The organism is Streptococcus sp. 5905, assembly GCF_013276505.1.
Lineage (GTDB): Bacteria > Bacillota > Bacilli > Lactobacillales > Streptococcaceae > Streptococcus.
On the sequence record NZ_VMLC01000003.1, the window covers coordinates 227,331 to 276,183 of the forward strand.

General features: G+C 40.7%; 43 protein-coding genes and 3 pseudogenes (1 of these 46 running past the window's edge). 12 read left to right on the top strand and 34 right to left on the bottom strand.

The features are described from left to right. The 3 genes from argS to HT680_RS06775 form a co-directional block, all read left to right on the top strand. Window positions 1-871 carry the 3' portion of an arginine--tRNA ligase gene (gene argS, locus HT680_RS06765; protein ID WP_000104869.1) on the top strand. Its footprint begins 818 nt before the window's first position, so the window shows 871 of its 1,689 coding nt (coding positions 819-1,689); the start codon falls outside the window, past its left edge; its stop codon occupies window positions 869-871. A gap of 354 nt (window positions 872-1,225) precedes the next feature. Continuing rightward, a complete protein-coding gene (locus HT680_RS06770; RefSeq protein WP_000084853.1) occupies window positions 1,226-1,471 on the top strand; it encodes a hypothetical protein in 246 nt (81 codons plus the stop codon). A gap of 197 nt (window positions 1,472-1,668) precedes the next feature. Beyond that, entirely contained in the window at window positions 1,669-2,931 is a 1,263-nt protein-coding gene (locus HT680_RS06775) for an NRAMP family divalent metal transporter (RefSeq protein ID WP_000084739.1), read from the top strand. Between the two features lie 83 nt (window positions 2,932-3,014). On the opposite strand, the gene nrdI is transcribed toward HT680_RS06775, so the two are convergent. From nrdI to HT680_RS06800, 5 genes are all read right to left on the bottom strand, one after another. Beyond that, window positions 3,015-3,485: a class Ib ribonucleoside-diphosphate reductase assembly flavoprotein NrdI gene (gene nrdI, locus HT680_RS06780; protein ID WP_000724245.1), complete on the bottom strand. Its 471-nt coding sequence runs from the start codon at window positions 3,483-3,485 to the stop codon at window positions 3,015-3,017. A gap of 78 nt (window positions 3,486-3,563) precedes the next feature. Beyond that, window positions 3,564-4,097, bottom strand: coding sequence for a hypothetical protein (locus HT680_RS06785; RefSeq protein ID WP_000729040.1), 534 nt, complete (start codon window positions 4,095-4,097; stop codon window positions 3,564-3,566). 60 nt (window positions 4,098-4,157) lie between these two features. Next, window positions 4,158-5,444: a response regulator transcription factor gene (locus HT680_RS06790; RefSeq protein ID WP_173259168.1), complete on the bottom strand. Its 1,287-nt coding sequence runs from the start codon at window positions 5,442-5,444 to the stop codon at window positions 4,158-4,160. 12 nt (window positions 5,445-5,456) lie between these two features. Beyond that, the gene (locus HT680_RS06795; RefSeq protein ID WP_345890222.1) at window positions 5,457-7,127 is read right to left on the bottom strand and encodes a sensor histidine kinase; all 1,671 of its coding nucleotides are present in this window, start codon (window positions 7,125-7,127) and stop codon (window positions 5,457-5,459) included. After that, window positions 7,105-7,719 (bottom strand): DUF624 domain-containing protein, encoded by a 615-nt coding sequence (locus HT680_RS06800; protein WP_125827684.1) that lies wholly within the window; start codon window positions 7,717-7,719, stop codon window positions 7,105-7,107. The genes HT680_RS06795 and HT680_RS06800 overlap by 23 nt, the downstream gene beginning before the upstream one ends. Before the next feature lie 133 nt (window positions 7,720-7,852). Between HT680_RS06800 and HT680_RS06805 the strand changes: the two genes are divergently transcribed. After that, window positions 7,853-8,422 carry an MptD family putative ECF transporter S component gene (locus tag HT680_RS06805; protein WP_173259171.1) on the top strand — a complete coding sequence of 190 codons (570 nt, stop codon included), beginning with the start codon at window positions 7,853-7,855 and terminating at the stop codon, window positions 8,420-8,422. A 174-nt stretch (window positions 8,423-8,596) separates the two neighbouring features. Here the strand turns inward: HT680_RS06805 and dltD are convergent, their stop codons facing one another. From dltD to HT680_RS06890, 17 genes are all read right to left on the bottom strand, one after another. Beyond that, complete coding sequence (gene dltD, locus HT680_RS06810) at window positions 8,597-9,769, bottom strand: D-alanyl-lipoteichoic acid biosynthesis protein DltD (protein WP_173259173.1); 1,173 nt, start codon at window positions 9,767-9,769, stop codon at window positions 8,597-8,599. Window positions 9,770-9,816: 47 nt separating this feature from the next. After that, a complete protein-coding gene (gene dltB, locus HT680_RS06815; RefSeq protein ID WP_173259175.1) occupies window positions 9,817-10,971 on the bottom strand; it encodes a D-alanyl-lipoteichoic acid biosynthesis protein DltB in 1,155 nt (384 codons plus the stop codon). Window positions 10,972-11,142: 171 nt separating this feature from the next. Then, on the bottom strand, window positions 11,143-11,835 hold the full coding sequence (locus HT680_RS06820; protein ID WP_038804670.1) for a methionine ABC transporter permease: 693 nt from the start codon (window positions 11,833-11,835) through the stop codon (window positions 11,143-11,145). Window position 11,836: 1 nt separating this feature from the next. Next, complete coding sequence (locus HT680_RS06825) at window positions 11,837-12,898, bottom strand: methionine ABC transporter ATP-binding protein (protein ID WP_173259177.1); 1,062 nt, start codon at window positions 12,896-12,898, stop codon at window positions 11,837-11,839. Further along, window positions 12,891-14,264 carry a M20/M25/M40 family metallo-hydrolase gene (locus HT680_RS06830; protein ID WP_173259179.1) on the bottom strand — a complete coding sequence of 458 codons (1,374 nt, stop codon included), beginning with the start codon at window positions 14,262-14,264 and terminating at the stop codon, window positions 12,891-12,893. The genes HT680_RS06825 and HT680_RS06830 overlap by 8 nt, the downstream gene beginning before the upstream one ends. A gap of 120 nt (window positions 14,265-14,384) precedes the next feature. Next, the gene (locus HT680_RS06835; RefSeq protein ID WP_173259181.1) at window positions 14,385-15,239 is read right to left on the bottom strand and encodes a MetQ/NlpA family ABC transporter substrate-binding protein; all 855 of its coding nucleotides are present in this window, start codon (window positions 15,237-15,239) and stop codon (window positions 14,385-14,387) included. A 154-nt stretch (window positions 15,240-15,393) separates the two neighbouring features. Beyond that, window positions 15,394-16,239: an amino acid ABC transporter substrate-binding protein gene (locus tag HT680_RS06840; protein ID WP_173259183.1), complete on the bottom strand. Its 846-nt coding sequence runs from the start codon at window positions 16,237-16,239 to the stop codon at window positions 15,394-15,396. Window positions 16,240-16,342: 103 nt separating this feature from the next. Next, window positions 16,343-16,666, bottom strand: coding sequence for an AzlD domain-containing protein (locus HT680_RS06845; RefSeq protein WP_000253936.1), 324 nt, complete (start codon window positions 16,664-16,666; stop codon window positions 16,343-16,345). Beyond that, window positions 16,656-17,351 carry an AzlC family ABC transporter permease gene (locus tag HT680_RS06850; protein WP_173259186.1) on the bottom strand — a complete coding sequence of 232 codons (696 nt, stop codon included), beginning with the start codon at window positions 17,349-17,351 and terminating at the stop codon, window positions 16,656-16,658. Before HT680_RS06850 ends, HT680_RS06845 begins: the two co-directional genes overlap by 11 nt. A gap of 123 nt (window positions 17,352-17,474) precedes the next feature. Next, window positions 17,475-18,098, bottom strand: coding sequence for a hypothetical protein (locus tag HT680_RS06855; protein ID WP_173259188.1), 624 nt, complete (start codon window positions 18,096-18,098; stop codon window positions 17,475-17,477). Between the two features lie 193 nt (window positions 18,099-18,291). Beyond that, the gene (locus HT680_RS06860) at window positions 18,292-19,518 is read right to left on the bottom strand and encodes an MFS transporter (protein ID WP_173259190.1); all 1,227 of its coding nucleotides are present in this window, start codon (window positions 19,516-19,518) and stop codon (window positions 18,292-18,294) included. Further along, complete coding sequence (locus HT680_RS06865; protein WP_345890220.1) at window positions 19,515-21,962, bottom strand: lanthionine synthetase LanC family protein; 2,448 nt, start codon at window positions 21,960-21,962, stop codon at window positions 19,515-19,517. The genes HT680_RS06860 and HT680_RS06865 overlap by 4 nt, the downstream gene beginning before the upstream one ends. A 540-nt stretch (window positions 21,963-22,502) precedes the next feature. Further along, entirely contained in the window at window positions 22,503-23,366 is an 864-nt protein-coding gene (locus HT680_RS06870) for an XRE/MutR family transcriptional regulator (RefSeq protein WP_173259194.1), read from the bottom strand. 103 nt (window positions 23,367-23,469) lie between these two features. Continuing rightward, window positions 23,470-24,480, bottom strand: coding sequence for a tRNA (adenosine(37)-N6)-threonylcarbamoyltransferase complex transferase subunit TsaD (gene tsaD / locus HT680_RS06875; protein WP_173259196.1), 1,011 nt, complete (start codon window positions 24,478-24,480; stop codon window positions 23,470-23,472). Continuing rightward, window positions 24,470-24,907 carry a ribosomal protein S18-alanine N-acetyltransferase gene (gene rimI, locus HT680_RS06880; protein ID WP_173259198.1) on the bottom strand — a complete coding sequence of 146 codons (438 nt, stop codon included), beginning with the start codon at window positions 24,905-24,907 and terminating at the stop codon, window positions 24,470-24,472. Before rimI ends, tsaD begins: the two co-directional genes overlap by 11 nt. Further along, on the bottom strand, window positions 24,904-25,587 hold the full coding sequence (tsaB, locus tag HT680_RS06885) for a tRNA (adenosine(37)-N6)-threonylcarbamoyltransferase complex dimerization subunit type 1 TsaB (RefSeq protein WP_173259201.1): 684 nt from the start codon (window positions 25,585-25,587) through the stop codon (window positions 24,904-24,906). Before tsaB ends, rimI begins: the two co-directional genes overlap by 4 nt. A gap of 342 nt (window positions 25,588-25,929) precedes the next feature. Beyond that, window positions 25,930-26,145, bottom strand: a complete 216-nt coding sequence (locus HT680_RS06890) for a hypothetical protein (protein ID WP_173259203.1) — start codon at window positions 26,143-26,145, stop codon at window positions 25,930-25,932. Between the two features lie 290 nt (window positions 26,146-26,435). On the opposite strand from HT680_RS06890, the gene HT680_RS06895 reads away from it, so the two are divergent. Then, on the top strand, window positions 26,436-26,669 hold the full coding sequence (locus HT680_RS06895; protein ID WP_173259205.1) for a DNA-dependent RNA polymerase subunit epsilon: 234 nt from the start codon (window positions 26,436-26,438) through the stop codon (window positions 26,667-26,669). A 1-nt stretch (window position 26,670) separates the two neighbouring features. Continuing rightward, a complete protein-coding gene (locus HT680_RS06900; protein WP_173259207.1) occupies window positions 26,671-28,356 on the top strand; it encodes a ribonuclease J in 1,686 nt (561 codons plus the stop codon). A 36-nt stretch (window positions 28,357-28,392) separates the two neighbouring features. Here HT680_RS06900 and mnmG read toward each other — a convergent pair whose 3' ends face one another. The 9 genes and pseudogenes from mnmG to HT680_RS06940 form a co-directional block, all read right to left on the bottom strand. Further along, entirely contained in the window at window positions 28,393-30,306 is a 1,914-nt protein-coding gene (mnmG, locus tag HT680_RS06905; protein WP_173259209.1) for a tRNA uridine-5-carboxymethylaminomethyl(34) synthesis enzyme MnmG, read from the bottom strand. Between the two features lie 8 nt (window positions 30,307-30,314). After that, window positions 30,315-30,770: an NUDIX hydrolase gene (locus HT680_RS06910; RefSeq protein WP_173259211.1), complete on the bottom strand. Its 456-nt coding sequence runs from the start codon at window positions 30,768-30,770 to the stop codon at window positions 30,315-30,317. A gap of 139 nt (window positions 30,771-30,909) precedes the next feature. After that, the gene (mnmA, locus tag HT680_RS06915) at window positions 30,910-32,031 is read right to left on the bottom strand and encodes a tRNA 2-thiouridine(34) synthase MnmA (RefSeq protein WP_173259213.1); all 1,122 of its coding nucleotides are present in this window, start codon (window positions 32,029-32,031) and stop codon (window positions 30,910-30,912) included. A 369-nt stretch (window positions 32,032-32,400) separates the two neighbouring features. Then, a complete protein-coding gene (gene argH, locus HT680_RS06920; RefSeq protein ID WP_173259215.1) occupies window positions 32,401-33,792 on the bottom strand; it encodes an argininosuccinate lyase in 1,392 nt (463 codons plus the stop codon). Window positions 33,793-33,819: 27 nt separating this feature from the next. Beyond that, window positions 33,820-35,016: an argininosuccinate synthase gene (locus HT680_RS06925; protein WP_084948277.1), complete on the bottom strand. Its 1,197-nt coding sequence runs from the start codon at window positions 35,014-35,016 to the stop codon at window positions 33,820-33,822. A gap of 15 nt (window positions 35,017-35,031) precedes the next feature. After that, window positions 35,032-35,838 carry an ABC transporter substrate-binding protein gene (locus HT680_RS06930; protein ID WP_173259217.1) on the bottom strand — a complete coding sequence of 269 codons (807 nt, stop codon included), beginning with the start codon at window positions 35,836-35,838 and terminating at the stop codon, window positions 35,032-35,034. Between the two features lie 333 nt (window positions 35,839-36,171). Beyond that, window positions 36,172-36,378, bottom strand: a complete 207-nt coding sequence (locus HT680_RS09190; protein ID WP_240146466.1) for a hypothetical protein — start codon at window positions 36,376-36,378, stop codon at window positions 36,172-36,174. Between the two features lie 472 nt (window positions 36,379-36,850). After that, window positions 36,851-37,480 (bottom strand): ABC transporter ATP-binding protein, encoded by a 630-nt coding sequence (locus HT680_RS06935; protein WP_173259220.1) that lies wholly within the window; start codon window positions 37,478-37,480, stop codon window positions 36,851-36,853. Continuing rightward, a pseudogene (locus HT680_RS06940) lies at window positions 37,477-39,585 on the bottom strand (bacteriocin-associated integral membrane family protein). Before HT680_RS06940 ends, HT680_RS06935 begins: the two are co-directional and overlap by 4 nt. A gap of 162 nt (window positions 39,586-39,747) precedes the next feature. On the opposite strand from HT680_RS06940, the pseudogene HT680_RS06945 reads away from it, so the two are divergent. Continuing rightward, a pseudogene (locus HT680_RS06945) lies at window positions 39,748-40,601 on the top strand (helix-turn-helix transcriptional regulator). Window positions 40,602-40,651: 50 nt separating this feature from the next. Here the strand turns inward: HT680_RS06945 and HT680_RS06950 are convergent. Then, window positions 40,652-41,278 (bottom strand): LysM domain-containing protein, encoded by a 627-nt coding sequence (locus HT680_RS06950; RefSeq protein WP_173259224.1) that lies wholly within the window; start codon window positions 41,276-41,278, stop codon window positions 40,652-40,654. 240 nt (window positions 41,279-41,518) lie between these two features. Between HT680_RS06950 and sdaAB the strand changes: the two genes are divergently transcribed. Genes sdaAB through HT680_RS06965 form a run of 3 tightly spaced genes read left to right on the top strand, consistent with a single transcriptional unit; the run spans window position 41,519 to window position 43,722 of the window. Then, the gene (sdaAB, locus tag HT680_RS06955; RefSeq protein WP_038804696.1) at window positions 41,519-42,190 is read left to right on the top strand and encodes an L-serine ammonia-lyase, iron-sulfur-dependent subunit beta; all 672 of its coding nucleotides are present in this window, start codon (window positions 41,519-41,521) and stop codon (window positions 42,188-42,190) included. A gap of 8 nt (window positions 42,191-42,198) precedes the next feature. Beyond that, a complete protein-coding gene (gene sdaAA, locus HT680_RS06960) occupies window positions 42,199-43,071 on the top strand; it encodes an L-serine ammonia-lyase, iron-sulfur-dependent, subunit alpha (protein ID WP_038805886.1) in 873 nt (290 codons plus the stop codon). A gap of 21 nt (window positions 43,072-43,092) precedes the next feature. Next, entirely contained in the window at window positions 43,093-43,722 is a 630-nt protein-coding gene (locus HT680_RS06965) for an HAD hydrolase-like protein (protein WP_173259226.1), read from the top strand. A gap of 95 nt (window positions 43,723-43,817) precedes the next feature. On the opposite strand, the gene HT680_RS06970 is transcribed toward HT680_RS06965, so the two are convergent. Together HT680_RS06970 and HT680_RS06975 are read right to left on the bottom strand one after the other, a co-directional pair. Next, window positions 43,818-45,668: a nucleoside-diphosphate sugar epimerase/dehydratase gene (locus HT680_RS06970; RefSeq protein ID WP_173259228.1), complete on the bottom strand. Its 1,851-nt coding sequence runs from the start codon at window positions 45,666-45,668 to the stop codon at window positions 43,818-43,820. An 81-nt stretch (window positions 45,669-45,749) separates the two neighbouring features. Continuing rightward, window positions 45,750-46,580 (bottom strand): glycosyltransferase, encoded by an 831-nt coding sequence (locus HT680_RS06975; RefSeq protein ID WP_173259230.1) that lies wholly within the window; start codon window positions 46,578-46,580, stop codon window positions 45,750-45,752. Window positions 46,581-46,802: 222 nt separating this feature from the next. Here HT680_RS06975 and HT680_RS06980 point away from each other — a divergent pair, with 222 nt between their 5' ends. After that, window positions 46,803-47,969, top strand: a complete 1,167-nt coding sequence (locus tag HT680_RS06980; protein WP_173259232.1) for an MFS transporter — start codon at window positions 46,803-46,805, stop codon at window positions 47,967-47,969. 202 nt (window positions 47,970-48,171) lie between these two features. After that, a pseudogene (locus HT680_RS09195) lies at window positions 48,172-48,853 on the top strand (hypothetical protein); the annotation flags it as partial.

The following is a 48,853-nucleotide window of genomic DNA, read 5'->3' on the forward strand; positions in this document are numbered from 1 at the left end:
AGGTTTGCTAGAAGAATCACGCGGCGCTAGCATTGTCAACCTAGATGATGTCGAACTGCCACCTGCTATGATTAAAAAATCTGACGGTGCAACCCTCTACATCACACGTGATATTGCGACAGCTATCTACCGTGCACGTACTTACAATTTTGTTAAGAATATCTATGCGGTTGGTCAAGAGCAGTCTAACCACTTTAAACAGTTAAAAGCCGTCTTGAAAAAAATGGGATTTGACTGGAGCGATGATATGATTCATGTAGACTTCGGTTTGGTAACCAAGAACCGTCAAAAGCTCTCTACTCGTAAGGGAAATATTATCCTGCTCGAACCTACTCTTCAAGAAGCTATCAGCCGTGCTAAAGCACAAATTGAAGCGAAAAATCCTGATCTCGAAAACAAAGAGCAGGTTGCCCAAGCTGTCGGAGTAGGAGCTGTTAAATTCTACGACCTCAAGACTGACCGCCGAAATGGTTACGACTTTGACCTCGAAGCTATGGTTTCCTTTGAAGGAGAAACTGGTCCATACATCCAATACGCTTACGCTCGTATCCAATCTCTCCTTAGAAAAGCAGACTTCCAACCAAATGCTCAAGCAAATTACAGTCTAAATGATGCTGAAAGCTGGGAAATTATCAAACTTCTCCAAGACTTTGCCCGTGTCATCAAACGCGCATCTGTTAACTATGATCCATCGCTCATTGCCAAGTATGCAATCAGCTTAGCTCAAGCTTTCAATAAATACTATGCCCACACTCGTATTCTGGATGAAAGCCCAGAGCGCGACAGCCGTCTAGCCCTCAGCTACGCAACAGCTGTTGTTCTCAAAGAAGCCCTTCGTTTGCTTGGAGTAGAAGCACCAGAGAAGATGTGATTCAGTACTAACAATTGGAACTAAAGTTCCTAATTGTTAGACGCTAGCCGCTTATGCTTATATGCGAACTAGCTAACTGCTTCACTAGTCATGACCCCTAAATATAATCGATTTAGAGGCCATGACGTCGTAACTATGGTGATTTGGCTAGGCGCTTCACTAATTCACATAAATAAACAGCGATTTGTTTATGTCATAATAATAAAAAACTAGACCTTTCAAGTATATCATCGAATTATCTAGTCTCTTGTGCGGGATGCCTGCCATGCAATTCTAGTCACCTAATAGAAAAGCGAAATGTTTCTTTCGCTTTTCTTATGTCATCAACTTTTTTATCAAACCAGGAGAAATTTTATGAGCCAGTATGCTTATATCTTAGTTCTTATCAGTCTTGTCGTTCTTTTTCTCATCAATAAGTACGAAAAAGAAAAACTTCAACAACTCCTTCAGGAACAGCTTCTGAAGGACGAAGCTTTCAAAACAGACATACGCGAAAGGATCCAAACAACGGAAAATATCAATGATGTGATTGACTACATCAATAAAGGTTACCGTTTGGGACTCCTGCTTTCTAAGGAAATCACTGAGCAACTGAAATAAGGGAATCCGAGAAGCTTTCTTCTCGGATTTTTTACTCCCATCAATACCATTTCCTTGTGATAATCATATCTTTCATATGATTTTTCTGAAATTTTCTAAATTTTTCAAAAATTCTCTTGCATTTTTCATAAGTTTCTTGTAGAATAGTAGCTATCTATTCAGATTATTCTGAAAATTCAAAAATAGGAGTGTTTATTATGTCACAAGTTACTTCATCACACCAGTCTACCTGGGCAAGCAAACTAAAGGCAATGGGGCCAGGAATCCTAATGGCTTCTGCTGCCGTTGGAGGTTCTCACATTGTATCCTCTACTCAAGCTGGTGGTTCTTATGGTTGGTCACTACTCCTCTTGGTTATCTTGGCCAATGTTTTTAAATATCCATTTTTCCGTTTTGGTGCCGAATATACTGCCGACACTGGCAAAACCTTGGTGGAAGGCTATGCTGAAAAAGGAAAACTCTATCTCTGGATTTTCTTTATCCTCAATGTCTTTTCAGCTATGGTCAACACAGCTGGTGTTGCCATTCTGTGCTCAGCTATCATCGCCAGTGCCTTCCCAATGATCGGTCTTAGCATCACTCAATGGTCCCTCATCCTTGTTGCGGTCATTTGGGCTATGTTACTCTTTGGTGGCTACAAACTATTGGACGGTATGGCAAAATGGATCATGTCTGCCTTGACTATTGCAACTGTTCTTGCCGTCATCATTGCTGCCGTTAAGCACCCAGAATACAGCTCTGATTTTATCGAGAAAACACCTTGGCAAATGGCAGCCCTACCCTTTATCGTTTCCCTTCTAGGTTGGATGCCTGCCCCTATTGAAATCTCAGCTATCAACTCACTCTGGTCTGCTGAAAAGAAAAAGACCGTCAACTTTAATACAGAGGATGCTCTTTTCGACTTTAACGTTGGTTACATTGGAACTGCTATCCTAGCTGTATTCTTTGTGGCACTAGGAGCACTTATTCAATATCCTACAGGGCAAGCGGTTGAAGCTGCTTCTGCCAAATACATCTCGCAATTTGTGGGCATGTACGCCTCTGTCCTTGGTGAATGGTCTCGTTATTTGATTACCTTCATCGCTTTCCTCTGTATCTTTGGGACAGTCATTACTGTCATCGATGGATATTCACGTGTCAATCAGGCCTCCCTTCAACTCTTGGCAAATCAAAAAGAGGATAATCGTAAATCTTTGAACATCTGGATGACCATCACAGCTATCATTGGTATCGTCATCATCAAGTTCTTTGCCGGTCAAGTTTCAACCATGCTCCGCTTTGCCATGATTGGATCTTTTCTTACAACACCATTCTTTGCCCTTTTGAACTATGTGTTGGTCACAGGTGAAAATAAAAATCTTCCTTCTTGGTTGAAACTCCTCGCCATTGCAGGATTGATTTTCCTCTTTGGCTTTGCTATTTTCTTTATCTATGCACTTGCCATCGGAAAAGCAGGTTAATTCCAAAGCAGCACCCTCGTCTGGGTGCCTTTTTCTGCATTCAAAAGGCAGTTGAGAAAATCCAACTGCCTACTTGAACGATTCTAACTTTCTGAACCCAATCCATATAAGTCCGCGATAATCGCTGCGACCTTTTTAATATCTCCCAGCATTCCACGCATTTCAAAGTCTGCTAGGACCGGGAAGCCAAAGCGCTGGCTATACTGCTTGGCTGTCAGGCAGTATTGATTGTTAAAATTGCGATTACCAGATCCCACTACCCCAAAACACTTACTAGCATTGTCTCCATAGGCGATAAAGTCGCCCACTGGAGTCGTAAGAATCTCAACATCGCCGTTATCGACACCATTTCCACCTTCCAGATAGGTCGGCAAGAAAGCGACATAGGGATGCTCCATTTCAAAGAATTCTTGGCCTTCCTTGACCAAATCCTTGATATGAATCTTTTGGACCTCAATCCCTTCGTACTGGGACAAGAGATAGTCCTTAAGTCGAGTTACAAAACTCTCTGTATTCCCGCTCAAACTGATATAAACTAAGGATATTTTTTTCATGCTGACCTCTATCTTTTATGTTTACGATATAAAAAGAACTAACAAGATTGTAACTTGATAGTTCCCTTTTGTCAATACTTAGGCAGCCTCTTCTGTTTCGACTTCCTCAGACAAATCTTTTTGTTGACGCCACATCTTGTAAAAGACAATGGCAAGGAAGAGGACATTGATAACAACAAATAAAATCGTTGTTCCCTTTCCAAGGACTTCTGTCCCTAGTCGCAAAGTTTCATCACGGATAGCTTGTACAGCATCTTGCATACCCATATAAGTATAAATCGAACCAACAATGGCAAGCAAAACATAAGCAATGTAAGCATAATTTGCATATTGCAAATGATTACGAACCAAGAGCACAATACCTGCGACTACTAAAATCGCAGATAAAATAATCAAAACGATGTTAACAGTCGAATGCGATAATTCAGCTGTCTTATGTAGATAATTAATCGTATCCTCTAGTTGCTGGGCGCTAGCACCTTGAACTTGAGCTTGACTGGCACCTAGTGTTTCTTTACTAGGAACTGGACTTAGTATTCCAAACAAAGACATAGCTGAAATCAATGCTGATAGAACTAATAAAACCCAAAGATAAATTGGTTTCTTTTTCATAATTTTTCCTCCTTAAGGTATTTTGAACATTATAGCATTTTTTGTATGTAAATACAAGTTTTACAGGGAACTTTCGACTTGTTTGCGATAAGCTTTTGGTGATTTTCCGCACAATTTACGGAAGACCTTGTAGAAATATCCAACATTGCTGTAACCAACAGCATAGCAAACATCTTCAATACTATCATTGGTTGAAAGCAAGAGCTGTTGCGCCGCCTTGATGCGCTGTTTGTTGAGCAGTTCTGCGAAGGTTGAGTTGGTTTCTCGCTTGATTAACTGACCGAGGTAGACAGGGTTGATAAAGAGATCTTTGCTAATATCCTTCAGTGAGAGCTCTTTTTGATAATCACGCCCAATCACCTCCAGAACGCTCACCACATTTTCATTCATGCGGTACTGGCCAAAGAACTTGATCAAGGTCTCTTTGATGTAGGCAACCAATTCTTCAAAGGAGTTAATGGCATGGATGGCTTTGACAATCTCGGTCATATCATCCGCTTTTAGATGCTCAAACAAGTGGAATACATCCATGACAAACTGAGTGAAGAGCTGTTTGGTGATAGCAACGCGCGGTGTATTCTCTAAGACAACCTTCTCCAGCAGGGTCAATTCTTCTATGATTTGATTGATATTTCCTTGAATAATCACCCGATAAATCGGTTCGTAATAAGCAAATAGACTCTCGGATTTTTCTAGATTGACAGAACCGTAAAAGAGGGCTTTTTCTGCGTTGATTTTCCATTTTTCAAAGGCTTGTTGGTAGGGCGCTCCAAAAGACGTTACTACGATTCCATCTAGTGGCTGATCAGAGATAAAAATCTGCCAGTCTTGACCTAAAACATAGTAAGGAATAGTGAAAGAACCTTGTTTTTCCTTGGAAAGGCCTATCCACCAGTTGTCTTTACCTGCTAAGAAGTTGACAAAGCCTTCTTCATCCAATTCTTGGCTGAGAGTCTGGCTTTGCTCCACCTTTTCCTGAAGTTGGCTCGCAATTTTTTCTAATAAATGACTCAACTCCACCTTATCCACTGGCTTCACCAGATAATCCACGACACTTAAGTTCATTGCTTTCTTGACATAGTCAAACTCCTGATAGCCAGACAGCAAGATATAATAGGCATCTGGGAGAATCTCCTTCATCTCCTTGATCATCTCAAGCCCTGTCTTATCTGGCATGTTGACATCCGAAATAATCACATCAACTGGATTTTCCTTGACGTAGTCCAATGCATCATCTGCGTGATTAGCTGTTGCGACGACTTGCATATCCCATTTTTCAAAGGGGATTAATCGCTTGAGACCCTCTGTCACCATGTACTCATCGTCTACTAATAAAACTTTATACATTTCCCTTCCTTTCTATTCATTTTGAATAGTAATACGGTAACGAACACCTTCTTGTTCAGCAGACTCTACACTGATTTGGTAGCGATCTCCAAAATAGAGGACAAAGCGTTCGTGTACATTGATTATTCCAATTGATTGTCGCTCTCCGCTATAGCTTGCCTCGTGCTCAAAACTTCTCTGAGTTAGTTTTTCTTGCAAGGAAGCTAATTTTTCGGCAGGCATTCCACGACCATTATCGACTACCAGGATCTCAACAAATCCCTCACCCTTCAAGACCTTGATGCTGATTACATTGTCTGTTCGACGGTGGTCAATACCGTGGGCAAAGTAATTTTCTACCAATGGTTGGAGCGTAAACTTGGGAATCTTCATATTTTCTAATTCTGGCGCGATCTTAAAGCCATAAGCAACAGACCTTGGATAGCGAACCATACAGAGATAGCTATATTTTCGGCAAAATTCCAACTCCTGCTTCAACGTTGTTTCCCGCTCGTCGGAGATATTATTGCGTAACAAACTACTAAATTCATAGATAATATCTGCTAGCTCATCTTGGCTTTCCATCACCGCATACATCCGCAAGAACTCCAAGGTATTATACATAAAATGCGGGTTAATCTGAGCTTGCAAGGCCCGCATATTGGCATCTTTTTGGCTCAATTCCAACTGATAAATATCGTGGATATTCTTTTCCAGTCGGTCCAACATATCATTGGTTGTTTCTGAGATGAGGAGCAATTCCTGGTCTTTCTCAGAAGTATCAATGCGAAGTCCCTCTTCTCCTTGGGCAATAACCTGAATAGACTCGACCAGATCCACCACCTGCTTTTGGTAATTGGAAAAGGTCTGCCTCAGAGTGGTATACAAGATAATGATAAAGAGAATGCTTAGTCCAATAATGACAGTCGAACTGGTCAACGTTCCCTTAAGAACAAAATCCTTAGGAACGGCTACACGAACTTGATAGCCATGGGAGGTAACTCCTACAAGCCAGTCCTCCCGCTCGGCAGATACTGTCTCCCCAATCTGAAACATCTCCGTATCAAAAGGCGAAGTTACTGTTACAGCCATCGGGATATGGCCCCTTGTATTGTCAATAGCATCATGGAGAACGTCTGGGGAAAGGGAGATATAGATGACTCCTAAATCCTTGTCAGACACAGGATCGGATACAGGAATGGCAAAACTATTGGGAGCTGGTTTGAAATTTTCTGCTGGAATTTTCTCTCCACTTCGTTTCCCTCTGGTAGAAACAAAGACTTCTTTATAATCCTGAAGGACAATTGCCACACCCGTCACAAAGTCATTTCTTACATACAAATCGTCAATGTTTTCATACAAGGATACCGAGATATAGGGCGAAGCCTTGCGCTCTAATTGCCAATAAAAATAGTCTGGTGTACTGAGACTAAAGTACTTATAAATCCCTTCAATCCGAGCCTGATTTTCAACCAAAGCCTGGGCAATCTGAGTCGACTCTCTATGGTAATATTCAATCTCGCTCACTGTCCGAGTCGTCACACGTTGAGCTACTCGTTGGGCTTCTTTTTCACGGGAACTCCAGTCAGCATAGGAGAGCATGACCGCAAAACTTGCAATGATGGCAATCATCACCAAGGTATAGATGCGCAAGAGCGAATGGAGCCAGAACGGCTTCATTTTATTTTGTCGCCAATTTTTCATGGATACTTTCATATACGGGTTCCAACATATCACTGATAAAGAAATGCCACACACCAATTCCTACGAAAAAGAGGAGGGCAGGCATATAGTAACCAATTCCTACAAGCATGACCGTACCAAATAAAACCTTGGCAATTGCCGGCAAATTCATAAAAATCCCGATAAGAGCGAGTTTTACGGTATTTCGATAAGAGAGCTCATAGTGAACTTGGAGTTTCAATGAAACGGTATAAGCTAAAAAAACAAAGGCAACAACAAGGATATTGAGAAAGGTTGCCAAGAGATGGAAGATAGTTTGATGGGGCAATTGAACCAAAAGGTATAAACCATAAACTAAGACTAGATCTACAAGTACAAAACTATAGAAAGCGAGATTGCTCTTGACAAAATTACTCTTATACAATTCCCAAGCTTCTTTAAAACTATAAGCTCGGTAAGTATAACCGTGCTCCGCATATAAACTCATAAGAGTTGCACTAGCTGGTGCCAAACCAAAGACTACACCTCCTGCTAGTGTGAATAACCAGAAAAAAGCCGTCGCAATCATTCCTAAAAAGAAACGATTAAAGACGAATTCTAGAAACTTTCCCATAATATCCTCCTTAAAACAACTATGTAACTATTATATCATATTTCAAACGTTTTCAAAAACATAGAGCACCCATTTACAATCCTCTAAAAGCGTGATACAATTGATTTTGACAGTTTTATATAAGGAGATTCTCATGAAGAAAAATATCTTAACTACCCTCTTAGCCGTCGTTCTCTACTTTCTCTGTCTAGGAATTGGAGTATTGCTTGGACACTTGGTGGATTCAACGGGCAATATGTTCTATGCGCCTGCCTTTTCTGCCCTTGTTGGAGGGAGCGTCTACATGCTTCTTTTAGCAAAGGTTCCTCGTTTTGGCGCTATCACGATTCTAAGCCTTTTTATGGCACTATTTTTCCTAGCTAGTAAACACGGTGCCGGCGCCTTTCTACCAGCTATCACTTGCGGTCTTGCAGCAGATGCCATCGCTCGTCTCGGCAACTACAAAGATCGAATCAAAAATACCCTCTCCTTCCTCGTCTTTGCTTTTAGTACAAGTGGACCCATCCTCCTCATGTGGATTAGTCCAGAATCCTACGCGGCAACTCTCCTCGCTCGTGGAAAATCCCAAGAATACATTGACCGTATCATGGTCGCTCCAGAGCTAGACAAAATTTTTCTCTTTGTCGCAAGCATTCTCCTTGGTGCTGTAATGGGTGCTGTGATTGGGCAATTTCTAAGTCAAAAAATAGCCGATAAAATGTAAGGTAAAAGCCCTGAAGGCTAGTAACACCTAGCTTCAGGGCCTTTTTGTATACAATCTTAGAATTCACTATAGATAAATTCTTGAATGTTCGAAAAATCGGTCACAAAACAGTAAATCACGATGCTCAAGATAACCGTATAGAAAAATAGTGTCCACAAAATTAAACGATGTGTGTTAGTTAGCTTGGTTTGCAAATTTGTAAAGTTCTTTTTCAACTTCCATCCATCCTTTCACTCCAACGTGCATCACGTCAAATAAAAAGTAATCATCATACTCTCTGTTTCCATAGTTTAATACGGTTGCACCATGACTTTTTGCGACATCTTCTATTTTTTTATAAGTTTTTTCTCGCATCTCTCTTGAGACACCCGTGTAGTCATTCCATTTCCCGTTTACTGGGAAAATAATAACCTCAACTTCAATGCCCAATTCTTTGGCAACTGTCAAGAAGAGTTCCATATCTGAATACTCTGGCGACTCTAGGTAGCTCAAATCTTTATTAGAATCCTTCAGTGATGCATAGCGATCTTTTAGGTAGGTATTGTAGTAGTTATTATCAACAGCATAATCATTATTGTCTGTTTTCTTTTTGACCTCTTCTACAAACTGATTTGTCATTTTCTCCCAATCATAGTCTGGGGTTTTATCTCCTAGTGAAGGATAATCTGATTTGGCATGTTTTTGATAAAAAGTCTGTTTGAGCTTAAAGGAATACATCGCCTTATCTAATTCTAATAATTTTTTATCAACAATAGTTCCTGTTCCATCTATGAAATAACTTTTATATTTTTTGTAGATGTCATTTTGTTGCTTGTTCCCCTTGGTAATCTCGATAATGCGATTGATTAGTTTTTCTTTCGTTTCCTTACTGATCTTGTCATTATCTAGCATGTGGAAAATATGTTCCTGAGAAGCCTTGTTCAAAAAGGCATCTTGATGAGTCCCATCTTTTTCAAACCACTGAACAGACTCTACTATAGCCACTTTCCGCTTACTCATAGATCCTTCAATAGAGGCTAAAGTAGAGGCTTGAATGATATTTTGAGAATAACTGGTCCCTATCTGCATGATATTAAAATCATTGTAGTTAAAAATTTTATTGGGATGATAGTCTTCATTTATCGTTGCAACCAACTCAGATGACCCCAATAAAACCAGTGTATTGGGAGTGATATTGCTTGTTAAAATATCTCTACTTTTATACTTTTCATACGAGGTACTATAACGAATACTGTTATCCTTGACTTTATAATAATCCTCAATTTTCTTGACATAGGTCACATTTAAAAGGGCAAGCGTCGCAATTACGAGCACAAGCGATAGTAAAAATGCTTTTAATTTAATCATTTCGTTTTATCCTATCCCTTCGATCCGTCCGATCTCTTTTCAATCTCTTATCTCTTTAAAATCGTCAGTAAGATTTTATAGGGTTCACCTGAAAAGATAAAGAAACCAACCATAAACAAATTCATGGTCACAAACCAACTTAGTAGTTTATACCATTTTTGGTTTTTATTTTTCTTATAAAAATTGCTTTTCTTTTGATACACTTCAAATCCAGCCATCAAGACACCATGATAAAAACCATAAACAATGTAGCTAACACTAAGACCATGCCAAAAACCCATGACCAACATATTGACCATATAGGCATAGGTTGCATTATGTAGTCTATTTTTAAACCATTTTTTCCTGATAACCTGCATCAATACTCTTGAAAATACAAAATCTCTCAACCAGGTCGACAAGGTGATATGCCATCTGGTCCAGAAATCCTTGATATCGACACTCAAGAAAGGTTTGTTAAAGTTCATTGGTGTCTGAATACCTAGAATATTACTACTTCCAACGGCCATTAGACTATAGCCCGCAAAGTCGAAGAACAGATACAAGGTATAGAGGTACATATATTTAATTGAGTAAACGACTGTGCCAGTATTATTTAGAGTGAGTAACATCTGGTAAACATAGGTTGATAAAACAACCTTATAAAGTAGACCTAAAACGATACGATACACACCGTCCCCTGCTAACTCCAGATACTCTTTTCGGGGCATGACCTCGTTTATCTCTTTTAAAAATCTCCTACTCCGATCAATCGGACCAGCACTAACTGTTGGGAAAAAGAGCAAAAACTGTAGATAATCTTTTACAGTGATTTTTTCTTTGATCAAGCCATCCGATATTTCTAGCATGATCTGAATGGTCTTAAAGGACATATAGGAAATACCAATAAAGGCCAACAAATGCAGAGAAGTCAGGGCAAAGACTTTATTGATCACTAAAGGAAGAATGGAAAGGAAAACCAGTGGTTTCAGCCGCTTTGCCTCTATCCTCTGTGCTAGAAAAACCAGAAAATATTGGTAAACGATAAAGGCGAGCAAATAGACTATCATCGCTCGACTCTTGCCATAGATAGCTCCTGCAAATAAGAGGGAGAGCGCCAAAATATAGTAGTCCTTACGTTTTTCAAAAAAGTTTACTACAAAACCAATCAGTAAAACTACAAACAAGAGAAGGAAGAAATCATTCCCCTCAAAATAATTCATATCAACCGAACTCCTTTTTCATTTTCTCATCTCGCTTCAAGGTTTATCTTTCTAGTTTTTTCCTATCCTATCACCAGAGAGAGTTAGCTTTATCTATTATACCATAATTTAAAAACTTTAAATGCCCCTGTTTGCAGCTACCTAGAACAAAAAAGAGCCCTTCGGCTCTTTTTATTTATGACTTAATTTCTTGGTCAAGAAATCTCCCAAGAACTGGATCGTAAAGATAATCAAGATGATAATGATGGTTGCTAAAACTGTCACATCGTGATTGAAACGGTTAAATCCATAAGCAATGGCTACGTTACCGATACCACCAGCTCCAACTGCCCCCGCCATGGCTGTTTCTCCAACAAGGGAAATCAAGGTCACAGTCGTCACACGAATCAAATCTGGCAGACCTTCTGATAGGTAAACACCCACGATGTCCCAGAAGGTCGCTCCGCTCGCTTGAGCCGCTTCAATGACACCACCATCCAATTCAGCCAAGACCACTTGCACCTGACGGGCAAAGAAGGCAAAGACTGCAAAAGAAAGTGGGACAAGGGCTGCATTTGGACCGATACTAGTCTTAACAATCAAGTGAGAAAGTGGTGACAAAATGGCCAAGAGGATGATAAAGGGAACCGCACGGAAAATAGAGGTAATCTTGTCTAAAATCCAGAAGATAACCTTATTTTCCAAGACACCACCTGGCGCTGTCAAGACGAGGAAGAGACCTGCCACCAACCCCAAGAATCCTCCGATGATGAAGGAAAGAACTGTCATATAAAGAGTTAGGTAGATAGCCGTTCCCCAGCCGGCTTGTCCAGCCCAGCCCATTTTATAGACATTTGGTAAGTAAGTTTGAATAAACTCTGTCATATTACTGTCCTCCCTTCAATACTTTTAACTGGACACCAGCCTGACGGATGGCTTCTTGAGCACCTGCTAGTGCTGCTTTTTCACCTGACAAGACCACAACCAATTCTCCAACAGGAGTGCCATCGAGAATTTCGATATTTCCATAGAGAATATTAGCTGTTACTTGGTAATGTTTGTACAATTCATTCAAAAGTGGTTCGTCTGTCGAAGCACCTGCATACTTGAGTTGCACTAAGATACTGTTCTCAGATAAATGCTCTACGATTTCTTGCTTCTCAATCTTAACCATGGCTTCGTCAATTCCTGTGGCTGTTGAAATAAAGTCCTGGGTCAAAGGTTGTTTAGGGTCTGAGAAGATTTCAAGAACACTGCCCTCTTCAATCAAATGCCCATCCTGCATAACCGCCACACGGTTGGCAATGTCTTTGACAATCTGCATTTCGTGTGTAATCAGGACAACGGTCAAGCCTAATTTTTGGTTCAAATCTTGCAACAAGGCCAAAATCTGCTTGGTTGTCTTAGGGTCGAGGGCAGATGTTGACTCATCTGAAATCAAAATTTTTGGATCATTTGCCAAGGCACGCGCAATGGCCACACGCTGTTTTTGTCCCCCAGATAGCTGAGAAGGGTAGTTTTCAGCGCGATCTGCCAAGCCAACCAAGTCTAATAACTTAGCTACTTTTGCTTTCTTTTCTTCCTTGCTGAGTCCAGAGTGTTTGAGGGCAAAGGCCACATTTTCCTCTGCTGTCTTTTGACTCATGAGGTTAAAATGCTGGAAAATCATCCCAATGTCTTGACGCTTACGACGCAACTGCTCTGCAGTCAAGGTCACCTTGCCGTCAAAAATGACGTCGTTATCAATGGTAATTTTCCCTGCAGATGGTTTTTGCAAGAGGTTAATCACCCGTACAAGGGTTGATTTCCCTGCTCCAGAATACCCAACGATTCCGTAGATATCCCCTTCTTGGATGTGAATGGTCACATCCTTGACCGCTATGATGGTTCTCTTCTTTTGATGAAAGGTCACATCGATCTGATCTAACTTGATAATATCTCTACTCATAGCTTCTAATCAGCTCCTCTACTAATTCAATATGGGTGTAGTAATCGGCGATTCGCACGTTTTCATCTCCACCGTGGTCTCGGCTATTGGCATTTCCTAGACCGAAGGCAACCATTGGTACCTCTAGGGCATCAAAGACCGTATGCATAGGTCCTGTCCCCGCTGTTGTCGGCAAGACTGAAACGCCCTGTGGATAGAATTTCTTGGCCAACTCGATTACATTGAGAATGGCTGGCGCGCTCATATCGCTTCGATAGCTCATCTCTCCCAAGGTATAGTATAATTCTACCTTATCAAAGCCATTTTTGTCTAGCTGTTTCCGAATTTTTTCCAGAACATCATGCGGTTCTAGGCCAGGAACCAAACGAACCTCTAGCTTAGCACTAGCTTCTGCTGGCAAAATCGTTTTCACTCCTTGCCCTTGGTAACCTGACTGAATCCCTTCGATATTAAGAGCTGGTTCAAAAAAGAATCGTTTGAGAAAGGCGGCACGATCCTCTTGTAAGAGAGGCAATTCCAAGCCATAAATACGACTAATTTCCTCAGGATTGCGTTGGGCATAGGTATCTACCAAGGCTAGTTCTCGTTCATTTGGCTCTTGAACATCCTCGTACAAGCCTTCTACTAAGATACATCCATCTGCTGCACGTAGGCTACTTAAGGCCTGGATAAGATACCATGGAGCTGATTCCACAACTCCACCATAACTCGAGTGGATATCCACATCAGCACTTTTCACCTTAGCATCAAAGGTTACAATCCCCTTGTTTCCGCCAGAGATTTCCAGCTGTTCCAAGGCGTTCTTAGTCCCTTGTTCCCAGACTAGCAAGTCCGCCCCACGAAGTTTGTCTGCGTGTTTCTCTAAATACTTATCTAGATCCATGGAAGCAGACTCCTCTGCACCTTCCATGATAAAACTGATATTGACAGGTAGGTCATCGTGGTGCTGCATATACTTTCTCAAAGCACTCAAACGAGCCGTAATATGACCTTTGTCGTCGTCAACCCCACGTCCATACATAAAGCCATTTCGCACAGAAAGGGTAAAAGGATCCTCTGTCCACACCTGGTCGCCATCCGCTGGCACGGTGTCATAGTGATTATAGAAGATCAAGGTCTTGGCATCCGGACGCGAACTCTTGAAATGCGCCATGACAAAGGGAGCCGTGTGGCTCTCATCAATCTCCACTTCAGCCCCTACACGCTTGAAAATCTCACCCAGATAATTTGCGACTTCCTTCAGTCCAACCTGCTGAGCAAAGACTGATTTCTTGGAAATTAAGGTGCGCAAGACTTCAAAATAATGTTGGGCCACATGATCCTTTTCAAATTTTTCAATCTGCTCTTGTTCGCTAGGAAAAACCATTTTCTCTCTCCCTTTCTACTACGTACTTGTGTCCTTGGAACGACAACAAGTGCCTCTTTAAAATCAACTCTCTATATAAAAGCAAGAGGTGGAAACTCTCTCCCACCTCCCTGTGTCTTATTACCAAACTGGTTGGTCCAAACCGTCTGATGTTTCTTCGATAACCTTTTTCACTTCATCAGTGTGGTAAGCTGCGATAATTTTCTTGATGGCATCCGCTTTAGGTGATGATTCCCAATCTTTTTTCGCAACGATGATGTTGTACCATTGTTTTGAGTTTTCGTCAGCTTGTTCTTTGAAGAGTGCTTTCTTGTAGTCCAATTTTGCTTCTGTAACGAAGGTATTGTTTACAACAGCAGCATCAACTGATGACAATGAACGAGCTGTTTGGCTAGCGTCCAATTCAGTAATCTTCAAGTTCTTTGGATTTTCTTTGATGTTTGCGATAGTAGCAAGCTCAGTTCCTGAAACGTCCAATTTGATCAAACCAGCTGATTGAAGCAAGTAAAGCGCACGACTTTCGTTTGTTGCATCGTTTGGTACAGCGATTTCACCATTATCTGGGATTTCTTCCACTTTGGTGTACTTGTTTTCTTCCCCATTTTTACCTGAGTAAAGGCGGATTGGTGAGATGTAAGTATCTGCAATCGCTACAAGGTCTTTTCCGTTTTCTTTGTTCCAGTTGTTCAAGAAGTTGTAGTGTTGGAAGGCGTTCAAGTCTACTTCGCCATCAGCAGTTGCCTTGTTTGGTTGAGAGTAGTCAGTGAACTCTGTGAATTCCAATTTAATACCGTCTTTTTTAACCAATTCTTGGATTTTATCCCAACGTTTTTCTTCAGAACCACTACGGTTAACTGTTGCGATTTTAACAACTGTTTCGTTGTCCGCTTTCTTTTCTGAATTTCCGCAAGCTGCAAGAGCCAAACCTGCGACTGTAGCAAGAGCTGCTACACTGAGCCATTTTTTGATTTTCATGATTCTATCTCCTTTAAAAATAATACCGTAATAGTATCTCATACTTTATTTGATTTCGCAAATTGTTATTAGATAGGCAGACATATAGTTTAAAACTATATGTCTGAAAATTGAGAAATCATCCGCCTTTCTCAGACTGGATGATTTCATACGACTATTTAATATCAGCTTCTGCTGGGAGGTAAGTGTCCCCGAAGAACTGTTTAGACAATTTTTCAAGAGTTCCGTCTTTGTAGAGTTCTTGGATACGTTTGTCTACAAATGATTTCAACTCATCTTGACCTTTAGCAAGAAGTGGGTAAACATAAGGTTGTTGGTCGCTTGGAAGTTCAATCACTTTCAAGTTGTCCAAACCTTGGTTCTTGATAACTGTTTCAACACCGATTTTATCAAAAATCTTGTAGTCAAACTGACCATCGCTCAAACGAGACATGATTTGTTGGAAATCAGCCTTGGTGTAGTTGAGAACCGTTGGGTTGTCTGCGTGTTGTTTGTTATAGTCTTCCAGTTGTTTAGCTGTTGTTGTTCCTTGAACAACCTCAGTAGATTTTCCACCAATATCATCGAGAGACTTAATACTGTTATCGTCTTTCTTCACAACGAGAACGTTAGGATTTTTAGCAGTTGGAGCTGCGTAAAGGTATTTTTCAGCACGTTCTTTGGTATAGCTGATGTTGTTCACAGCCATTTGGTAGCGATCAGCGTCAAGACCCGCAAAGACACCTGACCATTCTGTCTTTTCAAACTTGACATCATACTTGTCAGAGTCTTTAAAGATAGCGCGAACCACTTCAATCTCATAACCCGTCAACTCGCCATTTTCTTCGTAGTTAAATGGTTTTGGTGAAGCGTTGGTCGCTACGACAATTTCTTTCTTACCAGGTGTTGCTGCTTCGCTAGATGTGCTATCTTTCTTATCTCCACCTGAGCAAGCTGCTAGTACACCTGCGGCAACAAGTCCCAGAGCAGCAAGAGATGAATATTTGACGATTTTTTTCATGTTATTTCCTCCAAAATAGAATACTGTACTATCTTAACAGAAAATATTTTTTTTCGCCATTATATGATATCTATCTCGGTGATAGGTTTTTTTTATGGCTGATTTAAAAGACCAGACGCAAGACTGCAATCAAGACTACCCCAAAAAGAACCGTACCCACTAGATTGCGGTAGCGAAAGGCTACCCAAGCCGTTGGAAAGACCGCTAAAAAGTCCAGCCATTTGATTTGAGGAAGGCTGCCAACCTTGCCAGTCACTACGCTTGAAAGGATCAAAGCAAAAATAATGGAAACAGGCAAGAACTTCAAAAACCGCTCAACGATAGCTGGCAACCCCTTGTACTTAACCAAAATGAAGGGAATCATACGGGGAATCCAAGTCACTAGGCCTGAAAAGATAACGGCTAACAAAAGATATTTACTGACCATCTAAGACCACCCCCATAGTACAACCTAGCAAGGTCGCAAAAAGAACAGCTAGCGACTGAGTCACCACTGTCAAGAGCAAAAAGAAAGACACTGCAACAACTGCTAGGATCTTCAGCAGATTCCGTACAGGAACCCGTCTTTGCATAATCTGAAATTGCGAAGTAAAAATCCCGATAAACATCCCAACAAGGGCAAAGTCTAGTCCAAAGATTTCTGGATTTGGTAGCAGACCACCCAGAGCCGTTCCAACCACTGTCCCCACAAACCAAGCCGCATAGCTATTCAAGTTATTTCCGTGCATCCACATGGGATGGACCTTGTCTGTATGGGCTAATTCTCCCATCAAAACTCCGTAAGTCTCATCTGTCAAGAGACTGGACATGCCGATATTTTGCCAAAGACTAGTATGACGGAAATAGGTCGACGCATGCAAGCTTAGCAAAAAGAGGCGCAAGTTGATCAAGAAGACCGTCATAGCAATAGCTGCCACAGGCGCTTGTACCGCAATCAGTGCCAACATGGCAAACTGGGCGCTCCCAGCATAAACAAAGAGGCTCATCAAGCCCATCTCAACAGGTGTCACATAGGGCGCGCCAATAATCCCACAAGCCAGTCCAATGCTGACATAGCCAAGGGCAGTCGGCATGGCCGCCTGTGCACCTTCCCAAAATCCTTTTTCTTTCATCCTTCTCCTCATATTCTCTTCGTTTGAGGCTGTTCAAGGTCACAGCCACAGCAAGAAATATTATAACACATTCAAAGAAGAGAAAAAAGTTTAGAGTTTGAAACTAGTAGCTAGCAAACATTGTTACAAAGCATTACTTGCTGATGGATATATAAGAAACTGATCCACTCGGATAGTGTACTTATCGGCTTGGCTTTCAACAGACTCATCTTCTGTCGGATAAACATCGATCCAGAATTCTCTCCTTTGTCCTTTCAGCTTGACTTTATAGCGATAGCTGTCATCGTATAGTCCTACCGTCTCGGTAGTTACAGATTGAAAATTTGGAAGAGCTTCAATTTCTTTTTTTATAGTCTGGGATAGATTGTTGAGCACTACATATTGCTCCCCTTTTGAAGCTACAGGAATATGAACTGTCGCTTTTTCCAAGCGATGTGATTTTGAAAATGTGAATCTTGCTCGACCTGTATAACCATTCAAAGCAATATTTTCGTAATCATAGAAAAGACGCCCTGTTTTATAGAAATAAGGGTCTTCAGCACGCCAAGTATCGCGATAGGCCATTTCTGTTTCCTCCTCCACTTCGCTAACCTCTCCAAATACTTCTTCAAAAGATTTAGGAGGCATGCCGAACGAAAGGGAATCAAACAAGACCAGTTGTGTCTGTTTAACATTCTGGCAAGCTGATAAAAGCATGAGGAAAGCTCCAAGAGCAAGCAAACTACTGATTATTTTTGTAAATTTCATATTTCTACTATACAAAAAACTCTAGAATTGACAAACTTTGATAGAGTCGGATTCCGTGATTAGATTTTAAAATTACTTTTTCATTTAAGGTAACAAAGAATTGAGCAAGGACTATTATTAGATATTTTAGATAAAGAAAAAGACTGGGAAGCCAGCCTTATCGTATGAACAAAAGTTAAATCAGAAATCCCTACTAAATGCTCTCACGAATATTCAAAAGCATGACAAATGAGGTTAGGAGTAATAGCAATAGAATAATGCTGACCGCTAGGGTTCCAAAACTTGTAGCAATCGTTACGAAAACAATTGTGAATAGACTTGGTAAAACAACCGTAATAGCACCAATAGAGGATTGAACCGCTCCCATTGACTCCTCAGGTATTTGTTTAAAGACGAGTTCCTGCAATCTAGGAGAGAGTAACCCTGCGATGAAGGCATCCAAGGAGCTGAAAAGCAGAATCAAGCCAAAATGAACTGTGGCAAATCCTACTAGAAGGAGTAACTGGATGACGACCGAAGCGTATAGAGCTGTTTTTATAGAAATCGTATTTTTCAGATAGCCACTTACAAGACTTCCAACAATAAGTGCTAACAATTCTAGTGTTGATAACAAAGCGAGAGATTGACCAGTTTGTAAATTCAAAAACGGTTGGTTTCTTAAAAAAAGAGTCGAAATAGGAACAGTGACATTGATCACAGCTTGGCTGATAGAGACGATAAACAAAATGAAGACCACTCTATCCATATTCCAGATCAATTTCGATGATTGGAACAAATGCTGGCAAAACGATTTTATAGAAAGACCTTCTTGATAGCTAATTGTTTTTTCAACTTTCAAAAGATCATTTTTTATGAGAAGAATACCTACAAATGCTATCAGAAACGTCAGAGCGTTTAGCAAGGAAATGAACTGAATGGAAAGAATTCCTAGTAAAATCCCTCCTAGAATATTACTGATTGTCCGAACTAAACTAACCGTTGATTGTTTAAAGCCAATGGCTTCTGTCAGATGTTCTTTCCCAATGATTCTTATAAAAATAGGAGTTAGCATGGCTCCTGAAAAGTAACTCAATGTATCCGACAAGAGGTTCATTAAACAAATAAAGAATACGAGCCATAAGGAAAAGGACTGCCCTGAAAGCGAAAGTGCCACTATAGAATAAAGTACAAATTTGACAAAACTAATAACCGTATACTTTAGAACACGATAATGTTGAAAGTCAGCCAAAACTCCCATAAAGATTTGCAGAACTTGAGGAACAGTCTCTGAAATCGTAATGAGTAAAATCGCCAAGGGGGCAAACGAAGCGTCTGCCACATAATTCAAAAAAGCAAGATAAAAAATCGTATCCCCAACCGTTGAAATCCACTGGTTGATGGTTAATTGCCTAAAATCTCTATTTTGAATAAATACTTTCATCGCAACTCCTTTTTGAATTCAAATGGGAACTTTTCCCCAAGAATAGACCAATAAATCCCTAGATTTCCGATACCAAAATCAAATAATGTATCTGAACTTTCTTCACATTCAAATACCAAAATACCATTTTTATCTCTTTTGGATCTACTTAATAAAATCTCAATTACATTCTCACGTAAATTTAAATTATCCTGATAGTTTAGAGTTTGCAACAAACTGGATAAACCATGACAATAACAACTTGACTGAATAAGATTGAATTTGAAAGCAAGTTGTTGAAATCTTGAAATTATTTTTGAATACCTTTTATCATATAATAATTCAAAATAAAGTAAGATTCCTGAAGTTCCTTCGCACCACGATAGTTCTAAATTTGTAGGAGTTGCATTTAGTCTACTATACTCATTTTCTAACAGATTTTCTAACAAATTATTGAATACATTAATACTATTTTCGTAAGCTACCTTAAATTCAAATTCCGAATTATAAATTGAAATTACGTATGCAATCCCAGCTAAACCATGTGCAAAATTACATTCTTTTAAACTATTAACATTTTGTATCTCTTCTACAAAATATAAATATAACTCCTCTATTTTTTCTCTAATAAATTTCATACTATCGACATCATTGAAATTTATACAGTATTTCATAATACTCAATAAAACACCTGACTTTCCTAAAGCAAAGTCAAATACTTCAACTTTCTGATAATTACTTATCAAGTCTTTATAAATTTCTCTAGTTTTATCTATAATCAATTCTCTACTTGGATTGTTGCTGGCAAATTTTTTATAGAACTCTAATAATGCCCAAAGATATCCGGAAGAACCAAATAAAATTGAATAACCATTTAAATACACATTTCCTTTATTTTGATTTCCTTCAGAGATAAGCCACTCGATAATTCTACCATTGTCAGAAATGTCTCTCATGTGTGATAAATAAAACAAATATCCTGATAAGCCATGTTGAAACGATACTGGACTAACAAATTCTCCAAATTCATTTGAATTTAGTATCCTACTTTCTCTATTCATATTTAATGAAAGAAGATAGTTAATGAGTGTCTCATTCTCAATTTGAAAATCGAATGAGGAATTAACTCTCTTTGAATGAAATTCTATATTTTTATCTTCAAAATCGTTTATATACTTCATCTTCTCGAATCGGTCTAACTTCTCTTGTTCACTTAAATTCAATAAATACATCAACCAGTTAAATTGCGATTTAGTTATGTTCCCAATTTCTTTCTCCATATACATACAAGACTTGATTTTATCTAAAGCAGTTATATTTAATAAGACGTCCTCTCCTTCAAATATTAAAACATGCTCGCGCATAATCGCCAAACTCAACATTGCAAGTGCAAAATAATCCTGTTGAATGGTACAAATTTTTGAGGAACAATCAGTATTTATCATGAATTTTGTAGCAGCTCTTCTAACAGTATTATTTTTGTTTGTAAAATTTTCTAGGTCTATTAACCTAACACGACCAAAATCATCCAATATAAAGTTTGTTGGAGAAATATCCACTGCTAAATATCCTTCAGCATGAATGTCATTAATAATATCAATTATATTATTAATAATTACATTTTTTTCGATATCAATATTTTTTAAATCAAAAAAATTATATCCTGGTATAAACTTTTGCACTACGAAGTAATCTTCATTGACATAAAACTCTTCAATTAATTCTGTCGTATAGGACTTGTCCTGAAATACTTTCAAATTTGTTGCTTCATTCTTTAATTCATCAATTGCAGAGAAACCATCTTCCCAACTATAAACATACGGTCGTGCATGTTTTATTATCACTTTCTGATTACTATTTTTTACTACAGCTCTGTAAACATTTCCTCTATTGGATTTTTTCAGAATACACTCGATATTATAGTGATTTAAAGGGTGATTCTCTGGAATTCCCGGGGAGGGTTTAAATAATTTATTTTTTTCCACATCAGTAAATAAATCCTTAACCCCTTCTGGCAAATACGGATAATTTAATCTCAGATCCTCTACTAATTCTCCTCTACTATTTTTCATCATGTAGACAATTTTATTTTCAGAAAAATTGTAGTTTTTAATTGCTTTAAACGCCCCATATCTATAATGTATTGGAGAATGTTCACCACATTGAAAATCTGATAAAATCCTTGGAGCTTTATAGTTTTCTAACTTTTTTTTTAGATTTAATATTATTCGTTTGGCCTGCTTCCTACTAGACGGATATATAGTGATAAACTTATTTGCAGTAGGAGAAACTTCTCTCGGAGAATTCAATTTTTTTAACTCATCCAAACAATCTAGAACTTTGTAGTTACATCTTTCCTTCTCCAGCTCTTGTACAACAATATAAAAAATATCACAAGCGTCTTTTAATTGACTGCTTACATGAAGTTTCCATCCCTGTGTAAGTTTATTGTTACTATACTTCACAAATAACCACCCATTTTTATGGTAAGTGTCAACTTGTATTTTATTCAGCATTGTTTGTAATCTATCCATAAATATAATAAATACATTATCTCTAAAATGAAATTAAGGATAGTTAATTAGTAATCAACTATCCTTAATTTTAACCAGTTATTCTTAAAGAGCAGTAAATGAGCAAGTCCACTTACAAACTTCACGTGATACAGTAATTACTGGCTCTTCAGGTAACAATTCAAGTTCCATTAGATTATGCATTTCTTTTCTCCTTTATTTATTTTTCTTTGTAAACCACTTCTGCAACCTAGGATTTGCTTCAAATGTCTTACAAGGACAGTATAACACGGAAATTAGCTCATTTTAAAAAATCGCATATTTGATATTTTTTCTCATGGAAATTTCACATTTGCGATTTTTGTAGATTTGACTCTTTCCCTGATATAATGTAGGTACTACTCACAAGGAGGGATATAATGATGAAGAAAAGCAAAATCCAACTGATGCTCCTACTTATTTTAGAGTGGGTTATTGTCATTCCTTTTCTAACTAATCGATAAGTTCTTTGTATTGCTGAAAACGCAATTCAAAAAGAGCTGTTAATTGGGGATTTTCTAATACTTGCAGGGATTGGATAAAGTATTCAATCTCTTTTTGATTGCTTCCCTTAGTTTGAAGGAATACACTCATCTTCTTTAAAAACTGCAATGATACTTTCTCAAAAACATCATATGGCCGGAGCATACTCTCCAACTCGGCTTCAAAGATTGGGATATAGGAAAAAAGTTTGCGCTCCATGAGCTCTGATAAGATATTCAGATAGCCACTCTTCATATACAATCTATTGTGAACCAACTCTTTAAATTCCTTGGATTTTTCAAGTAAAGAGGTTGATAAAAAGATCAGGTCTTGATTGCTCAAGAAAGGCATGGTATTGCAAAAAAGATAGAGTTCAAACCAGGTCCAAGATTCGATGGCATAGAGGTAGCTAGTCAAAAACTCGCTATCCTCCTCTGCTAGCGGATAGCTTTTATCTAAAGAATGAATGGCATCTTTGATCACGATGGCATTCAAACGACGATAGGTCTGCGCCATCTGTTCTTGCTCGACTTCCTTCAACAGTTGCTCTAATCCTGCTATATCTTGATGAGCAAAGCGATCCACAACCTTTCGACCGATTCGCATATGGGGAGATTCTTGGTAGTTGTTGAGTTTATGCCCAAACTCGTCGAAGGTCACATTAATCCCTTGGATAGCTAGGATCAGTTTATCCGCAGACAGCATAGACTGCCCTAGTTCGAACTTGGATAGCTGAGATGCTGTCAAGCCATCACAAGCCACATCTGACTGCTTGAGTTTCCTCGCTAGGCGCAATTCCTTGTAAAATTCTCCCAATTCCATTCTCTCAATCATCTGACCACCTCCTAATTTTTACATATTATATCATCATTTTTATGGTTATGTCAAAATATTCTGACATTTTCCGGAGTTAAAAAGCCAGCTCAAAGCTGACTCTTTATTCTATAGTATCAAAGGCGAGGCTTGGTTTGGCATTTAGGTCCAAGCTTGCAAAGTTTTCTTTGTTCCACTCGCTAACGCTGGCATAGGCAATCATGCCTGCATTGTCTCCACAGAGACGCAGGGGTGGAATGATGACCTTGACATCTGTGATTTCGGCTGCCAAGCGTTCTCTGAGACCTTTATTGGCCGCCACACCACCTGCCACAACAAGGGTTTTCACGGGGTATTTTTCTAAAGCCTTCTTGGTTTTTGCCATAAGAATATCCATGACAGCTGCTTGAAAGGAAGCACACAAATCCTCCGTAGACAGGCTTTCTCCCTTTTGCTCGGCATTGTGGTGAAGATTGATAAAGGCAGACTTCAAGCCAGAGAATGAAAACTCCAGATTGTCTTCCTTAATCATAGCACGAGGGAAATCATAAATATCCTGACCTTTATGAGCAAGTTCGTCGATCTCACGACCTGCAGGATAGGTCAAGCCCATGACACGGCCGACCTTATCATAGGCCTCACCAACTGCATCATCTCGGGTTTCTCCAACAATCTTGTAATCACCAGCTTCAGAAACATAAACTAACTCTGTGTGTCCACCGCTAACCAAAAGGGCTAGCAAGGGGAACTCCAAAGGCTCCACACTCTGAGCTGCCATGAGGTGACCAGCCATGTGGTTCACAGGAATCAGCGGAAGGCCATGCGCCCAAGCAAAGGCCTTGGCAGCTGACAAGCCAACTAGTAGAGCTCCAACCAATCCAGGTCCACAGGTAACTGCAACAGCTGTCACATCGTTTTCGGTAATTCCTGCTTCTGCTAGCGCCTCCTCGATACAGGCTGTAATGACCTCAACATGGTGACGACTGGCCACTTCTGGCACTACGCCACCAAAACGTTTGTGACTCTCAATTTGACTAGCAATGACATTGGACAAGAGCTGGTCGTCGTTTTTTAAGACAGCGACACTGGTCTCATCACAGGATGTTTCAAATGCTAAAATATATCTATCCTTCATCTATTTCTCTCTTCATGACGATGGCATCCTCGACTGGGCTATGGTAGTAGGCCTTTCGCTCAGCGATGACCGCCATCTTTTCTTTCTTGTAAAATGCTTGCGCTCGGTGATTTGACTTTCTAACTTCGAGGAAAAGCTCCTTATCTGTCGGCAATTGAGCAAACAAGGCTGACGCAATTCCCTGACCCTGATAGGCGTTTTTGACAGCGATTTGTAGGACTTCTGCTTCAAAGAGATTCTCCTGCACGGCTAGAAAGCCAATCACTTCTGCCCCATCATAAGCCAAAGCATACCATGTCTGGTCTTGGGACAGGTCTGCTTGGATTTGTTTCAGCGTCCAAGGGCTGACTGGGTAAACAGCTGCCATGACGGCGTAGATGGCTTGAGCTAGATCAGGTTGCTGTTGAATTCGTTTGATTTCAATCATAAGCGTTTAATGTAAGACTCACCAGACTCGGTGTGGTTCTTGAGCCAATTTTCCTCGGCTTCGACACGCTTGAGGTAATTCGGCACAAAGTCATGTAAGGAGCCTGCTTCCTTATCCCAAGCCAAAAGAGCAAGATTAGCTGCATTTGGCAAGGTCTCTTGGTAGTTAGCTTGTGATAGCTGTTCTTGGATCTGCTCCACAAAGGGACCGACTTCTCCAACAAAAGTCACCTGCTCAGCATCCTTGACCTGCTCTAGCACTTCCGCAAAGGACAGGTGTGCTTCTGGCATGACAGGTTTGGCATTTTCATAAAATCCTGCATAAACATTGTTGCGACGCGCATCCATCAGGGGAACAAGTAAGCCTTCTTGTTGGCGTGGCACCAGAGCCAAGAGGCTAGACATACCAACCAACTCAATGTTCAGGGTATGAGCCAAGGTCTTAGCAGTTGCTACCGCAATTCGCAAGCCTGTGTAGCTACCTGGCCCTTCCGCCACCACGATTCGATCCAAGTTCTTGGGGGTCCAATCCAAACTTGCCATCAAAAAATCGATAGCAGGCATGAGGGTAATACTGTGATTTTTCTTGATATTAATCATCGTCTCAGCAAGAATCTGCTTGTCCTCTAAGATAGCGAGAGAAAGAGCCTTGCTGGACGTATCAAAAGCTAATACTTTCATAACACATTCCTATCTTTTTGTCTGTTTACTATTATACTACAAAAGCCAGCGCATTGGAATTTTCTTTGTTTTGAAACAAAAGAGGCCTGCCACTTAGACAAAGAGGAGGGTACAAAAATTTAAAAAAGTTCTACATTTTTCCTATCTTTTCCGAATATATAAGTGAACAAGGAAATTGAAAGGTTCTTCATAGGAAGTTTAGATAAGTCATATATGCTTTAACTTGATTTTCGATGTTAGAAATCATCGTCATAACAATAAAGAGCTCATCTAAAAATAGAAAAATCCGCCCATCTATCAAGACGAGGTGGATTTTCTGTATATTTAGATGAATAATTGAGCTCAAACATTTAAACCAAAATGAAAAACGAGCCAGACAACATAGGTGACAAGAAGGAGAAAAATTGAATAGAGTGTCACAAAAGCAAGCTTCCAAAGGAATTTTGTTTTGCGGTGTTCTAGATACGTAAAAATAAGATTTCCACCATAGACACAGGCTACAAAAACTATAAACATCAAGAGGCGAGCCCCAATCGCAAATTCAAACAAACTAAACATCCTTAATCCTCCTTGTTTTAAAAGCTATAGGGAATATTCCCATCCATAAACTTCCCTTTCTCTTTCCATTATAACACCTAAGCGCTCTCCGACCAAATCCTACCTGTCTTTTTGCTCCTTCTTCCCCTCCAGACTTTCTCCATTTCCGTCTTTTACTAATTTTTCATTTTGTGGTATAATTGAAATAATTGTAACGAATCAAGGTCAATCTAGACACAAAATGGAATGAAATCAAGCAAATCTATGCTAAAAGTTTGGAATAAGCTGACCTGTAAATAGAAAGGAACTATATGATTTACAAAGTTTTTTATCAAGAAACAAAAGAACGTAGCCCACGTCGTGAAACAACACGCGCACTTTACCTAGACATCGATGCCAACTCAGAACTTGAGGGCCGTATCGTTGCTCGTCAACTTGTCGAAGAAAACCGCCCAGAGTACAACATCGAGTATATCGAACGCTTGTCTGACAAATTGCTAGATTACGAAAAAGAAACTGGCGCTTTCGAAATCACGGAGTTCTAATATGGCCTACACTCTTAAACCTGAAGAAGTCGGCGTTTTTGCCATCGGTGGTCTGGGAGAAATCGGGAAAAACACATACGGAATTGAATACCAAGACGAGATTATCATCGTCGATGCTGGGATTAAATTCCCAGAAGATGACTTGCTGGGTATCGACTATGTCATTCCTGATTACTCTTACATCGTGGACAATATCGACCGTGTCAAGGCTGTCTTGATCACACACGGACACGAGGACCACATCGGTGGGATTCCTTTCCTGCTCAAGCAAGCAAATGTCCCTATCTACGCTGGACCGCTTGCCTTAGCTTTGATCCGTGGGAAACTCGAAGAACACGGTCTCTTGCGCAACGCCAAACTTTACGAAATCAACCACAACACTGAGTTGACCTTTAAAAATCTCAAGGCAACTTTCTTTAGAACAACTCACTCTATTCCAGAGCCTTTGGGGATTGTCATTCATACCCCTCAAGGAAAAATCGTCTGTACGGGTGACTTCAAGTTCGACTTCACTCCAGTTGGAGAACCTGCGGACTTGCACCGGATGGCAGCCCTTGGTGAAGAGGGTGTGCTCTGCCTCCTCTCTGACTCGACAAATGCAGAAGTGCCAACCTTTACCAACTCTGAAAAAGTCGTTGGCCAGTCCATCATGAAGATTATCCAAGGCATTGAAGGACGTATCATCTTTGCATCCTTTGCCTCAAATATCTTCCGTCTCCAGCAAGCAACGGATGCCGCTGTTAAGACTGGACGCAAGATTGCGGTCTTTGGTCGTTCGATGGAAAAGGCCATTGTCAACGGAATCGAGCTTGGCTACATCAAAGCTCCTAAGGGAACCTTTATCGAGCCAAATGAAATCAAAGACTATCCTGCAGGCGAGGTTCTGATCCTCTGTACAGGTAGTCAGGGTGAGCCGATGGCAGCCCTCTCTCGTATCGCCAATGGAACCCACCGTCAGGTGCAACTCCAACCCGGTGATACCGTTATCTTCTCTTCTAGCCCAATCCCTGGAAATACCACTAGCGTCAACAAGCTGATTAACATTATCTCAGAAGCTGGTGTCGAAGTCATTCACGGAAAGATTAACAATATCCACACCTCTGGACACGGTGGTCAGCAAGAGCAAAAACTCATGCTCCGCTTGATTAAGCCCAAATACTTCATGCCTGTCCACGGTGAATATCGTATGCAGAAAGTCCACGCTGGACTAGCAGTGGATACAGGTGTCGACAAGGACAATATCTTTATCATGAGCAATGGTGATGTGCTTGCTCTTACTGCTAACTCAGCCCGTATCGCAGGTCATTTCAACGCTCAAGACATCTATGTCGATGGAAATCGTATCGGTGAAATCGGCGCTGCTGTCCTCAAAGACCGTAGAGATCTATCTGAAGACGGTGTCGTTCTAGCAGTCGCTACTGTTGACTTCAAGTCTAAAATGATCTTGTCTGGTCCAGATATCCTCAGCCGAGGTTTTGTCTACATGCGAGAGTCTGGAGACTTGATTCGCCAAAGCCAGCGTATCCTCTTCAATGCTATTCGTATCGCACTGAAGAACAAAGATGCCAGCGTGCAATCTGTCAATGGTGCCATTGTCAACGCCATTCGCCCCTTCCTCTATGAAAATACAGAACGTGAACCGATTATTATCCCTATGATCCTCACACCAGATGAAGAAGAAGAATAAATCAACTAAACAGCCCCGTCTTCGGAGCTGTTTTTTCTATGCTTTCTTTTCTTGATTTTTAGAAATACTGCGATTTTTACCTTCAAGATACACCATCAAAATAGAAATATCTGCTGGGTTTACACCAGAGATACGGCTAGCTTGCCCGATGGTTTCTGGATTGATGAGTTTGAACTTCTGGCGAGCTTCTGTTGCGATAGAATCAATATCATCCCAATCAATATTAGCTGGAATGCGTTTTTCTTCCATTCGTTTCATCTTGGCAACCTGGTCCATAGCTTTGGAAATATAGCCTTCGTACTTGATTTCTGTTTCAATCAATTCGATAATCTTGTCATCCAAGTCCTCAGCAGCTGGTCCGATGAAGGTCACCACATCCTGATAAGAAACTTCTGGACGGCGGAGGAATTCTTTGGCTGTTACCGCATCTGTCAACGGCTTGAAGCCCATCTCCTCAACCTTAGCATTGGTTTCCTTGACTGGCTTGAGTTTGATGCTATCTAGTCGCTTCATCTCATTGTCAAATTGATTTTTCTTGATTTCAAAACGAGCCCAGCGTTCATCATCCACAAGTCCAATCTCACGACCCATCTCGGTCAAACGCATATCGGCATTGTCATGACGGAGAATGAGACGGTATTCTGCACGACTGGTCAAGAGACGGTAGGGTTCAATGGTTCCCTTGGTCACCAAGTCATCAATCATCACCCCAATATAACCGTCGCTACGCTTCAAAATCAACTCAGGCTTGCCTTGGATTTTCAAAGCAGCATTGATACCAGCGATAATCCCTTGGCCAGCAGCTTCTTCGTATCCTGACGTTCCATTTGTCTGACCAGCAGTAAAGAGTCCTGAGATTTTCTTGGTTTCAAGTGTTGCACGCAACTGGTGTGGCAATACCATGTCGTACTCAATGGCATAACCTGTTCGCATCATCTCTGCATTTTCCAACCCTTTGATAGAATGAACCAACTCACGCTGTACATCCTCTGGCAGACTGGTTGATAGGCCTTGAACATAAACTTCCTCTGTATTGCGCCCTTCTGGCTCAAGGAAAAGTTGGTGGCGTTCCTTGTCCGCAAAGCGCACAATCTTGTCCTCAATCGACGGACAGTAACGAGGTCCCACTCCCTTGACCACACCTGTAAACATAGGCGCACGATGGAGGTTGTTTTGGATAATCTCATGACTGGTACCATTAGTGTAGGTCAACCAGCATGGCACTTGATCCTTGACATAGTCCTCATCACGTGAAGTATATGAGAAGTGATTTGGTACTTCGTCTCCTGGCTGAATCTCTGTCACATCGTAGTTGATAGAAGAAGCCTTGACACGTGGAGGGGTTCCTGTCTTGAAACGACCGATTTCGAGGCCCAACTCCTTGAGGTTGTCAGCAAGGTTAATCGAAGCCAGACTGTGGTTAGGGCCAGACGAGTACTTGAGGTCTCCGATGATAATTTCCCCACGGAGGGCAGTCCCTGTAGTCACGATAACAGCCTTGGCAGCATACTCTTGATGGGTGGCTGTACGAACACCGACAACCTTGCCATCTTCCACCAAGATCTCATCAATCATGGTTTGACGAAGGGTCAGATTCTCTTGATTTTCAACTGTTTTGCGCATTTCCTTAGAATAAAGCTCCTTATCAGCTTGCGCACGAAGGGCACGAACGGCTGGCCCCTTCCCTGTGTTGAGCATCTTCATCTGGATGTAAGTCTTGTCAATGGTTTTGGCCATCTCGCCACCAAGAGCATCGACTTCACGCACGACAATCCCCTTGGCAGAACCTCCGATAGAAGGGTTACATGGCATGAATGCCAACATTTCAATGTTGATGGTCGCAAGCAAGACCTTACAGCCCATACGGCTGGCAGCCAAGGAAGCCTCGACTCCAGCATGTCCCGCACCGATTACAATAATATCGTATTCTTCAGTAAAATTATAAGTCATTTTCTCTCCTATTCCTCAAGATGAATGTGTCGTAGTTGGCCGTCCCAATCTGGTAGGGCTGTTTTTAAAAAAGCTGGGACTAGCTGGATATCCTCAAGCCTATCCAAGTCAATCCACTTACAGGGCTGCCTTTTCTCATCTTCCTGCATGGTCAATGGGGCATCCTCAAACAAGTCCACTAGATAATGAAACTCAATGTTGTGATAGGAAACACCGTCTTGTTCAAAACGATTTTCAACCACGAAAGCTAGCTGCCCAGCTTGAGCTTTGACACCCAGTTCTTCCTTCACTTCACGGACTACCGCTTCTTCCGTGCTTTCATTGACTTGAATCGCACCGCCGATGGTGTAATACTTACCCTTATCTTTGGTGACTAGGAGCTTGCCATTTTGGAGAATCAAGGCTGTCGCCCGAACGCCAAAGACCGTATTTCCTGCTTTTGTCCGAAAGTCTTGTTGAGTCATTTTTATCCTTTCCCTTAAACGACACAAAAACAGTCAAAACTCCAAAGAAGTGCAGGACAAAAAGCCTGCAACATCCATGAGCTTTGACCATCATTTCTATTGCTTTTATTATTGTAGCAAATTGAGAAAATTTGTCAATCTAAATGTACTGACAAACCTGTCCATCTCGATAAGCATTGTCAATCAAGCCACCACCTAGACACTCTTCGCCATCGTAAAAGACAACTGCCTGGCCTGGTGTGATCGCGCGTTGTGGCTCTGCAAAGATGACTTCTGCCTTGTCTCCTTTGACATGTACTGTCACCTTAGAATCAGGCTGACGGTAGCGGAATTTAGCCGTACATTCTAGCGTAAACTCTTCAGGCATCTCACGAGTAAAGTGGACTTGACTGGCTTCTAGGCTTGTTGACATGAGCGAATCATGATAGAAACCTTGGCCGACATAGAGGATATTTTGGCTCAGGTCTTTTCCGACAACGAACCACGGCGCATTGCCACCGCCTTGTTGCCCACCGATACCGAGTCCGCCACGCTGACCGATTGTATAATACATGAGACCTGCATGCTCACCCATATCGCGTCCATCCACAGTCATCATGCGACCAGGCTGAGCTGGCAGATAGTTGCTGAGAAAGTTTTTAAAGTTCTTTTCTCCGATAAAGCAAATCCCTGTCGAGTCTTTCTTCTTAGCAGTCGCAAGTCCTGCTTCTTCTGCGAGTCTGCGAACTTCAGGCTTTTCCAAATGTCCCAATGGGAACATGGTTTTTTGGAGTTGTTCTTGCGAAAGTTGACTGAGGAAATAGGTCTGGTCCTTCCCATTGTCCACGCCACGAAGCATGTGAACGATGCCATCCTCATCACGCGCCACTCGAGCATAATGCCCAGTCGCTACATAGTCTGCACCTAAGGTCATGGCATAGTCCAAAAAGGCCTTGAACTTGATTTCCTTGTTACACATAACATCTGGATTTGGCGTGCGCCCTGCACGGTATTCCGCTAGGAAATACTCAAAGACGCGGTCCCAGTACTCTTTTTCAAAATTGACAGAGTAGTAAGGAATGCCGATCTGGTCTGCCACCGCAGCCACATCCTTGTAATCTTCGGTCGCCGTACAGACGCCGTTTTCATCTGTGTCGTCCCAGTTCTTCATGAAGATACCGATCACATCGTAGCCCTGCTCCTTGAGCAAGAGAGCCGTCACCGACGAATCGACACCACCACTCATCCCTACGACAACACGTGTTTTAGAGTTATCACTCATGGTAAGTCTCCCATCTATTCGTTTATTCATACCCTCAAAATTCTATTCATTATGACTTTCAATAGAATTTCTTTAAGTATAGTCTTTTCGTTTGCTTTTAGGAGTAAAATGGTCTGGGAGACCATTTTAGCCTATCATCTTAAAATGAAAATATGATAGGCAACGAGTCGCAGGCATAACTCAAGTTAGGTAAGACGAGTTAACGACGTAATAAAAGATAAACGAAATGACTAGTTCACGATTGAAGGTCGTGTGTGCTTCACGATTGAAGGTCGCTTGAGCAGTATTCATTATAACACGCTTGGTTGGAGAAGACAAGAAAGAGGCTGATAAATCATCTCAACCTCTCTTTCTTACTTTGCAAATGAATCAATTTTCCCCTTTAAGTTCTTTCTTCGCTTGTTCTATCTGGTATTTCACTTGCTCAAAGCCGGTTCCTCCTAAGGAATTCCGTCTCTGAACAGCGGTTTCTGGGCGCAAGTAGATATAAATATCCTCTTCAATCAAGGGGTGGTAGACTTGCAACTCCTCCAAATCCCAATCTTGGATGTTTTTACTATGCTTGATAGAGTCTAGAACCAATTTTCCTACAATTTCATGCGCTTCTCTAAAAGGGAGGCCTTTTTCTGCCAAATAATCTGCCAGTTCGGTCGCATTCGAAAAATCATTCTCTGTAGATTGCTGCATTTTGGCCTTATTAACCTGCATGCTCGATAGCATACCTGCCAACACATCCAGAGAATTCAAAATCGTTTCTACTGTATCAAACATGCCTTCCTTGTCCTCTTGCAAATCCTTATTATAGGCCAGAGGCAAAGACTTCATGACGGTCAATAGCCCAAGCAAGTGCCCGTAAACCCGTCCTGTCTTCCCTCGAATCAACTCAGCCATATCAGGATTTTTCTTCTGGGGCATGATAGACGAACCCGTTGAAAAGCTATCAGACAAGCTAATATACTGATACTCAAAACTGCACCAATTGATGATTTCTTCACAAAAACGACTCATATGCATCATCAAAATGCTGGCATTTGATAGAAATTCCAAGATAAAATCACGGTCACTCACTGCGTCCAAGGAATTGGTATAGGGTTGTTGGAAACCCAGTAAATCACTCGATAATTGACGATTGATTGAAAAAGTTGTCCCCGCCAAAGCAGCCGCACCTAGGGGAGATAGGTCCGTATGTTTCAAGTTAAATGCAAAGCGCTCGCTGTCCCTTTGGAACATATTGTAATAAGCCATGAGATGGTGGGCAAAACTAATCGGTTGGGCGTGTTGCAAATGAGTATAGCCTGGCATGATGGTTTCCACATGTTTTTCAGCCAAATCCAGCAAAACACCGTTCAGATTCGCCAACTTATCCAAGACATGGCCAAGCTGCTCCTTTAGATATAAGTGCATATCCGTTGCGACTTGGTCATTCCGAGAACGAGCCGTGTGCAATTTCCCAGCCAGAGGACCGATTTTCTCTGTCAGCAACACTTCCATATTCATATGAATATCTTCATTTGCAATATCAAAATGAAGCTCTCCTGCCTCTAAATCTCGCAACAAAGCTTTCAGACCATCTTGGATCTGCTCTGCCTCTTCCAAGCTTAAAATGCCAGTCTGTCCTAGCATTTGAACATGAGCTAGGGAACCCATCAAATCAAATTTGGCCAACTGGTGGTCAAAGGAAATACTTGCACCGAACTGCTCTACCCAATCTTCCACAGTGCCTTCAAATCGACCACCCCATAATTTTGTATTTTTCGACATATCCTGTCGTCCCTTTCTATCGCGTCACTACTCAACATTTTTCTGAACTTCTGAATAAACCTTAGTCGGAAGCCCCCAAAGCTTGATAAATCCAACAGCCGCATCTTGGTCAAAGGTATCCGCACTAGTATAAGTCGCCAAATTTTCATCGTAAAGAGAATTTGGAGATTTCCGCGCCACTACTTGGGCATTCCCCTTATAGAGTTTAACTTTTGCAGTTCCGTTGACAACTTTCTGTGTCTCCTTGATATAGGCAATCAAAGCCTGAGTTGCTGGGCTAAACCACAAGGCATTATAGATGAGATTGGACAACTCATTTTCGATAATAGGTTTGAAATGAGCCACTTCTCTCACAAGAGTCAAGTCCTCAATCTCCTTATGAGCTGCCAATAAAGTCACAGCACCTGGGCACTCATAAATCTCTCTTGACTTAATACCGACTAGGCGATTTTCTACATGATCAATACGACCGACACCGTGTTTACCTGCAATTTCATTTAGCTTTTGAATCAAATCCGCCACTTTCATCTTCTCACCATTGAGAGAGATGGGCACCCCACAGCTAAACTCAATGTCAATAAATTCTGGACTGTCCGGTGCCTCTTCTGGCGAAGATGTGATTCCAAATGCTTCTTCTGGCGCTTGGTTCCAAGGATTTTCCAAGACACCACATTCATTTGCACGTCCCCAAAGATTTTGGTCAATAGAGTAAGGATTGTCAAGGTCAGCAGGAACTGGGACGCCATTTTCTTTGGCATATTGGATTTCTTCTTCACGAGACCATTTCCACTCACGAACAGGCGCAACTACCTTTAGATTGGGATCCAAAGCTGCAATAGAGACTTCAAACCGAACTTGGTCGTTTCCCTTGCCTGTACAACCATGGGCAATTGTGGTTGCCCCCGTCTGATGAGCTATTTCAACGAGTTTTTTTGAAATAAGAGGGCGACTCAGAGCAGATACCAAGGGATACTTCTGTTCATAGTAGGCATGAGCCTGAAGGGCCACTAAAACATAGTCATTAGCAAATTCTTCCTTAACATCAATGACATAAGACTCAACAGCCCCAACCTTGAGAGCTTTATCATGGATGAACTCCAAATCTTTTCCTTCACCCACATCCATACAAACAGCAATCACATCATAGTCTTTTTTTAACCATGTAATCGCAACTGATGTATCCAATCCACCTGAATAGGCTAAAATAACTTTTTCCTTACTCATTTCACTTCCTTCTTTCTATTTTTCGATAGAGGCTTTAAAAGCATCGTCAATCAATTTGTCCAACTCCCCAGAATCCTTCAACTTCTGGATGGTTTTGTCAACCGCCTCTTTCAATTCTTTACTGTCTTTTTTCATCGCAACAGCGTAGGAATCTTCTTTGTCATTGTCAACATCAAACTCAGCGATGACTAGGTCTGGATTATTCTCTACATATCCTTTCGCCACTGGCTCCTCAAAGATAACCGCATCCAGTTGCCCTGATTTCAAGTCTGTTATCAAATTTCCATTTTTAGGAAGTGAAACGAGAGAAGAATTCTGCAAGGTTTCTTTGACCAAAGTTTCCTGGATAGAACCTTTCTGCGCTCCAACCTTTTTCTGAGCCAAATCCTTCACTGATTGGTAATTTGTTAATTCAGATTTTCTTACGATAACCTTATTTTTCGAAGTGTAGTAGGGAATTGAAAAGTCGTAAACTTGACTTCTCTCCTCCGTTTTAGAAATGCCTGATATGGCAAGATCGGCTTTGCCTGAATCAAGACTAGCCAGTACATTGTCAAAACTCATTGGAGAGAACTCCACTTCCACACCTAGCTCCTTTGCGATGGCTTTGGCTAGCTCAACATCTGAACCTACAATCTGATTTTTCCCATCAACCAATTTCTGGTATTCAAATGGAGCAAACTCTGGATTTAGTGCCACCACCAATTTTCCTTTAGCCTTAATGGCTTCAACACCTTGGGACTGACTGTTACTACAAGCAAATAATACGGGAAACATAAGCAAACTAAACATCGTCATCAGCACCTTCTTTACTTTATTCATAGAAAACCTCCTCTTGTTTTTATACTTTTAAATTGTATAAATAATACACTTCTCGAAAACATTTGTCAAGTCAAAACTGAATTTTATTTCATTTTGTTCAAGAAAAAAGCTTATTATGCAATATATTTTTACACATAATAAGCTTATTTATACTATTGGAGTTTTGAAACAATTCGAAACATTGCATTGAATTCATGCAAAAAGAGTATTCCTGAAAAGATATTTACACTTTTTGTTCTAGCAAAACAAAAAAGAGTCCTAAAGGACTCTCAGATTGAAGACAAAGGCCATTTTAGACAATTTTCTTCAATCTGGACACTTTTCAAATCCAGACTATTCTTCATAGAAAAAAGTCCTATAAATTCGAGCAATAGTTAAAATACAAACAAATATAATACCCAAAATAGATAATACTATTTTCACAAAACTCATTTCAGAACCTATGATATATACATGCAAAAGAGGGGTTATTCCTACACATATATACAATAAATAGCTAAGAAATTTTATCTCACCAATTCCTGCAAAAAAATGTTTCATGTAACGATTCTCCATTTGCTCCATTAAATCAGTTTTATTTTAGAATATCATAAAACAATCAACTCTTCAATAAAAACCCTTGGCGAAATACTATTCTAAACCATTGATCGTCCAGATTTCCCAGAATAGAGCTGTCCTAAACATCGAATAGGTCAAATACATACATATCCATGTAATTCTAAGCTTAGAATTGCTATAAAATAAATGTTTTGGGGTTGTCCTAAGTCTTTGATTGCTTAAAATTTTACGTTCTGATGGATTCTAAAGCTAGAATAGCTCAAAATCACGAGAACTAAAGTATTCGAAGCTTAAGAGGCATACGATTTCCATAGGAGATAATTTTAAGGAATATCCTAAAAACAACCGATTTTCTATTTTTATCAATCAAAAAATGTTGATAAATGAGTATTTTAAAATTAAATTTTAAAGGTATCTTTAAGTTTAAAGATTTTTGATAAGATTTCTGTATTTTTCACAATTCAATGACTCGATGGCATTGTTGAGCCACATAGGCATCGTGGGTAACGATAATGACCGTTTTCCCTTCCTTGTTCATATCTAAGAGAAAGTTTAAAACTAAATCTCGATTTTCAGGATCTAAAGAACCGGTTGGTTCATCTGCTAACAGGAGCTGGCTGGGTTTTAAAATGGCTCTAGCAACTGCGATTCGCTGCTGTTCCCCTCCAGATAACTCTGAAACCTTTTGATGTAGAGTTGATGGCAACCCCACTCTCTCTAAAATTTCTTCTATCTTTTTGACTTTGTCTTTCTTGGACAATTTCACATACTTTAGAGCAAGCATGAGATTATATTCTACCGTTTCATTGTCAATCAGAGCAAAATTTTGAAATAGATAAGAGATATGTTCGCGGATAATCGCTTGCGACTTAGCAGAATTGACAGGTACATTTGTCTGACCGAAAATTTCATAATGCCCACTATAATCACCATCTATCAAACCCAAGAGATTTAACAAGGTTGACTTGCCACTGCCACTCTTTCCAACGATGGCAACTAAATCTCCCTGGTTAATTTTTAGAGATAAGTTCTCCAAAATAACTTTTTTCCCAATGGTTTTCGTAACATTTTCCAACTTTATCATAAGATGTCCCCTTTCAATAACTGCGCTACATTTCGTTTTTCCATCTTAGAACCCAAGAAAAGTACAAACAGAATATCTAAGCATGTAAATCCTGCAAAAAGCACGAGTGGAAAAAGAGCATGAGCAAAGAATAACAAAACCATAAAAGGAAGGCTATAAACGGCTAATAGGAGACCCAGCAAGGAACGATACCGATCTATCAATTTCCAGCCCATAAACTTCTTGGTAATAATATCTGTTCGCTTCAATAAGAAAGTTGTTACTAGTAAGAAGTAGGAAATCATCATGCTAAGGAGACCAAACAAAGCAAAGAGTAGATTAAAATTCCGAACAGCATCTCGGTAAGAATCTACCTTCTCTTGTTGAATGGCTTGAATAGATGAAAACTTAAGATAGTTCCCATCTGACAATCTCTCAACTAACGCTGTCACTTCTTTTTGGTGTTGAGCCGTATTTTCGATTTTAATGGGGTTATTTAAGCCTGTTGTTGACAGGGAAGCTTTTTCATCCCACATCATATCAGAATCATTGATCAAGCTAATAATTGGATTGTAGAGATTTTCCTTTCGCTTCTCGTTATAGGGGAAGAATGACCAATCACCTTCATAGTAGGCGATCTCGACATCCATCTCCTCTATCGTTCGTTTTTGCTGCTCCTCATACTTCATCGAAAGATAGGCAATTAATTTCCCCAAGAGCTGATTTTTATCTTCTTCACCTTTCGCACTTGCTGGCATCAAAATAACTTTTTTAGTGCCAGTATCGGGTAGCTTGAATCCCTTGCTCTTTAGAAAATTGCGATTGGCATAGTAAACAGTTAGCATATCAGCCAGTTGATACTGCTGCACTTGTTCTGCAGTGGCAAAATTTTTTATAGGCAGGTTGCCAGTTTGCACATAGCCTGCCTGCGTTTTTTCTACCAAATCCTGATAAAATCGATAGAAATAATCCACTGCTTGCCCTGAGCCTGCCAACTGCTCTTGCCACAGATTATCATTGAGCTGGAAAGTTTCTAAGGTCAGATAATTTCCTTGACTGATCCACTGTTTCTGGTAATCCAACTCTTTGTTTTCTTGCTCCAAACTTTTCCCCACCCCGATCAGTAAAACCGTCAATAAAATGGTGGTTCCAATTTTCATCAAATAATTAAATATCAAACCAAATTTGAAAGATGAAAAACCTTTCAGCAGAGAGCTGATTGTCATTTTTTGGATTAAGAGATAAGTCAACCAACTGATAAAGAGATAAAGTTACAAAAGCAAAAAATGAGATAACCACAGCATAGGGAACAAATCTTTCGGCTTATAATCAAGCAAGAAACACACTCCTAGATTGATCACAAGCGCCCCACCTAGGAGGAGGTAAAGGTTGCCTTTCACAACATCAGCTAAAACAGCCCTATCTTGAAAACCAAGCAACTTTTGTACACCCACTCTTTTCATTTCCATCATCGGCTGATACACTGTTACTAACACAAGAAGTAAAATGGCCAAGACAAAAACAATGGCAGATAAAAGCAAATCTCGATTTAGGACTTCCACTGCACTTTTGTAGGTCGGCTCTAGCAAGGTAGCCTGGTCTATCTTGAAAAAATCGCTCCATTTCTGTACAATCCTATCCTTGTCCATCTCTTGAGTTGAACTAATCGTGTAGCGACCATTTAAACTACGAGATGTATCCTTGATATAGGTTTGAAAAGTCATAAGCTGAATAGGCTTGGCTTTTAGAAAGGTCGGAATCGTACCAAGTTTGTTGGAAATTTCTTTATTACTATAGACTCCTTCACCATCTTTGGTAAAATCAAGGGAAGAAAGTCCAAACTCTTGGTAGGGAAAGGTATCTTTATCAAAAACACCAGACTTAATCACCTCATCACCGCTGTCTGTTTTGATGATGTAGACTTTGTATTCCTTTGATACATCCTCAAAAAATCGAAGTACAGATGCTGCAGGTTCGTTAATCTCTTTCAAATATACATCCAAAGAACCCGCTGTCTTTCCCATTTCCTGAATCCGAACCACTTCTCGTGTGTAGTTTACATTAAAAACAAAAAAAGTAGTACACAGAAGCAGAAGTAACATACAGAAATTACTGATTTTTTTCATAAAGATACCCCCTTAGTACTTTATCATCTTCGTCGTAGAATTTGTTACCCTTTTTCAAAAATTTATTTTAGATTTCTTTTTTACTTTTTATACTACTATGATACAATATTTTTAATCAATTTCTATTTTTTGTTAACTTTTTTCACACATAAGGAGGAGATTATGCGCTACGATTTTGGAAATGTTTATAAAGAAATCCGTGAGTCAAAAGGGTTGACCCAAGAAGATGTCTGTGGCAGCGTCCTTTCAAGAACCAGTCTATCAAAGATTGAAAGTGGCAAGACAACCCCAAAATATGAAAATATGGAGTTTCTTCTACGGCAAATCAATATGAGTTTTGAAGAGTTTGACTATATCTGCCATCTCTATCAACCTAGCCAACGCACAGAAATTATGCAAACCTATCTCAATATGAGCTCAATCCTAGGGACTAGTGAACTCGAAAAACTATTCCAAAAATGTCAAGACTACCTCAAAACTCACCACGACCTCCCCATCAAAGAGATACGAGATATGCTAGAAATTGTTATCTATATCCGCCAAAATGGGACTAAAAAACTGTCAATCGAAGTTAACAATACTGTAAAGAAGCTATGGAAGAAGATAGAAAAGCAGGACACTTGGTACGAGAATGACTTAAAAATCCTCAATACCATTCTCTTTACCTTTCCTATAGAGCATATCCATCTCATCACCGGAAAAATCTTGCGACGCTTAGAAGTCTATAAAAACTATCAACATTTATATGACTTGCGAATGGCAATCCTACTCAATCTATCTACCATATACTTGTACAATCAAGATAGAAATATGTGTCAACAAATCTGCTACACTTTACTGGAGGATGCCAAGAACAAGAAAAGCTACGATAGGCTTGCCATCTGCTATATTCGTATTGGGATTTGTACGGATGATTCTAAACTTATTCAAAAAGGATTCTCCCTTCTGGAGCTAACCGATGAAACCTCCATGCTATCTCATAAGTAGAAACCTATTATCAACCGAAGGAAATATAAAAAAGTCGAGGGGTTTCCTCGACTTTTCATATTATTCTGTTAGTTATTTCTTAATACCAACCGTTGTTAAGCCAGAAGTTCTTGGCAGCTGTCCATGAACCGTAACGTCCTGCAACGTAGGCATCTGCTACACGTTCTTGGTTTTCAGCTGAGTAGTCACCGTTCAAGTATGAATCTGTCAATTGGTAACGTCCGATGTAACGTCCGTTTGTAGCTGTGTAGCTACCGCCTGATTCTTTTTGAGCGATCCATTCTTTGGCTTCTGCTTCAGAACCACTTACAGTTGAAGCTGTGTAACTTCCTTCTTCATAAGAAGTGCTGGTTGTAGCAGCTGGCGCTTCGTAAGTTGTTGTTTCAGTTATTTCTTCGTAAGTCGTAGTCTCTTCGATTGTTTCTCCTGTTGCAGCTGGTGCTTCATAAGTTGTCGCAGCTGGTGCTGTCCCTTCGATGACCAAAACTTGGTCCACAAAGATCAGATGAATATCCTCTATCTTGTTTTTTTCTGCCAATTTTTCAACCGTAGTGTTGTACTTCTCAGCGATTTCTGAAAGAGTGTCACCTGGTTTAACTGTATAAGTGATTGTTTCATCTGCAAAAGCAAGTGATGGTGCAAGGAAAGCAAGGAAAGTTGCTGCTCCTGCAAGAGTTAATTTGATTTTTTTAGTTGTTAATGTCATTTCTAAAAATTCTCCTTTTTACTATGCTTCTATCATACCGTTTGAATATTACTATTTCTTGACGGTTTCGTGTAGAAATATTACAAAAATATTTTATATTTACTGAAACATTGATATTTTTGTCATAAAAGACAAGATTTTATACTACTTTTATCCATTTTTTCAGTTTTATAAGGGAAATAAGCACAGAATTTCATTCTTTGATATAATAGAAACAAGAATCTTTGTAAGGGGAAACAGATGCACTCACTTCGTTTTCAATCTGTCTTTGATATTATCGGCCCTGTCATGATTGGCCCATCAAGTAGCCATACAGCTGGTGCGGTTCGTATCGGAAAAATCGTGTCTTCTATCTTTGGTGATAGACCGACAGAGGTGGAATTCCAACTATTTAATTCATTTGCCAAGACCTACCGTGGCCACGGGACTGACCTAGCTCTCGTTGCAGGTATTTTAGGCATGGATACGGACGATCCCGACATTCCCAATAGCCTTGAGATTGCCCATAAACGTGGCATCAAGATTGTCTGGACCATTCAGAAAGACAGCAACGCTCCTCACCCTAACACCACTAAAATTACTGTGAAGAATGAACACAAATCCATTAGTGTGACGGGGATTTCTATTGGTGGGGGAAATATCCAAGTTACGGAACTTAATGGTTTTGCCGTTTCTCTCAATATGAATACCCCGACCATCATCATCGTGCATCAGGATGTTCCGGGGATGATTGCCCATGTTACTGAAGCCCTCTCTCGTTTCGATATCAACATCGCTCAGATGAATGTGACTCGGGAAAAAGCTGGAGAAAAAGCCATCATGATCATCGAAGTCGATAGTCGAAGTTGCGAAGAGGCGATTGAAGAAATCCGAAAAATTCCTCATCTCCACAATGTCAATTTCTTTAAGTAGGAGGAAACATGTTTTATTCTATCAAAGAATTGGTTGAGCAAGCAGATCTAGACTTCCAAGGAAATGTCGCAGAACTCATGATCGCGACAGAATATGAACTGACCGGCCGGGAACGTGCAGAAGTTCTCCTCCTCATGGAGCGCAATCTAGAAGTCATGAAAGCCTCTGTTGAGCTCGGTCTTAGTGAAAACAAATCTCGTAGTGGCTTAACGGGTGGCGATGCAGCCAAGCTAGATCGCCATCTCAAAAGTGGCAAGGCCTTGTCTGACTTTACCATCCTATCAGCTGCCCGAAATGCCATCGCGGTCAATGAACACAACGCTAAAATGGGCTTGGTCTGCGCCACTCCAACCGCAGGAAGTGCTGGCTGTCTGCCTGCCGTTCTTACTGCAGCTATTCAAAAACTTGACCTCAGCCACGAAGAACAGCTGGATTTCCTCTTTGCTGCGGGTGCCTTTGGATTGGTTATCGCAAACAACGCTTCTATTTCAGGTGCTGAAGGTGGCTGCCAGGCCGAAGTTGGCTCTGCCTCCGCCATGAGTGCCGCAGCCTTGACCTTGGCTGCAGGTGGAACGCCCTATCAAGCTAGTCAAGCCATCGCTTTTGTCATTAAAAATATGCTAGGTCTCATCTGTGACCCCGTCGCTGGTTTGGTCGAGGTTCCCTGTGTCAAACGAAATGCCATGGGAGCTAGCTTTGCCTTTATCGCGGCAGATATGGCCTTGGCAGGTATCGAGTCTAAGATCCCTGTTGACGAAGTCATCGATGCCATGTACCAAGTCGGATCGAGCCTCCCAACTGCCTTCCGAGAAACGGCTGAAGGTGGACTCGCAGCCACCCCTACTGGCCGTCGCCTACAAAAAGAAATCTTCGGAGAATAATCTTATCTAATAGGAGAAACTATGTCATCAATCTCAGCCATCTTTTTCGATCTAGACGGAACCCTCGTTGACAGTTCCATCGGAATCCACAATTCCTTTACTCATACCTTTGAACAACTGGGAGTTCCGACTCCTGATGCTAAAACAATTCGTGGTTTCATGGGTCCACCGCTTGAAACTAGTTTTGCAACTTGTCTCCCAAAGGAGCAAATCTCGGAAGCTGTTCAAACCTACCGTTCTTACTACAAGAAAAAAGGGATCCACGAAGCGCAGCTCTTCCCCAAAATAACGGAATTGCTTCAAGAACTCTCACAAACCTATCCTCTCTATATCACCACAACAAAGAATACTCCTACTGCTCATGATATGACTAAAAATCTGGGAATCCATCATTTCTTTGACGGCATTTACGGTTCTAGTCCTGAAACACCACACAAGGCGGATGTCATCCGTTATGCCTTGCAAACGCATCAACTCCTCGCAGACCGAGTCCTCATCATCGGAGACACCAAGTTTGATATGATCGGAGCCCAAGAAACTGGCATTAAAAAGTTCGCTGTTACTTGGGGATTTGGAGAAGAGGCTGATTTACTCAGCTATCAACCCGACTGGATTGCCCATACAATCGATGATATCATCAGTCAGCTATAACATGCTAATAGCTTCAAACTACAGAGTAAAAAGACCAAGGTTCTGTCTATACAAAACCTTGGTCTTTGATTTATGTTTAATTGTATGAGTCACTCTTACTCAATATGAGTTGTTTCATTTGCAAAGGAAATGATCGCTTCTTTAAGCTCATCTCCACTGAGTGAACGGAACTCCTCAATTTTCTGATTGATGGCTTCTAGTGGCATGACATTTACCTTACCAACGAAAATCTTGTCCATAACTTGGTTATCAACCAATTCGGTCGAAACCAAGAGTTCCTCATAGAGTTTTTCACCCGGACGAATACCGACCTCAACGATTGGAATTTCACTTTCCGTGTGCCCGCTTAGAAGCACCATTTTCTTAGCCAAGTCGTAGATCTTGACTGGTTTGCCCATATCGAGGATAAAGACTTCTCCGTCCTTGGCATAAGCACCAGCATGGATTACCAGACGGCTAGCCTCTGGAATAGTCATGAAGTAACGTGTCATACGGAAGTCTGTCACTGTTACAGGGCCGCCTTCAGCAATCTGACGTTCAAAGACAGGAATCACACTACCACGACTACCGAGAACATTCCCAAAACGAACTGCACAGTAGGTTGATTTGCTACGTTGGTTAAAGCCAGTGACAATCAACTCTGCCACACGCTTGGTTGCGCCCATAACATTCGGTGGATTGACCGCCTTGTCAGTCGAAATCATGACCATCTTAGGTACTTTAGCTGCATCAACAGCCTTGGCAACATTGTAGGTTCCGAGGATATTGTTCTTGAAGGCTTCTTTTGGATTGCGTTCCATCATCGGAACGTGTTTGTGAGCAGCAGCATGGTAAACGATAGCCGGTTTGTACTGTTCAAACACCTGCAAGAGACGGTCATAATCCTGAATATCTGCAATAACAGGAACATAATCAATCCCTTGGAATGTACGGATCAATTCATGATAAACGAGATAGATTGAGTTTTCACCATGTCCAAGCAAGATGACACGCTCTGGATTGAAGCGGCTAACCTGACGACAAATCTCCGAACCAATCGAACCACCTGCTCCTGTCACCAAGATGGTCTTGCCTGTAAGCTCTGCACCCAGACGGGATTCGTCAAGACGGATTTCCTGACGCCCCAAAAGGTCTGTGATGTCAATTTTCTGGAAGCCACTACCTGGTTGGTGAAGCCCCTGAACAACTGTTTCAACCTTAGGCATCTTGTAACATTTGATACCGAGTTTATTACACATCTGCAGGATACGTTCGTACTCTGACGGGTCAAGCGAAGGGATGGCCACGATGACGCGCTCGATTTGGTGGCGTTTGGCCAATTCAGGCAGATTATCATAGGAGCCCAAAACTGGGATTCCACCTAGTTTTTGTCCCTTTTTCTTTTCATCATTATCCAATATCCCCACTAGCTCAAGGTCACTAGTTGGGTGTTGATAGCTGTTCATAAAGAGGGCACCACCATCACCAGCACCAATCAAGAAGGTACGACGATGTTCACCATCTCCACTACCTTGCTTGCGCTTAGAATAAATCAGCTGCCAAGTGATACGAGGGAGCAAGATCAGGAAGGTACTCAATAAGATAAAGAGTATGATGAATCGGATAGAAAATAGAGGAAGAAAAGCGTAGCAAAGTCCGTAAGAGACAATGCTGCTGACGGTTACGCCAAAAAAGATTTTTAAGAAATCTGTGATTTTACTATAGCGACTAATACTCGCATTGAGCCCCCAAAATCCAATCATGATTTGATAGAAGAGGAAAGCCAAACCAGTATAGATAACATAGTCCACAGGCGCTGGGTTAATCAAGCCATAAAAGAGAATGTAAGACACGATGATGGAAACCACCATACTAATAATGTCAAATACACCCCAGAACACCTGCTTTTGCTGTTTATTTAAAATTTCAACCAGATCAATTACATAATCTGTTAGTTTTTTATTCATAGGAATTTACTCTTTCTTAAAAGAATGCAAATAAATATACCGTCATTATAACATTTTTTGGCTATTTTATCTTTTACAATACTATTTATTTTTTCTTAATAATTTCACAAAAATAAACTGACGTACAAAACCTGGACAAAGTGCCACAATCGCCTGAATGGCAATGCTTTTCGCATATTCCATGTAGGAAATTTGCCCTCTTTCAAGCATGCGCTGACGAGCTTGGCGATAGAGTTTGAGGTAGCGCAAACCACCTCGACGTTCGAACATCCCTGCACCGACACGAACCTGACACAAGATCTGATTGAGGTTTCCAGTCTTAGCACCTGCGGCAATCATATTGAGCCAGAGGAGATCATCCTCCATATAAAGTCCGTCTTCGTAGTTGCCCGCCTTGAGGACCATGTCCTTTTTGAACATGACTGTCATATGGTTAAAGGCGCTTCTCATTCTCTGATAGGCCACAATGTCTGCGTGCTGAGTAGGAACACGACGGTAAGAAACAATCTCGTCAGGGTTATCAATAAACTCTGCAATATGTCCACCTAAGAGGTCCAGATTTTCCTGCTCCATTAGTTGGACTTGCTTTTCAAAGCGGTCAGCTACCGCTATATCATCTGTATCCATACGAGCGATGATATCGTACTGACACTGTAAAACACCGGATCGAAGAGCCAAACCTAAACCTTGATTTTCTTCCAAGGGGCAACGCTTAACTGGAATCTCTGACTGCGCTTCCACTTCATCTAGCACCTGATAGAGTTCGGGCGTGAGCGGCCCGTCCTCAACAAGAACAAGCTCACTCGGTTTTAAGGTCTGGTTTTGAACACTTTTGATGGCATCTCTCAAAAATGTCGGATTTTCCTTTACATAGACCGACATCAAGACGCTGATTTTTTGCTTTTCAGACACAGTTTTTCTCCAATTTATAGATTTCCTTCCACTATTTTATCACAAAATTTCCTAGTTTCCTATTTTTATCTCAAATCAAGAAAAATTCTGGTAAAGAAATCTGTCCCCTTTCACTCTATTTTCAGTTAAATCGTTCTAGCTTTCTTAGCAGTCCTCTCCTTGACATTGTAAGAAAAAAACCTTAAAATAAGCTGTTATTAAAATCATCCTATCGAGGTTTTTATGAAAAAACAATCACTCTTTTTTGTTCTAGGAATTGTCTTAATCGGGACTGTTTTACGCTCTCCTTTTACTGCTCTTCCAACTATTTTAGGAGATATCGCTCAGGGACTGGGAGTGGAGGTTAGCTCTCTTGGGATTTTAACCAGTCTCCCTCTCTTGATGTTTGCTCTTTTCTCAGCTTTCGCGAGTCGCTTGGCACAAAAGATTGGACTGGAGCATCTCTTTACTTACTGTCTCCTCCTCTTAACTGTTGGCTCTGTCATTCGGATTTTCAATCTTCCCCTTCTCTATCTAGGAACTCTGATCATCGGAGCGAGCATCGCCATTTTCAATGTACTCCTCCCAAGTATGATCCAGGCAAATCAGCCTCAAAAGATTAGTTTCCTAACAACTCTCTATGTCACTGCCATGGGGGTTTCAACGGCCATCGCTTCTTATCTTTCGGTCCCTATCACCCAAGCTAGTTCTTGGAAGGGCCTCATCCTCGTTCTCAGCTTTCTCTGTCTGGTCACTCTGCTAGTCTGGTTGCCAAATCATCGCCACAACCACTATCTAGAAGGACAGCAAGAAAAGAAATCGAAAGAGAATATTCTAAAAAGCAAATCTGTCTGGGCCATCATTGTCTTTGGCGGGTTTCAGTCCTTGCTCTTTTATACAAGTATGACCTGGTTGCCAACGATTGCCATTGGTGCTGGTCTTTCTAATAAGGATGCGGCTCTCCTTGCTTCTATTTTCTCACTGATCAGCATTCCTTTTTCGATGACCGTTCCAAGTCTGACGACTCGTCTGTCAGATGGTCACCGTCGAATCATGCTGGCAATTATCTCTATCGCTGGGATGACAGGAATTGCCATGCTCTTGTATCCAACCAATAATTTCCTCTACTGGTTAGTCGTCCACCTCTTGATTGGAACGGCCTGCAGTGCCCTCTTCCCCTACCTCATGGTTTGCTTTTCTCTTAAAACCAGTTCTCCTGAAAAGACAGCTCAGCTGTCAGGACTGGCGCAAACAGGTGGGTATATCTTGGCGGCCTTTGGTCCTACCTTGTTTGGTTATAGTTTTGAACTTTTCCAATCTTGGATTCCAGCCGTCCTTGCCCTTCTAGTCATCGATATCATCATGACCGTCTCACTCTTTATGGTGGATCGGGCTGATAAGATTCTCTAATTTTCTAAAATCTATCACAACCATAAACAATGCAAAGCTAGACTCTGTCTGGCTTTTTAGGCGTTTCTAGCAACAAAAAGCACCATCCATCTGTTAGCAGAAAGATGGCATTTTTGATATAATAAGATGTATAGAAACTAATTGTCATGCGAAAAATAAATTAGTTTATAAGACAGCTACTATTTTAAATGAGGTGTACAGAATGGATGAACTGAAATACAATTTGGATCAAAGTTTAGCAGAGTTAGATCAGCTCTTTGACTTATCAGCAAAGGAGACAGATAAGACTGCCTGCGAAGCTCTAGCAGAAAAAGCAAGAATAATTTATGAGCAATACCCTGAATCAGAAGACATTGCGTTGCGGTATGCTAGGATTTTGTTCAATTTGTCAGTTGAACAAGTAAATGTAGAAGAGAGAGGGAATACCGCTAATTTAGTCAAACAAATCTTTGAGAAGTTCAACCAGTCTGAAGATATTGCGTTACAGTATGCTATGGCTTTAGTCAATTTGTCAGCTAAACTTGAGGAACTACTAAACACTGCTAATTCAATCAAACAAATTTTTGAGCAGTTCAAGGATTCTGAAGACATTGCGTTACGATATGCTATGGTTTTAGTCAATTTGTCAGTTGAACAAGTAAATGTAGAAGAACTAGACAAGACTATGAATTCAGTCAAAAAAATTTTTGAGCAGTTTAAACAGTCTGAAGACATTGCTTTACGATATGCTATGGTTTTAGTGAATTTGTCAGTTGAACAAGTAAATGTAGAAGAACTAGGCAAGACTGTAAATTCAGTCAAAAAAATTTTTGAGCAGTTTAAACAGTCTGAAGACATTGCTTTACGATATGCTATGGTTTTAGTGAATTTGTCAGTTGAACAAG

Excerpts from the sequence above, each read along its gene's own strand:
- HT680_RS06840 (WP_173259183.1), bottom strand. The coding sequence starts at position 16,239 with ATGAAAAAAATCGTCAAATATTCATCTCTTGCTGCTCTGGGACTTGTT.
- nrdI (WP_000724245.1), bottom strand. The coding sequence starts at position 3,485 with ATGAAAAAAATATCCTTAGTTTATATCAGTTTGAGCGGGAATACAGAG.
- sdaAB (WP_038804696.1), top strand. The coding sequence starts at position 41,519 with ATGCACTCACTTCGTTTTCAATCTGTCTTTGATATTATCGGCCCTGTC.
- HT680_RS06935 (WP_173259220.1), bottom strand. The coding sequence starts at position 37,480 with ATGATAAAGTTGGAAAATGTTACGAAAACCATTGGGAAAAAAGTTATT.
- HT680_RS09190 (WP_240146466.1), bottom strand. The coding sequence starts at position 36,378 with ATGAAACATTTTTTTGCAGGAATTGGTGAGATAAAATTTCTTAGCTAT.
- HT680_RS06855 (WP_173259188.1), bottom strand. The coding sequence starts at position 18,098 with ATGAAATTTACAAAAATAATCAGTAGTTTGCTTGCTCTTGGAGCTTTC.
- HT680_RS06895 (WP_173259205.1), top strand. The coding sequence starts at position 26,436 with ATGATTTACAAAGTTTTTTATCAAGAAACAAAAGAACGTAGCCCACGT.
- HT680_RS06785 (WP_000729040.1), bottom strand. The coding sequence starts at position 4,097 with ATGAAAAAGAAACCAATTTATCTTTGGGTTTTATTAGTTCTATCAGCA.
- dltD (WP_173259173.1), bottom strand. The coding sequence starts at position 9,769 with ATGATTAAATTAAAAGCATTTTTACTATCGCTTGTGCTCGTAATTGCG.
- HT680_RS06860 (WP_173259190.1), bottom strand. The coding sequence starts at position 19,518 with ATGAAAGTATTTATTCAAAATAGAGATTTTAGGCAATTAACCATCAAC.
- HT680_RS06800 (WP_125827684.1), bottom strand. The coding sequence starts at position 7,719 with ATGGGAAAGTTTCTAGAATTCGTCTTTAATCGTTTCTTTTTAGGAATG.
- HT680_RS06970 (WP_173259228.1), bottom strand. The coding sequence starts at position 45,668 with ATGAATAAAAAACTAACAGATTATGTAATTGATCTGGTTGAAATTTTA.
- HT680_RS06930 (WP_173259217.1), bottom strand. The coding sequence starts at position 35,838 with ATGAATAAAGTAAAGAAGGTGCTGATGACGATGTTTAGTTTGCTTATG.
- HT680_RS06805 (WP_173259171.1), top strand. The coding sequence starts at position 7,853 with ATGAAGAAAAATATCTTAACTACCCTCTTAGCCGTCGTTCTCTACTTT.
- HT680_RS06845 (WP_000253936.1), bottom strand. The coding sequence starts at position 16,666 with ATGGTCAGTAAATATCTTTTGTTAGCCGTTATCTTTTCAGGCCTAGTG.
- HT680_RS06925 (WP_084948277.1), bottom strand. The coding sequence starts at position 35,016 with ATGAGTAAGGAAAAAGTTATTTTAGCCTATTCAGGTGGATTGGATACA.
- sdaAA (WP_038805886.1), top strand. The coding sequence starts at position 42,199 with ATGTTTTATTCTATCAAAGAATTGGTTGAGCAAGCAGATCTAGACTTC.
- HT680_RS06890 (WP_173259203.1), bottom strand. The coding sequence starts at position 26,145 with ATGTTTAGTTTGTTTGAATTTGCGATTGGGGCTCGCCTCTTGATGTTT.
- HT680_RS06825 (WP_173259177.1), bottom strand. The coding sequence starts at position 12,898 with ATGAGTAGAGATATTATCAAGTTAGATCAGATCGATGTGACCTTTCAT.
- HT680_RS06820 (WP_038804670.1), bottom strand. The coding sequence starts at position 11,835 with ATGACAGAGTTTATTCAAACTTACTTACCAAATGTCTATAAAATGGGC.
- argH (WP_173259215.1), bottom strand. The coding sequence starts at position 33,792 with ATGTCGAAAAATACAAAATTATGGGGTGGTCGATTTGAAGGCACTGTG.
- dltB (WP_173259175.1), bottom strand. The coding sequence starts at position 10,971 with ATGAATTATTTTGAGGGGAATGATTTCTTCCTTCTCTTGTTTGTAGTT.
- HT680_RS06850 (WP_173259186.1), bottom strand. The coding sequence starts at position 17,351 with ATGAAAGAAAAAGGATTTTGGGAAGGTGCACAGGCGGCCATGCCGACT.
- HT680_RS06950 (WP_173259224.1), bottom strand. The coding sequence starts at position 41,278 with ATGACATTAACAACTAAAAAAATCAAATTAACTCTTGCAGGAGCAGCA.
- HT680_RS06830 (WP_173259179.1), bottom strand. The coding sequence starts at position 14,264 with ATGGTTTTTCCTAGCGAACAAGAGCAGATTGAAAAATTTGAAAAGGAT.
- tsaD (WP_173259196.1), bottom strand. The coding sequence starts at position 24,480 with ATGAAGGATAGATATATTTTAGCATTTGAAACATCCTGTGATGAGACC.
- HT680_RS06870 (WP_173259194.1), bottom strand. The coding sequence starts at position 23,366 with ATGATTGAGAGAATGGAATTGGGAGAATTTTACAAGGAATTGCGCCTA.
- mnmG (WP_173259209.1), bottom strand. The coding sequence starts at position 30,306 with ATGACTTATAATTTTACTGAAGAATACGATATTATTGTAATCGGTGCG.
- HT680_RS06980 (WP_173259232.1), top strand. The coding sequence starts at position 46,803 with ATGAAAAAACAATCACTCTTTTTTGTTCTAGGAATTGTCTTAATCGGG.
- HT680_RS06835 (WP_173259181.1), bottom strand. The coding sequence starts at position 15,239 with ATGAAAATCAAAAAATGGCTCAGTGTAGCAGCTCTTGCTACAGTCGCA.
- HT680_RS06775 (WP_000084739.1), top strand. The coding sequence starts at position 1,669 with ATGTCACAAGTTACTTCATCACACCAGTCTACCTGGGCAAGCAAACTA.
- rimI (WP_173259198.1), bottom strand. The coding sequence starts at position 24,907 with ATGATTGAAATCAAACGAATTCAACAGCAACCTGATCTAGCTCAAGCC.
- HT680_RS06795 (WP_345890222.1), bottom strand. The coding sequence starts at position 7,127 with ATGAAAAATTGGCGACAAAATAAAATGAAGCCGTTCTGGCTCCATTCG.
- HT680_RS06770 (WP_000084853.1), top strand. The coding sequence starts at position 1,226 with ATGAGCCAGTATGCTTATATCTTAGTTCTTATCAGTCTTGTCGTTCTT.
- HT680_RS06965 (WP_173259226.1), top strand. The coding sequence starts at position 43,093 with ATGTCATCAATCTCAGCCATCTTTTTCGATCTAGACGGAACCCTCGTT.
- HT680_RS06790 (WP_173259168.1), bottom strand. The coding sequence starts at position 5,444 with ATGTATAAAGTTTTATTAGTAGACGATGAGTACATGGTGACAGAGGGT.
- HT680_RS06910 (WP_173259211.1), bottom strand. The coding sequence starts at position 30,770 with ATGACTCAACAAGACTTTCGGACAAAAGCAGGAAATACGGTCTTTGGC.
- tsaB (WP_173259201.1), bottom strand. The coding sequence starts at position 25,587 with ATGAAAGTATTAGCTTTTGATACGTCCAGCAAGGCTCTTTCTCTCGCT.
- mnmA (WP_173259213.1), bottom strand. The coding sequence starts at position 32,031 with ATGAGTGATAACTCTAAAACACGTGTTGTCGTAGGGATGAGTGGTGGT.
- HT680_RS06900 (WP_173259207.1), top strand. The coding sequence starts at position 26,671 with ATGGCCTACACTCTTAAACCTGAAGAAGTCGGCGTTTTTGCCATCGGT.